The organism is Oscillatoria sp. FACHB-1406, assembly GCF_014698145.1.
Lineage (GTDB): Bacteria > Cyanobacteriota > Cyanobacteriia > Cyanobacteriales > Spirulinaceae > FACHB-1406.
On record NZ_JACJSM010000023.1, the window covers coordinates 56,747 to 97,162 of the forward strand.

The 40,416-nt window shown below is 47.6% G+C and carries 38 protein-coding genes and 2 tRNA genes (1 of these 40 running past the window's edge); 16 read left to right on the forward strand and 24 right to left on the reverse strand.

Annotated features, from left to right (window positions below; all coding sequences use genetic code 11):
- A protein-coding gene (gene cobS / locus H6G50_RS19145; protein ID WP_190719865.1) for an adenosylcobinamide-GDP ribazoletransferase crosses the window boundary here: on the forward strand, positions 1-301 show its 3' end. It extends 473 nt beyond the left edge of the window; 301 of the gene's 774 nt are visible here — the last part of the coding sequence; its start codon lies beyond the left edge, outside the window; the stop codon is at positions 299-301.
- Here the strand turns inward: cobS and H6G50_RS19150 are convergent.
- From H6G50_RS19150 to H6G50_RS19175, 6 genes are all read right to left on the reverse strand, one after another.
- A complete protein-coding gene (locus H6G50_RS19150; protein WP_190719868.1) occupies positions 298-1,773 on the reverse strand; it encodes a hypothetical protein in 1,476 nt (491 codons plus the stop codon). The genes cobS and H6G50_RS19150 overlap by 4 nt on opposite strands.
- 554 nt (positions 1,774-2,327) lie before the next feature.
- Positions 2,328-3,782: a hypothetical protein gene (locus H6G50_RS19155; RefSeq protein ID WP_190719870.1), complete on the reverse strand. Its 1,455-nt coding sequence runs from the start codon at positions 3,780-3,782 to the stop codon at positions 2,328-2,330.
- Between the two features lie 152 nt (positions 3,783-3,934).
- On the reverse strand, positions 3,935-4,696 hold the full coding sequence (locus H6G50_RS19160; RefSeq protein WP_190719874.1) for an N-acetylmuramoyl-L-alanine amidase: 762 nt from the start codon (positions 4,694-4,696) through the stop codon (positions 3,935-3,937).
- A gap of 3 nt (positions 4,697-4,699) precedes the next feature.
- Entirely contained in the window at positions 4,700-5,245 is a 546-nt protein-coding gene (locus H6G50_RS19165) for a hypothetical protein (RefSeq protein ID WP_190719877.1), read from the reverse strand.
- An 87-nt stretch (positions 5,246-5,332) separates the two neighbouring features.
- Positions 5,333-6,274, reverse strand: a complete 942-nt coding sequence (locus H6G50_RS19170) for a glycoside hydrolase family 25 protein (RefSeq protein ID WP_190719880.1) — start codon at positions 6,272-6,274, stop codon at positions 5,333-5,335.
- Positions 6,275-6,316: 42 nt separating this feature from the next.
- Entirely contained in the window at positions 6,317-7,252 is a 936-nt protein-coding gene (locus H6G50_RS19175; RefSeq protein ID WP_190719883.1) for a peptidoglycan-binding domain-containing protein, read from the reverse strand.
- 399 nt (positions 7,253-7,651) lie between these two features.
- Here H6G50_RS19175 and H6G50_RS19180 point away from each other — a divergent pair, with 399 nt between their 5' ends.
- The 3 genes from H6G50_RS19180 to H6G50_RS19190 all read left to right on the forward strand — a co-directional run bounded on the left by H6G50_RS19180 (position 7,652) and on the right by H6G50_RS19190 (position 11,627).
- Positions 7,652-8,536: an NB-ARC domain-containing protein gene (locus H6G50_RS19180; protein ID WP_190719886.1), complete on the forward strand. Its 885-nt coding sequence runs from the start codon at positions 7,652-7,654 to the stop codon at positions 8,534-8,536.
- A 151-nt stretch (positions 8,537-8,687) separates the two neighbouring features.
- On the forward strand, positions 8,688-10,145 hold the full coding sequence (locus tag H6G50_RS19185) for a hypothetical protein (protein ID WP_190719888.1): 1,458 nt from the start codon (positions 8,688-8,690) through the stop codon (positions 10,143-10,145).
- Positions 10,146-10,169: 24 nt separating this feature from the next.
- Complete coding sequence (locus tag H6G50_RS19190) at positions 10,170-11,627, forward strand: hypothetical protein (RefSeq protein ID WP_190719891.1); 1,458 nt, start codon at positions 10,170-10,172, stop codon at positions 11,625-11,627.
- A gap of 255 nt (positions 11,628-11,882) precedes the next feature.
- Here the strand turns inward: H6G50_RS19190 and H6G50_RS19195 are convergent, their stop codons facing one another.
- The 3 genes from H6G50_RS19195 to H6G50_RS19205 all read right to left on the reverse strand — a co-directional run bounded on the left by H6G50_RS19195 (position 11,883) and on the right by H6G50_RS19205 (position 13,530).
- Positions 11,883-12,326: a PPC domain-containing protein gene (locus H6G50_RS19195; protein WP_190719893.1), complete on the reverse strand. Its 444-nt coding sequence runs from the start codon at positions 12,324-12,326 to the stop codon at positions 11,883-11,885.
- 95 nt (positions 12,327-12,421) lie between these two features.
- Positions 12,422-13,027 (reverse strand): hypothetical protein, encoded by a 606-nt coding sequence (locus H6G50_RS19200; RefSeq protein WP_190719972.1) that lies wholly within the window; start codon positions 13,025-13,027, stop codon positions 12,422-12,424.
- A gap of 26 nt (positions 13,028-13,053) precedes the next feature.
- On the reverse strand, positions 13,054-13,530 hold the full coding sequence (locus H6G50_RS19205; protein ID WP_190719896.1) for an NAD(P)H-quinone oxidoreductase subunit N: 477 nt from the start codon (positions 13,528-13,530) through the stop codon (positions 13,054-13,056).
- A gap of 281 nt (positions 13,531-13,811) precedes the next feature.
- On the opposite strand from H6G50_RS19205, the gene H6G50_RS19210 reads away from it, so the two are divergent.
- Complete coding sequence (locus H6G50_RS19210; protein ID WP_242032902.1) at positions 13,812-14,579, forward strand: L,D-transpeptidase; 768 nt, start codon at positions 13,812-13,814, stop codon at positions 14,577-14,579.
- Positions 14,580-14,601: 22 nt separating this feature from the next.
- Here the strand turns inward: H6G50_RS19210 and H6G50_RS19215 are convergent, their stop codons facing one another.
- The 3 genes from H6G50_RS19215 to H6G50_RS19225 form a co-directional block, all read right to left on the reverse strand.
- On the reverse strand, positions 14,602-15,165 hold the full coding sequence (locus H6G50_RS19215) for a hypothetical protein (RefSeq protein ID WP_190719899.1): 564 nt from the start codon (positions 15,163-15,165) through the stop codon (positions 14,602-14,604).
- 176 nt (positions 15,166-15,341) lie between these two features.
- The gene (locus H6G50_RS19220) at positions 15,342-15,740 is read right to left on the reverse strand and encodes a biopolymer transporter ExbD (protein WP_190719902.1); all 399 of its coding nucleotides are present in this window, start codon (positions 15,738-15,740) and stop codon (positions 15,342-15,344) included.
- A gap of 50 nt (positions 15,741-15,790) precedes the next feature.
- Positions 15,791-15,871: transfer RNA gene (locus H6G50_RS19225), tRNA-Leu, on the reverse strand.
- A 156-nt stretch (positions 15,872-16,027) separates the two neighbouring features.
- Here H6G50_RS19225 and H6G50_RS19230 point away from each other — a divergent pair.
- The 3 genes from H6G50_RS19230 to alr all read left to right on the forward strand — a co-directional run bounded on the left by H6G50_RS19230 (position 16,028) and on the right by alr (position 20,307).
- Positions 16,028-17,488 (forward strand): hypothetical protein, encoded by a 1,461-nt coding sequence (locus tag H6G50_RS19230; RefSeq protein WP_190719905.1) that lies wholly within the window; start codon positions 16,028-16,030, stop codon positions 17,486-17,488.
- 119 nt (positions 17,489-17,607) lie between these two features.
- Entirely contained in the window at positions 17,608-19,119 is a 1,512-nt protein-coding gene (locus tag H6G50_RS19235) for an HlyD family efflux transporter periplasmic adaptor subunit (protein ID WP_190719907.1), read from the forward strand.
- Positions 19,120-19,194: 75 nt separating this feature from the next.
- Positions 19,195-20,307 carry an alanine racemase gene (alr, locus tag H6G50_RS19240; protein ID WP_190719910.1) on the forward strand — a complete coding sequence of 371 codons (1,113 nt, stop codon included), beginning with the start codon at positions 19,195-19,197 and terminating at the stop codon, positions 20,305-20,307.
- A gap of 160 nt (positions 20,308-20,467) precedes the next feature.
- Here alr and H6G50_RS19245 read toward each other — a convergent pair whose 3' ends face one another.
- The 5 genes from H6G50_RS19245 to H6G50_RS19265 form a co-directional block, all read right to left on the reverse strand.
- Complete coding sequence (locus tag H6G50_RS19245; RefSeq protein WP_190719913.1) at positions 20,468-22,042, reverse strand: SLBB domain-containing protein; 1,575 nt, start codon at positions 22,040-22,042, stop codon at positions 20,468-20,470.
- Positions 21,945-24,251: a polysaccharide biosynthesis tyrosine autokinase gene (locus tag H6G50_RS19250; RefSeq protein WP_190719916.1), complete on the reverse strand. Its 2,307-nt coding sequence runs from the start codon at positions 24,249-24,251 to the stop codon at positions 21,945-21,947. The genes H6G50_RS19245 and H6G50_RS19250 overlap by 98 nt, the downstream gene beginning before the upstream one ends.
- Before the next feature lie 277 nt (positions 24,252-24,528).
- Complete coding sequence (locus H6G50_RS19255; protein ID WP_190719919.1) at positions 24,529-25,776, reverse strand: sigma-70 family RNA polymerase sigma factor; 1,248 nt, start codon at positions 25,774-25,776, stop codon at positions 24,529-24,531.
- Between the two features lie 228 nt (positions 25,777-26,004).
- Entirely contained in the window at positions 26,005-26,886 is an 882-nt protein-coding gene (locus tag H6G50_RS19260; RefSeq protein WP_190719922.1) for an ABC transporter permease, read from the reverse strand.
- 309 nt (positions 26,887-27,195) lie between these two features.
- Positions 27,196-27,269 (reverse strand) — tRNA-Arg (locus H6G50_RS19265).
- Positions 27,270-27,322: 53 nt separating this feature from the next.
- On the opposite strand from H6G50_RS19265, the gene moaC reads away from it, so the two are divergent.
- From moaC to H6G50_RS19285, 4 genes are all read left to right on the forward strand, one after another.
- Positions 27,323-27,817 carry a cyclic pyranopterin monophosphate synthase MoaC gene (gene moaC, locus H6G50_RS19270; protein ID WP_190719924.1) on the forward strand — a complete coding sequence of 165 codons (495 nt, stop codon included), beginning with the start codon at positions 27,323-27,325 and terminating at the stop codon, positions 27,815-27,817.
- Positions 27,818-28,028: 211 nt separating this feature from the next.
- Positions 28,029-28,280, forward strand: a complete 252-nt coding sequence (locus H6G50_RS19275) for a 2TM domain-containing protein (RefSeq protein WP_190719927.1) — start codon at positions 28,029-28,031, stop codon at positions 28,278-28,280.
- Positions 28,273-28,581 carry a DUF3181 family protein gene (locus H6G50_RS19280; protein WP_190719929.1) on the forward strand — a complete coding sequence of 103 codons (309 nt, stop codon included), beginning with the start codon at positions 28,273-28,275 and terminating at the stop codon, positions 28,579-28,581. The genes H6G50_RS19275 and H6G50_RS19280 overlap by 8 nt, the downstream gene beginning before the upstream one ends.
- A gap of 6 nt (positions 28,582-28,587) precedes the next feature.
- On the forward strand, positions 28,588-29,823 hold the full coding sequence (locus H6G50_RS19285) for a glycosyltransferase (protein WP_190719931.1): 1,236 nt from the start codon (positions 28,588-28,590) through the stop codon (positions 29,821-29,823).
- A gap of 143 nt (positions 29,824-29,966) precedes the next feature.
- Here the strand turns inward: H6G50_RS19285 and H6G50_RS19290 are convergent, their stop codons facing one another.
- A complete protein-coding gene (locus H6G50_RS19290; RefSeq protein WP_190719934.1) occupies positions 29,967-30,335 on the reverse strand; it encodes a DUF1815 family protein in 369 nt (122 codons plus the stop codon).
- Positions 30,336-30,676: 341 nt separating this feature from the next.
- The gene (locus H6G50_RS19295) at positions 30,677-31,084 is read right to left on the reverse strand and encodes a macro domain-containing protein (RefSeq protein WP_190719936.1); all 408 of its coding nucleotides are present in this window, start codon (positions 31,082-31,084) and stop codon (positions 30,677-30,679) included.
- Between the two features lie 676 nt (positions 31,085-31,760).
- On the opposite strand from H6G50_RS19295, the gene H6G50_RS19300 reads away from it, so the two are divergent.
- Positions 31,761-32,357 (forward strand): macro domain-containing protein, encoded by a 597-nt coding sequence (locus H6G50_RS19300; RefSeq protein WP_190719938.1) that lies wholly within the window; start codon positions 31,761-31,763, stop codon positions 32,355-32,357.
- Positions 32,358-32,394: 37 nt separating this feature from the next.
- Here the strand turns inward: H6G50_RS19300 and H6G50_RS19305 are convergent, their stop codons facing one another.
- Both H6G50_RS19305 and H6G50_RS19310 read right to left on the reverse strand, forming a co-directional pair.
- A complete protein-coding gene (locus H6G50_RS19305) occupies positions 32,395-33,210 on the reverse strand; it encodes an SDR family oxidoreductase (protein WP_347239967.1) in 816 nt (271 codons plus the stop codon).
- A 36-nt stretch (positions 33,211-33,246) separates the two neighbouring features.
- Positions 33,247-34,077 carry a carbohydrate ABC transporter permease gene (locus H6G50_RS19310; RefSeq protein WP_190719941.1) on the reverse strand — a complete coding sequence of 277 codons (831 nt, stop codon included), beginning with the start codon at positions 34,075-34,077 and terminating at the stop codon, positions 33,247-33,249.
- A gap of 167 nt (positions 34,078-34,244) precedes the next feature.
- Here H6G50_RS19310 and H6G50_RS19315 point away from each other — a divergent pair, with 167 nt between their 5' ends.
- The gene (locus H6G50_RS19315; protein WP_190719944.1) at positions 34,245-34,790 is read left to right on the forward strand and encodes a superoxide dismutase family protein; all 546 of its coding nucleotides are present in this window, start codon (positions 34,245-34,247) and stop codon (positions 34,788-34,790) included.
- Positions 34,791-35,077: 287 nt separating this feature from the next.
- Here the strand turns inward: H6G50_RS19315 and H6G50_RS19320 are convergent, their stop codons facing one another.
- The 3 genes from H6G50_RS19320 to H6G50_RS19330 are packed head-to-tail and all read right to left on the reverse strand — an operon-like array spanning position 35,078 to position 38,006.
- Positions 35,078-36,721: a D-Ala-D-Ala carboxypeptidase family metallohydrolase gene (locus H6G50_RS19320; RefSeq protein ID WP_190719947.1), complete on the reverse strand. Its 1,644-nt coding sequence runs from the start codon at positions 36,719-36,721 to the stop codon at positions 35,078-35,080.
- A gap of 30 nt (positions 36,722-36,751) precedes the next feature.
- A complete protein-coding gene (locus H6G50_RS19325; protein ID WP_190719952.1) occupies positions 36,752-37,369 on the reverse strand; it encodes a class I SAM-dependent methyltransferase in 618 nt (205 codons plus the stop codon).
- A 28-nt stretch (positions 37,370-37,397) separates the two neighbouring features.
- Entirely contained in the window at positions 37,398-38,006 is a 609-nt protein-coding gene (locus H6G50_RS19330; protein ID WP_190719954.1) for a glutathione S-transferase family protein, read from the reverse strand.
- Positions 38,007-38,290: 284 nt separating this feature from the next.
- Between H6G50_RS19330 and H6G50_RS19335 the strand changes: the two genes are divergently transcribed.
- Positions 38,291-39,292, forward strand: coding sequence for a beta-ketoacyl-ACP synthase III (locus H6G50_RS19335; protein WP_190719957.1), 1,002 nt, complete (start codon positions 38,291-38,293; stop codon positions 39,290-39,292).
- On the forward strand, positions 39,277-39,885 hold the full coding sequence (locus H6G50_RS19340; RefSeq protein ID WP_190719960.1) for an alpha-ketoglutarate-dependent dioxygenase AlkB: 609 nt from the start codon (positions 39,277-39,279) through the stop codon (positions 39,883-39,885). Before H6G50_RS19335 ends, H6G50_RS19340 begins: the two co-directional genes overlap by 16 nt.
- Positions 39,886-40,416 lie beyond the last annotated feature (531 nt).

Below are 40,416 nucleotides of genomic sequence, written 5' to 3' on the forward strand. Positions count from 1 at the left end.
TCCTTATCTCAGGCCGACTGGGAAGGGTGCGTTTCACAAAGAATCGCTGCGTTCTCCCCAGGATGTGCTGTTGGGGTTATTTGTACTGCTGGGTTTGGCGGGCAGTATTTTAGCGATAGATGCAACGCAATGGCGTTGGGTAGCGGCGATGGTTGCAGGGGGTGGCGCGATCGCGTTTTTGACCGGATACTGGTTTAATCGGCAACTCGGCGGCCACACCGGCGATACTTACGGTGCAGTCGTCGAGTGGACGGAGGCTTTTTTACTCTGTTTATTGGCAGTCTTTGCCCCAACAATTTAAGCGAAATGTTCGAGTAGCTTTCGCAAAATGGCTTTGCGATAGACCAAACTCAATGTATCGGTGAGGTACTCTAAGTTGGCGGGCGGTTCCATCAATAAACTATCGGAAAGAACGATAGAACGCCACCAATTTTTAGGAATGTTTATTTCCACTCCCACTCGTTCCATCACCTGCATAAACTCCCAAGCAATTAACCCGTAACAAACAGGAGTCGGGTGAAAACCATCCAAGCCAATTAAACCGCCAGTAACGCGCTGTTCGGGGTTAAAAGCATCGGGAACGAGACGGATATAGCGCGTATCTAATAGCGGTTTTCCGGCTGTCGAAATGCGCTTGGGGGCGAGTTCGTTCAATGCTTCAATCAATCCCGGCGGAAACTCATAAGTGACTTGTCCGACTTGGCGGCGAAAGGCGAGGCGATCGAGTTGTTCGCAAATATCGACAACGTGCCAATTATACTGCTGCGCAGCCTGTTTTATTGCCTCATTGTAAGCATCGATCGCGCGATCGATTTTGCGCGCGTTGTCTGCGGTTAAATAGGGGAAACTGTGCGGATTTTTACTAAAATCTTCGTCCCCAATCCAAAAGTGAGTGTAATACTCGTAATAGCCGTCGGAACTCAGCGCCCTCGATCCTCGTTCACCCGGCGTAATCCCCCGACTAATGGGCGGAATGGTCACGTGAGGAACCGTACCGATAAAGACATTTTCAGCGCCAATCGCTTGGATTTTTGGGGCAACGCGATCGAGCAAAATTTGAAAGTGTTCCGGTTTCCAAAGGTAAGATTGACGTTGGTGCGGCCACTTGCCAACATCTTCAATTTTGGATTCAATCTCTTCTAACTTATGACCTTGAGGTAAAAGTCTCACAACAGTCCCCAAGCAATTATTTGAACCCAACCAAAAAATTAAGTTTTCGATTCCCCCTTGAGAGCGAGCAATTTCTGTCGCTACTCCAATTTGCGACAGCGATTCGTATTGGGGATCGAAGCTCGGATTCAGCGTGCGGCGTGCAATTCGATACAGGGGAGATTCCGGAACTTTCGCCAAAAAATTTGACTTAGCGGGTGAGAGAAGCTGGCGACAAACTCGCTCGGTTAAGGTATCGCAATCGCCCAATTGAAAGCCGGAAACTGCTAAATTATGATGTAAGGGGCCCGTTTGAGAAGATTGCGCTCCTTCGCCTTTTTCCCAATAGTCTTCAACGCTGCTGAGAAAGCGTCTCATTCTCAGTACGGCGCGAGGAACTTCCGATAAGTCAACGTTGGGGCCGTAGTTATCAACAAGCAAGCGTAAAACTCTTTCAAAGTTAAGCGGTACGCCTCCTTTTCCCATAAAATCGGGATATTTAAACTCAAAGTTATTGAGACATTGTGCGATGCGAGCGGGGTAAGAAATTTCAGTACGGTAGATGCTCCCACTCGTCACGCCTTGCGTCATACTATCGCCAATAGCGACTAAAGGAACGGACATTTTTAAGACTCCTGATGTAACCCAATTGTAGCGCTCGCTCGGTTAGCGAAAATCAACTTAACTCGATAAGGGCAGGTTTAGCCATCGATGTGTTAATCAATATCGATGAATGTTCAATAAACCTGCCCCTACGGAGGGTCACTTTTTTTGGCGAATGCTAATTCACCTAACGCGCCCTCACAGTTTTGGTTTACTTTTATTCCGCTTTCTTACTAAAGCGAGACGCTCCATTTTTCTGTTGGGGCATAGCAGTGCTCATTGGTGTCAACTTAAGCCTACTATCCTTGATAGCCCTGAGTTTTTCCTAAAATTTCGATCCCCTTCTTATCCCCCTAACGATCCCCCTCTTATCCCCCTTACTAAGGGGGAGGATAGAAGATGCTTCGCTATTTGTTGAATGGGGACTTTGAATGAGTTCCGGTTCCCCCCTTTAATAAGGGGGGCTAGGGGGGATCGAGAGCTAATGCTTAAACAGCGGTCTATTTCTGGGTTTCACGTTAAGTTGACACTCATGAGCAGTGCTAGCCCCTCATTCCACTCTACTCTACAATAACTCAAACAAAACTGTCGATTAACTTCCGTAAAATAGTTTGTCGGTAGAGAAAACCTAACGTATCGGTTAAATATTCCAAATTGGCTGGCGGATCCATTAATAAGGTATCTGAAAGAACGATCGATTGCCACCAATTTGCCGGGATATTCACAGAAACGCCAACTTGTTCCATTACCTTCATAAACTCCCAAGCAATTAACCCGTAGCAAACTGGGGTTGGATGAAAACCATCCAAACCAATTAAACCCCCAATCAGGCGTTGTTCTGGGTCGAAAGCTTCGGGAACGATGCGAATATAGCGCGTATCAATGAGAGGTTCTCCCGATGCAGAAAGGCGCTGCGGAAGTAACTTTTGTAAGGCATCAATTAATCCTTGGGGGAAAACATAAGTTACGTTTCCGGCGCGACGGCGGAAGGCTAAACTATCGAGTTTTTCGCAAAGATCGACGACGTGCCATCCATACCTTTCTGCCATATTTTTAATCGCATGATTGTATTCGTCAATGGTGCGATCGATATAACGGGCTTGTTCGCGGGTGAGGTAGTTATATTTTTTCGGGTCTTTGCTAAACTCATCATCCGCAATCCAGAAGTGAGTATAGTATTCGTAGTAACCATCCGCACTCAGCGCATCTTTGCCTTGTTTACCGGGGGTAATTCCGCGACTCACGGGGGGAATTGTGACGTGAGGAACCGTGCCGATAAAGACGTTTTGAGCGCCAATTGAGTGGATTTTAGGTGCGACGCGATCGAGCAAAATTTGAAAGTGTTCGGGTTTCCAGAGATTGCATTTGCGGCTGTGAGGGACGCGATCGATATCTTCTATCGTAGACTCGATTGGATGTAAGTTAGTAACCGTTCCCAAGCAATTATTAGCGCCCAACCAAAAGATGAGATTTTCAATCCCGCCTTGGGAAGCAGCAATTTCTTTTGCTGCCGAAATTTGGGTGAGAGATTCGTATTGAGAACTATAGCTGGGATTGAGAGTACGGCGGGCGATGCGGTACATCGGAAAGTCAGGAATTTGCGAGAGTAGATTATTTCTCGGTGCTGGCAGCCAATCGCGACAAAGCCGCTCGGTTAAGGTGTCGCAATCGCCCAATTGAAAGCCAGAAATTGCTAAATTGTGATGCAAGGGGCCGGTTTCAGTCGCTTTTGTGCCGTCGCCCCGTTCCCAATAATCTTCAGTGCGATCCAGTAGACCTTGCAATCGCACGGCAGCTTGAACAATTTCGTTATAATCGACATGAACGCCGAAGCTATCAACTAAGACTCGCAAGACTTTTTCTAAGTTCAGGGGCAAACCGCCCTTGCCCATAAAATTGGGCCGTTTAAAGTCAAAGTTTCCCAAGCATTGAACGATACGGGCGGGATAAGAAATTTCGGTGCGAAAAATACTCCCGCTGGTCACGCCTTGGGTCATACTATCGCCAATAGCAACTAAAGGAACGGACATTTTAAATACTCCTGGTAACGATTGAAATGAGAAAGGATAGATAGCGCGGAATTCAAAAGCGCGATCGCACCCTGGACAGGGATATTAAGTTTAATAAAGAGCATCCGGAGCGCAAGCTTTGCGCCCCTACTCGCGAAGCTATAATTTCCGAGCTAAACTTCAACAACTTTAGCATGACCGGCAAAGACAAAATGAGCTTCGCGGCTGCCTTGACTTGCATCTTTCCACTTAATGTGGTAGTGACCTTCTTCAGAACCAAGCAAGTCTTCAATTTGGTAGTTCCCTAGCCCAATGTCGATACAACTTCCCGGATGTTCCCGTTCGATATCAACCGCTTGTTCGGTGGAAGGTTTAAGGACGGTGGGAACGGTAACTTTGAGGGTATAATCGCGATCGGGATCGGTGGGAGTAATGCCGAGTCCTTTTGCGATCGCGTCTGCCATTTCCTCCACGTCAAAAATGCCCATATCCCGCATCGAATCGCAGAAACAGCACTCTACTAAAATCGCAGGCATCTGGGTATGTTTGAGGACAAAAAAGTTAGCCGTCTTCACGCCCTTATCTTTGAAGCCCAGCTTAACAATTTCTGCTAAAACTTTTCTCGCGATTTGCTGAGATTCATTGCCCATGCCGAAAATTTCAGTCCCATTCGCATTGCCATTGAACGAATTAAAATGAATTGAGACGAATACATCAACCCCTGCATTATTAGCCGTATCAACTCGTTTTTGGAGCGATTCTCGAACGCTAGAAGCGCTGCGAGGCGTACAATTAATGACTTGATGACCCGCTGCTTCCAGTTTTTTAATCAAGCGGGTTCCAACTGCCATTGTTAGCTCGTCTTCCTTTTTAATTCCAACTGCGCCGGTATCTGGGGGGCAATTGTGTCCGATGTCAATTCCAAATTTAGTCATAACTTAACCTCCAGTAGGCGTAAGATTTTGATGAGTAGCGTTTTGAGAATTAGAGGACTGAGTATTCGACGTTACTGCTATCGAACTATTTTGAGCTATTTCTCGATCGACTATCAACTGATTAAGGGGTTCTTCTAAAGCTGCTTTTATTCTCAAAGTATTAAACTCCTCGACGATTTTATAAAAAGAGGGTTCGGGTAGCTTGTAGTTCACAATGCTGTGTAACCTCTGAGCTTCAGCAGCCAAAACTTTTCCTTGCTGATATCGTTTTTCTAGAGGAAGCTTTGTAACTAGAGCTTGAGAAAGTGCTGCTCCAATACCGAGTAAACTGGCAATTTCGGGTTGTTTGTTACTAATAAATAATGGCACTAATGCCCCGGAAAAAATTCCGATTCCTCCCAACATAATACCCAAGCCGCGATTGAATTTAGATAAGCCAAGATTGCGATCGATGAAACGATCGACTTCTTTAAGAAATTGGTCTTTCATTTCTAATTCTGTTAAAGGAGGAGATATCGAGGACTGGGGGTTAGGATTAGTGTCTGTCATATTTTGAATTTCCTTCGCTCTTTAGAAACGATAAAACCAACGCATCATCATTGAGGGGCGCTCGCGCAATGGAGCGCCCCTTTCAACTTAGGCAACAGATATATTCTGTGCCAACGCTAACAAGTCTCCCAGGGAACCCTTAAAGCGGTTTTTATCGACATTACCCTTTACCCCAGCTATCGAACCAACTTCTGTATACTGCCAAATCGTGTAGCCCTTTCCACCCCAATTATCTCCAGGAACGCTAGGTCTCGATCTTGGGGTATAGTGAGCGATCCACAGAGGATAATCGGCAAACTCTTGGGTATCCTTCATATACTCGCTCCAAAAGGAAGGTCCCGTGTAAATAATCGGTTTTTCTTTTGTTGCTGCTTCCACTTGCTTTAACCAATTTTTGACACGAGCGATACGTTGCTCGAAATCTAATTCTTTCCAAGCACGTCCGACGTTTTCCGGCCAGGGTTCCAAGTCTAAAACCGGAGGTAAATCGCCTGGTTCGAGAACATCTTGAACCACAGAAAGAAAATTCTTAACTTGCTCTTCTGCCGCCTTCTGAGGTCTGAAGAAATGGTAAGCACCGCGAAGAATTCCGGCTGATTTCATCCCCGCCCAGTTGGTTGAAAAAGTGTCATCTTTCCAAGTCCCGCCTTCTGTTGCTTTTGCAAAGGCAAAGTCAACACCAGCAGCTTTAACTCGATGCCAATCAATCGGAGGATTGTAGTTGGAAACATCAATTCCTAAAAGTCTCGCGTCTGCATCTTTTTCAATTAAAAATATATCGAGAGCGTCGGCAGTAAGTTGACGACCGGCAGCATCAAAACCTTTGGCAACAATTCGTCTTTTACCGCCTCGTATAAATGGATAGTGGATAGCCCACTTTCCATCCACAACCGGGACTTTTCCCAATAAATATTGCTCGGCAAAAAGCTCGATTATGGCAATTGAGTTTTCAGCAGTTCCTTGAAAGTTAATGGTATCGCCAAGGGTCAATTGAGTGAGGTTCGCAGGATTGGTAATTTTGACTGACATTTTGAGGCTCCGTAAATGGGTAAAGTTTTAGGAAGTCACTAACTAGATAACCGGGAAGTTTTTAACGAGATCGTCACCTGCGATAATGGTAGTTTCATAGGTGTAGTTCGCATTTAGTTTGTAGCGGCGGTCTTTCATGATAATATCCATGAAATCTTCATGTCCTTCTGCGGTACGTCCAACGAAACAACCTGCAGCCCAACGACCAATATCGTGACGGACTGCACCGTTAGCGTGATGTTGATTAATACCAAACAGTCCGGTATCGAGTTTGTCGCCCGTGCGGAAACCATCTTTGTTAAAATCGCGGTGAACGGTGACAGGTTTGGTTTGAACTAAAGCTTTACCTTGATTCGTATGACGAGTAATATGAGCGCCGACTTGCCAAGCTTTGTACTGACCAAATTTAATCCGAGCCGCACCATTTGGGTTCATTGGATTGACAGTCCAAAATCTTCCGGGTTCGGTAGTTGCTTCCCAATTTCCTACAATTTTCGGAGTTCCATTCACAATTTCAATTACCATGCGACGGTCGTTAAAATGATTGGGAGTATCTGTATTTTCGGTTCCGTCGGCATTCATTCCTTCAACGTAAACAATGTTAAATTCGCCCGGTTTCACAGAAATACTGTAATCTTTCGTCAACATATATTTGATAATGCGACCCGCTAGGTCGTTACCCGGTCTGAGCTTAGAAACGATAAACTCTTCCAACTCTTTTGGATCGGTTTCAATAAGCTTCTTGGAAGTTTCAAAGTCTAAGATGCCAACGTTAGAGCAATTAGTATAACCTTGAAATTCCTTGAACGCCTCGGTTGTAATCGGCCCAAACTTTCCGTCTACGGGAGGGTCTAACAGCTTGAGCCAAATCAAAACTTTCTGAATATCAGTCGTTAGCTCTTCATCGGCGGCAATTTCGAGCATCGTGTATTGCTTTCCGGAAGTTCTAGCAAGTTCGTAAAATTCTGGAAGGTACATAGTGAAAATTATGTTTGATTGCGTTGTAAACTCAGGATGTTTGTCCTGTTTCTACTGATGTCTCTCACGATAACAATTGCCCCCCAGACCTGACAGTCGGTAAAAGTCAGGAAAAAGTCACCTGACTTGTCAGTTACAGTTTGTGAACTTTCCGGATGCGGCAAAAAAAGCTTGTATGAAGAATCCCCGCTTTTTCAAAAGCCTCGGTGGGAGAATTTCTTTATTAAAAAAGTACCCGAAATTCTATTGACAATCGATAGGAAGAGTGACAAGCTGATGAATGCGATTGGCGGAGATAAATTTGATTGCGCGATCGCACCAGAATTTAACAAAACTCAAAATCGGGGTGTGCATTCAGTAGAGACCTGAAATAATTCCACAAAAGAAAAACGTTGTACTATGACTGTTGACGAAGCATTAATACTTATTAAAAAGGCTGGAGGCGATCGCTACTTTAATACCGTTCGAGAGATCGTCTTTCGGCAGTCCTGGCAGGGAGAATCTTACGGGAAAATCGCTCGTGACTATGACTACAACGAAGGCTACGTGAAGGATACGGGCTATCGTTTGTGGAGTTTCCTCTCGGAGATTTTCGGCGAAAAAGTGACGAAAAATAACCTGCATTTGGTGCTGAAGCGCTACCAACAACAACAGCAAAATCTGGCCCGTCTCGCAGCAACGACGGCGTTACCCCACGGGCGCGAAAATGCAATTGCACCCATCGCGCACAATCTCCCCGTGCGCCACTGTACGGCATTTCAAGAGCGAAACTCGGAGTTATCGCAACTATCGGAATGGTTGGGAGACTATTGCACCTATCCTTGGATGGGGATTGAGGGCGTTGCGGGGGCTGGGAAAACGACTTTGGCACTAGAACTCGCTTATCGCTGCTTGGGGGCTGCTGTGCCGCCGGTGGAGGCAATCGCGTTTGTATCCGCCCAAAGCCATTATCGCACGCCCCACGGTGCGATCGCGCGTCTGAAACCCGATCGCACTTTAGCCGATATCCTCCGCGCGCTCGCGCAAACGCTCAACCTTACCCAATTATCCGCCGCCGATTTCGAGACACTCTACGACGGAGTAAAAACCCACTTGCGACAGCATCGCACCTTATTAATCCTCGATCGCTGGGAATCCTTCACCGAACCCGAGCAAATTCTAGCATTCTTATACGATTTGCCTCTCACCGTAAAAGCGATCGTCACCAGTCGCCAACCCTTACTCTCTGTAAAACTTTCCCTCTCACTCCTACCCTATACCCAAATTCTTCCCCTCGTCGTTTGATTAAAACATTAGTTTTATTAACCTCCTTAAACGCAAGCTTTCCCTCAATCCTTTACACGCCAACTTAAGCGACTCCTTCCAATTATTTAAATCCTATAGAATTTCTTGCTATGGTAAAGTAGACCCAGACAATCTTACCTTTACCGGGGGCATGAGAAAGAACCAAATATTAAACCCGCTCGGACATCGACATTCGCTTTTCTTAAGCCTTATTTTACCCATTAACATCTTCTGGCTCATCCTGTTTTTCTTAGGCTATCCTCTCCCTCATATTGACGACTTAGCATTCACGGGCGCTGCTGTCAATCTCGCTCGGAATGGCGACTATTTTAACCCTCTCTTAGCCGTCTGGAACGAACGCCTCTTAGAACGTTTCTACATCCAACCTCCCTTCTCTCAATATACTCTTGCTGCTTGGTTATGGCTTTTCGGCGTTAGCACCCGCAGCTTCTTACTATTTCAGTGCCTTTGTTATAATATCTTCTCTATTTTTACGGCTCTAATCTTTAGAAAGTACGGCTTTTCGAAAATCGCAACCGCTTTCACGATCGTCTGCTTTGCGTTTTGGATGTTAAATGTGGGTTTGCGCTGCGAGGCGCTGGGAATGGCTTTTTTAGCCGTGGGGGTTTGGAGTTTAACAAAAGATACGCCGCTGCGATATTTTTGGGGCTTTTTCTTCTTAGGCGCATCAATTTTAACGACTCCAATATCCCTCGCTTATGCGGTTCCTTTTGGGTTGGCGATCGCGAAAGTTAACTGGGACTCGGCTGCCTCGATAAATCGCAGCTATTTGCAGCAGAGAATCGGAGCTTGGCTCGCTGCATTTTCATTAAACTCGCTCCTATTTTTAGTCTGTATTAAGTTCCAGTTAAGTCTCTTTATTCAAGATATGGCTTGGCACTCAAGCTTTAGGCGCGCCCCCTTTCAGCAAGCCTTCGCCGAGATTTTATTCCTCATGCAGCACGGTTATGGAGAACTGATTTATAGCTCGCTCTTTCTTTGTCATTTTTGCCTGTGCCTGGTTGTTTTAGTTCGTCGTAAAAAATTTTCCAAAAAACTGGTTGCGATTGTCATTCTAATGAATCTTGGTATTGCTTTAAACTTTTTTATCTATTTCCGAGCGATTACAGGAGCAATCAGTTTTTTCAGTTGGGTTTGTATTACTCTGATTTTAGATGAAATCACTTATAAGCATTCTCCCTTTCGCCTTTTAGTTACCTCCCTTGTAACAATTGTTTTTTTTCTGAATCAAAGTTTGACTATTGTCACCTTAGCTGGAATCCATCAAGAACCGCAATCTAGCTATCAAGAAATTAGCAATTATGTGCGATCGCATCCTAACCAAAACTATGCAATTGATTCTATCGCCGCTCGATTTGTTTTCGATTATCATTTGCCGCCCCGATCCATAGATTGGAGCTTCTCGAATCGTGCGCCCCTATTCTGGCCGACATCGCTGTCGCAAAAACCTCCCAATAGAACCTGGATAATTTCCTCTTTTAGCACGACTTTCATGCCAGAAACGCCGGATATTCCTAAAATTAAGTTGTTAGGACGAACGTTTAACACTCTTTCCAGTCATCCCTATCACGTTATGATTATCGAGTAACGAAGAAATTTGAATTCGGCGGATATGAAAAGCAACAAAATCCTTAACTTAATCGGGCAGCGCTATCCACTTTTCTTAAGCCTTATTTTACCCATTGTCATCTTTTGGCTGATTCTGTTTTTCTTAGGCTATCCTCCTCCCTACGGGGACGATTTAGCATTTATCGGTGCTGCTATCAATCTCGCTCGGAATGGCGACTATTTTAACCCTCTCTTAGCCGCTTGGGACGAACGCCTCTTAGAACGTTTCTACATCCAACCTCCCTTCTCTCAATATACTCTTGCTGCTTGGTTATGGCTTTTCGGCGTTAGCACCCGCAGCTTCTTACTATTTCAGTGCCTTTGTTATAATATCTTCTCTATTTTTACGGCTTTAATCTTTAGGAAGTACGGCTTTTCGAGAATCGCAACCGCTTTCACGATTGTCTGCTTTGCGTTTTGGATGTTAAATGTGGGTTTGCGCTGCGAGGCGCTGGGAATGGCTTTTTTAGCCGTGGGGGTTTGGAGTTTAACAAAAGATACGCCGCTGCGATATTTTTGGGGCTTTTTCTTCTTAGGTGCATCAATTTTAACGACTCCAATATCCCTCGCTTATGCGGTTCCTTTTGGGTTGGCGATCGCGAAAGTTAACTGGGATTCGGCTGGCTCAATAAATCGCAGCTATTTGCAGCAGAGAATCGGGGCTTGGCTCGCTGCATTTTCATTAAACTCGCTCCTATTTTTGGTCTGCATCCATTTTCAGCTAAGTCTCTTTATTCAAGATATGGCTTGGCACTCGAGCTTTCGCAAAACTGGTCTAGCAGGAACGATATCAGAACTTTCATTTTTAATACAGCATGGCTATGGAGAAATTATTTATGGATCGCTGTTCGGTCTTTATTTCTGTCTTTGTTTCTGGGTTTTGATTCAACGCAAAAAAGTTGAAAAAAAGTTGATAACTATTGTCATCTTTTTTACATTCAGTCTAGTTTTAAATTTTCTTCTTTACGGTCGGGCAGTTGCAAGTTATTTCATCTTTTTTGGCTGGGCTGCAATTGCTTTAATACTAGACGAGATAGCCTCAAAATACGTTCGCTATCGTTTTTTAATTGCCCCGATCGTCGCGATCGCGTTCTGTCTCAATCAGAGCCTAAACCTTATTACTTTAGCTGGAACGCAGCGGGAACCTCAATCCAGCTATCAAGAGATTAGAGATTACGTGCGATCGCATCCTAACCGAAGCTATGCGATTGATTATATAGCTGCTCGATTTGTTTTCGATTATAAGTTGCCACCCGGATCGATAGATTGGAATTTCTCGAATCGCGCGCCTTTGTTCTGGCCGACATCGCTGTCGCAAAAACCTCCCAATATGACTTGGCTGATCTCTTCCGCTCGTGCGACTGAGTTTCCCGGAATGCCTGATGTTCCTAAAGTTCGGTTGTTGGGACGAACTTTTAGCAGTATTCCCAGTCGTCCTTATCAAGTGACTGTTATCGAGTGAAGAAAAAATTGGGATTGCAACGGTTGACTTGGAATGCAAGTTCTCAATCGATCCTTTGCATTGATAGCCCTGATTTCAGGTTGGTAGACGCTACCCATATTACGCAATATCTGTAGTAGGGACGTTGTATACAACGTCCCTACAAGTTATTTCTTTTTTGCTTATTTCAGTGTCATTCAACCTTTGCACGATGACTTAAAAAAGGGGATAGAGGGTAGTTGTACTCTCTCCTCTTTTATCTTTGCAATCGTGCGACTAAATAGGTCGCAAGCGCGTAACTTTGAGCTTAAACTTGCCGCTGCCGGTTTCCCCAAATGCTCGCACGCGAATGATATAATCTCCGGTTTCGGTAATGCGAGCGAAAAGCAGGGAATTGGTCGAACCGTCCGGGCCGTCGTCGTTTTCGGCAACGGTAGAACCATCCGAGGCGATCAGTTTGACAATGGCATCGAATTCTTCCGAAGTGAGGTCGATCGCGACTTGATCGTTGCTTTCGAGTTTAACCTTATAATCTCGGGCAAACCCACCTTCTCCCGTCGGAATATCTTTATCGGTGAGAGTATCGGAAATTTCATTGCCAGCAGGTACGCTAGAAGGATTGTAGAGTTGAGCGGCGCTCGGTGCGGCATCAATTCCCGCGCATAGTACCGCACCAATAAACCAAGCAAACGAGCAACGACGAGCAAAAGAGTGGGTCATACGGAAATGTGACGCAATTGCATAGCTTAACCCGTTTATTATGTCGCAAATTCCGAGATTCGCAAATCTAGCGCGCCGACAACGACGGATGGCGTTCAATCGACGATCGCATTCCACAAAACTTCCTTCAGCGACATCCCTGCCATCTCCTGAATCGTCACGGTATCGACGATATCGAACTTCGCCCCCGCCCGCGCTAACTCGTCGTCGAGCATTTTCAAAAAGCGCGTTGCTTGGGGATCGTCGCCTGCTTGAATGAAGGAAATAGCTAATTCTTCCTCGCGATCGATGCGTTGGGAAGCATCGACAATGGCGCGAATAACCCCGCCGCGATCGTCGGGTTCTCCGTCGGTAATCACCAGGAACGTTTCGCCGTTCGCTTTGGCTTCGCCTCTATCTTTGCGCTCGAAGTAATGGAAGAGGGCATCTTGCAAAACTCCGGCGAGATCGCTGCGCCCGCCCGGAATATTTTCAGCAAAAATTTGCTGGACTTTATCAGCAGTAACGTAATTGTAGCGTTTGTACCGACCGGAAAAGACATACACCGTCAGACCGTCGGGGTCTAATTCTTCGCACTTGTGAGCGAGGGCGAGGGTAGACTCCTGAATCAGTTGCCAGCGACTTTTACCGCTCGGCATTGTCCGCGCGGCCATGCTACTGCTTTTATCAACGATCAGCGTATAGTCGCGGTTGCTCAGCATTTCGAGAGTCACCCTCATTTAACAGTTCAAGCAGCCATTAGAGTATTTTGCAGGGGCTGCCAGCGGAAGTAGCGTTCTCCTCCCATTTCGAGGACAACCTTGATTCTCGGTTCGAGTTTGTGCAAGTTGGTTAAATATTCCCGTTCTTGGCGCGAAAGAATATGTCCCTCGATAATCCACAAGACTAACCCTTTCGATTTTGGAGGAAGGGTGGCGAGATGGGAGGTGGCGATTCCCGGCACGTAGTAGCGGGTTCCAACCATCGCTTCTTGACCGATATTTTTCTTGCCTAAGTGGGGGGGACGAACGCCGTGAATGCCGGTGAGATAAGCAGCTAAGTCGCCTAATCCACGCGCCCCGAGCGAGAGGGTGACATAGCCTGCCGCTCGCAAGCGCCGTTGATAGCGCCCTTCAAATCCCCCTTCTAAGGGCATATAAGTAGCAAGCGCGCCCGACTGTTCGAGATCGCGGATAAAGGTTTTGCCCGTTGTCAGCAGTGCCATATCTTAATTTGGGTTTTTGAATGCTGTTTAGCAGTTCATTATATCCCCAATCTGAAGCCCTTTCTAGGCGCTGGCTCGATTCGCGCGATCGCTAGAGCTAGATCTATGGATCTCTTCAAAAAAATATCTAAGCTATTTCGGCTCGGAATAACTTGGCGATTTGCCTCGGGTGGCAAGCCCAAACCCGAGCCTTTCTTGGGAACCAAATTTCGATGGAACGTTCTAGAGTTATAGGAGAAGTTTTGCAAACATTATTGAAGTTTGTTTGAGGAGAGACAGGAATGACAGGATGGGTCAAAGTAGGAAGATGCGATCGCGTTCGAGCTATTGCACTAGCCGCTTCGAGTGCGACTTGCTTAATGTTCTGCGCGCAAGGGCAAGCTTTGGCGCAAGCGACTGAGAATCTTGTGAATCCGACTCGCAGCACGAGCGTGGAGGCAACGCCTGTTGCTCCTGCTGGCAATGTTGCGGGCGAAACTCCTATTGCACCCACCGGAAGCAATACCGGCGAAAATCCTATTGCACCGGCTGGCAATGTTGTGGGCGAGACTCCCGTAACGCCAGATAAGAATGCTGAAGCCAACCCCAATCCGTCCAGTACAGCACAATGGCCGGAATTACCGCCGCTGGATGCTGCGGCTTATTTGCCGGATGCTAAGGCGAGAGTCCGTCTGGAACTGCGCTTAGGAGAACGCCGCGTCTATCTCTACGAAGACGATAAAGTTACGGCGAGTTATCCGGTTGCGATCGGCAAGTCGAGTACCCCCACTCCGACGGGCGAATATAAAGTTTTTCAACTCATTGAAAATCCGATTTGGAAGAATCCTTGGACCGGACAAGTGACTGCACCGGGGGCCAATAGTGCTTTAGGATTGCGCTGGATTGGCTTCGCACAAATGTCGAATGGGATTATTGGTTTCCACGGTACGCCGACAGTTTCTTCTATCGGTCAGGCGGCTTCTAATGGTTGCGTGCGAATGCACAATGAAGATGTTGTCGCTTTGTTTTCCAAGGTGGAAATGGGAACGCCGGTTACGGTGATTCGCTAGCTTATTCCTTCTTCATTATTCCCTATTCTTCTTCCCAAAAACGTTGCAGTTGCGCGCGCCATGCTGCGATAAATTGTTCGCGTTCTGCGGCGGGTTGTTGCATATCGCCCATTACACCTTCGGCATAAAAGCGTTCGATGTTTTGCAGGGTGGCTTCGAGGGTTTGTCCTTGGAGTTTTGCGGCGTAAACAATCTGCCGCAGTTGTCCTTGAATGGATTGTTGGAAGAAGGGAGATAAACCGCTCTTGTGGAGGGAGATTAATTGCGCGATCGCCCCTTCAAAGTCTTCGCGATCGAGATTTTCCACGCGGTATTGAAACACGCCCCAAATCACCTCTTCACTCAGTGCATAGCGAACTGCTTGGGTTGTCTCGAAGTTGGCTTCTAAGATTTGCGCTAAGTAAGGTTTGGCTTCGGAGAGTGGGGCGATGGGAACGAGTAAATGCAACCAAGCGTTATCTTCAGAAAAAACGGCCAGCAAGCGCAAGGAATCTTGCTCGACTTGCCACGCATTGGGGCTGGAGTTGCGAACGACAGCGGCGGGAAAAAGGTCTTTTAAAGATTGGATTGTTGTTTCGGGAGTCATTTTAGTTATCCGTGAACGATGATTATTTCCTCAAGTCGATCGCTTGAAATCGGTCATCTTTATAATCTATCTTCTCGTTAAAAGTCTTTTAATCTCTCTTCCTTTTGAGGGGTAGGAGGCTTGAAATTCGTTCTTCTGCGCGGGGGAGATGAAGCGGGGATCGGTTGAATTGCCCTTCAATCTTCAACTGCGATCGCGAGTTTTGCCCCTTCGATGCGCCGTAAGCGATCCATGACAGCGACGACTTGACCGTGATTGACGCGGGTATCGGCTTTCAGTACGATTAAAGGGTTGGGTTGGGTGCCAAGTTGTTGGCGAACGAGGGTTTCGAGGGTTGCGAGGGTGGCGGGCTGTCGGTTTGCCGCGATCGCGCCGTTAGCATTAACGGACACCGTAACCTCGATCTCGTCTTGTCTTACAGCGGTAAGCGCACCGGGAAGATTGACTTCAAATCCTTGCGATCGCGTTAAAAATAAGCTCGAGACCATAAAAAAGGTCAAAATCGCAAAGATGACATCAATCATCGGTACGATGTTGATGGTTAACGGCGTTTCTTCTTCCTCCGGCAGGCGCATTCAAAAATTGTTTGGGCAATAGGGACAAGTTGAAACACCGTCATTCGGGATGCGGACGAAGAGACTCGAACTCTTACGCCAAAGACACTAGAACCTAAATCTAGCGCGTCTACCAATTCCGCCACGTCCGCAGAGGCTAAACCGTTTTTTATTCTAACACATTTATAGCGCGATCGCACTCTTGTTTGAGTGCAAGCTCGATCTCGGAATTTTGTAACAATTTGTATCGGGTTGCGTAAAATCAATGACTCCCGTCCGAGAACAATTTAGAACTCGGTGTCATCGCCATGCAATGCTTCGATAAAACTTCTGAAGACTGGGAGAGTTGGATTTGCCCGGATTTGGGCGCATACTGGAGACTCGCGCGCTATGCTAACAGCGATCGCATCGTCCTCAAACCCGCTTCCAGTCAATCATCGACCCAATCTGCGCCAACGTGCTTTTTTGTCTTCGACGCGATCGAAGGCTACGCCTTGCAATACTTTAACGGTCAAAATACCGTTCGACAAGTTCAAACTTACCTGCAACAAAAATTTCCCCACGCCGACTCCCATACTGTAACTCGGTTAATCGAACGATTAATCGCAGAAGGGATTTTAGCGGCGAGGATAGAAAGGGACGAAGTAGAAATTCCGGAAGTACCCACTCCGACAATTCTTAAACCCGGAGTGGAATGGCATTATAACCCTGACGGATACTGGATTTTGTGGAATCGAGAAGAGCGAACTTACCTCCAAGTTAGCCAGGAAGATAAAACCCTTATCGAGCAATTAGCGCTTCGTTCTAAAGCAGAAGTTCTCGCAGAGTTTGACCTTTCTGCGAGCGATCTTCAAGTCCTTTTTCAAAACTTGGCAATGGGAAGAATGCTGCCCAATCAGCAACCGATTAAGCGCCAACGTCGAAAATTCACCCCCTTTCAATTGCTTTACTTCAAACGTCCTCTTTTTAATCCCGATCCTTGGCTAAATCGCAAGATTGGATTGCTGCGTTGGATTTGGACGCGGGGGTTCGCGCTGGTGTTAATCGCGTTCCTAGCGGCATCATTAGCGATCGGAATCGACCGACGCGATGCTATTTTAGTGATGGGGCAAAACCTCATGCAAAGCAGCGGCGGTTCTTTCTTTATTCCCTTCGCTTTGCTATCAGTATTCGTCGTTACACTTCACGAACTTGGTCATGCTTTTACCCTCAAACATTACGGTAGAGAAGTTCCGGAAGTTGGGTTATTATTTATGTGCCTTTTTCCTGCCGCTTATACCGATACAACGGCACAATATTTGCTGCCGAAGTGGAAGCGAGTGCTAGTAGTTGGAGCGGGAATTTTAGTTCAAGTCACGATTGCTGCGATCGCGCTTTTGTTCTGGAATCTTGCTATCCCCGGAAGTTGGCTGCATAGCGCCAGTTACCTCTTAATGGTAGCCGCTTTATTCACCGTCGCAGTCAACCTCAACCCAATGGCAAAATTTGATGGCTATTACCTCGCTGTTGCAGCAACAGGAATCAATAATCTCAGGAATCGTGCTTTTCAACTGTACGTCAATCTCTTCACCGGGCAACCGCTCTTAGAAGAGGGTAAAGACAGGCTGATTTTAGCAATTTATGCACCCTTCAGCTTACTCTATATTTGGTCTGTTTTTGGATTTCTTTTCTACCGCTTATTTGACTGGACGCTAGTAAATATTCCAGCCCTCGGTGCGATGTTGCTCTTCACTTGGTTGCTTTATTACTTTGCCCCCGATTCAGAGTAAAGTCCACAGAGCGATTTAGCTCGACGAGCCATAAATAGGGCGGATATCAATTGCGCGACACTCTTCTTTAACTCAATCTTGTTAACCCTGCATCCTACTCTCAAAAAACTCAATTTGCTATGAATAACATACCGCTGAATTCTAGTCCCTCTCCAAAACCACAAACTTTTAAAGTTCTTCCTCCGCAACAGCGTTCGACTTTAGCACGTCCAACGGAACAATCCAACCCAATTCAACCCGCAGTAGAGCGCACTAATTCACCCCAAGAATCCCAGCCTAAAAAGAACTCTCTACTCGGTTTGGTGACAACAGCCGGTATTATTTTAGTCATTGGCGCGATCGGCTATATTCCTATTCCAAATTACGTTACAGGCGATACAGAAATTAGCAGCAGGATCAACAAACGCCAGCAAGTTACAATGCCCGTTTCTGGTCGTTTAAAACTCCATATCGGACCCAATCAGTTAATTCGGGAGAACGACTTAATCGCGGAAGTTGAAAGCGACGAACGCGACAACCAACGCATTACGAAAGAAGAAGAATTAGTGAAAGCGAAACAAAGTGTTTTTATCGCTCAACAGCAGTTGGAAGTCGCAAGAACTCGCCTCGGTTTCGCGCAGAATGGCGAAGCGATCGCGCGCGATCGCGCCAATCGCCAAGTTACCGACCTTCGCAATCCCGATACCGTCCCCCTACTGCGCCGTTTGGAAAGCGAAAAAGCGATCGTTCCCAGCGAAATCGGACAAATTGAAGCGGAAATTTTCTCGATCCAGGCAGATATGACTGGGTTACAAAACCAGTTAATTTTAGCAGATCAAAAGTTTCGCCGCTACGAATCTTTTAACAAAGATGGTATTATTCCCCAGAACGAATTGGAAGCTGTTTTGGAAAGAAAAAAAAGTTTAGAGTCGCAAATTCAGCAAAGGCAAGGATTAATTGCTTCTAAACAAAGTCAAATCCAACAGAAACAAGGTTCTCTCGCCGTAAAAGACGAACAAGTCAAGGAAGCGAGAAAACAAATGAGCGATACGCTCTATAATTATCAAGATGCGTTGACGCAAGCGCGATCGGACGTTGAAACGGCTCGACGGGAAGTTGAAAAAGAGCAAATTAACGTTCAGACGCAGCAGCAATACGTTCAGAAACTAGAAGAAAGTCTCGTTCAACTTCAAGGACAGCAAAACAACTTAAAGCTTTATGCCAATATCAGCGGCACGGCAACGAGCGAAAATTTAGATTTGTTAGAAAATAATAATTTAGAAATGGGCAAGGTCGTTTTAGATATTGTCGATATGCGGAATCTAAGCGCCGAAGTATTAATTCGTCAGGAAGATAAAGATTTTATCAAACCTGGTGCAAAAGTTCAGTTTGTCGAACATGGCGGAACGGTACGTTATAAAGCTATTGTGGAAGATAAAGGGATTTTGCCGGTGGTGAGAACGCCTGAAAAGCAACAAAAGCCGATGTTAAAAGTTATTATTACTATCGAAAATAAAGATATGTTACTAAGACCGGGAATGACAGGTTACGCGCATATCAAAACAGGAGAATTGCGAATTTATCAAAAAGTCGGACACGAGTTAAATAAGTTGTTTAATGTGGGTAAATATTTGCCTTGGATTCCGGGTTAGAAATAATGGGGAGTCGTGTAGAGGCTAGTTGCAACTCGCTGTGCTAAACTAGCCACGAGCTATTACCGATTATCTATGGCGCATCATATTGAAGTTCGAGTCAGCCCAGAAATTTTCGCGAGTAATATTCATCATATTCGCGATCGCGTCACTCCCGCGCAACTGTGCGTCGTCATGAAAGCGAATGCTTACGGACACGGACTTCGAGCTTTAGCACCCGTTGCGGTTGCCGCAGGAGCCGATTATATTGGGATTTGTACGAACCCCGAAGCCACTATCCTGCGCGAATTAGGTTTAACGGTTAAAATTTTGCGCTTGCGGATGGGATTCCCCGAAGAATTTGAAGAATCTATCGACGTTCTCGACATTGAGGAACAAGTCGGAACCCTAGAAGCAGCACTCTATCTTTCTGCTGCTGGAGTCCAACGTAACCGGAAAATTCCCGTTCATCTCAACATCGATACAGGGATGGGACGCAGCGGTTTTTTTTGCCACGAACTAGAAGAACTCAAAAAAGTTTGCGGTTTACCGGGCTTAGAAATTGTAGGAATTATGACTCATTTTGCTAGCGCAGATGGAAAAGATTTAGTATTTACCCACCAACAAATTGAGAATTTTTACAATCTGCGTCGGGCGTTAAGCGATTATCTTCCCGATAATATTTTGACCCATACTCACAATAGCGCTGCTACTTTTCGTCTTGGAGAACAGTGTAACAGTTTGGCGCGCGTCGGAGCAGCTTGTTATGGCGTTCGCACGTCACAAAATTTCCAAAACCCGTCGGAATTACAACCGGTAATGTCGGTAAAAACTAAAGTCGCTCAAGTCCGGAAAATTCCCGCAGGACGAACGATTGGTTATAGCAGTTTACATACCACGCAACGCGAGAGTTTAATTGCTTCGTTACCAGTTGGGTTTGGGGAAGGATATCCGCGATCGCTGTTTAATAAAGGTATTGTTTTGATTAAAGGCCATCGCTGTCCCGTCGTAGGGCGCGTTTCGCTTAATATTACCACTGTTGATATTACCGACGTTCCCGAACCCGTGAAGTGGGGCGATGAAGTGGTTTTAGTGGGCAAACAAGGGAACGAAGAAATTACCTTCGAGGAACTTGCCGACAAATTCGACAGCGTTCATACTGAAATTAATTTGATGGCGGGTTTTATGAATGAGATTGTCTATTCTTAAAAGTGATGCGCGTACTCGCGATTGTTAGTCCACGTTCTGTACGAATGATAGCTGCCTTTCGATTAAATTTTGTAGTCATACTCTCCCTTTCCTAAAACTTACCTTCGCTACCTATTTTATCAAATACAAAAAATGTTAGTTTATATCCTTTTGACTCAAACTAATTAACCCCAAAAATCCTTAAGAAATTGAACGGAAAAGTAAACAAAGAAAATCCTCTGCCAAGGGGTTCTAACAATTGTCCCACCTGGTCGGAAAAGTTTGCAAGCTGAGTTTTTCCGACAATAACTACGTCGTTATTGCGTAAAATAGGGTTAGTTTCTTCATTAATATTCTGCTCGAAATCGATGCGAATTTCTCTGCGCGAAACGGTTCCATCGGGGTTGAGGCGAACGAGGGCAACATCGCCGCCATCGCCTCGATTATTAATTCCCCCGGCGGCGAGAAGGGCTTGATTGAGCGTTGAATTGGGCGGAAGTTCTATTACTCCCGATCGCACGACTTCCCCAGCAACATTCACTTTAATGGCAGTCGGGGCAAAAGTCGCACTCGCTAGCAACGAAGCTTCTGCTGGATTTTGTTCGGTTGCTTGGGGAACGACAATCGTATCGCCGCGCTGTAAAACTGCATCTTGCCTTAAATCCCCTGCTTGCAAGAGTTCCCAGAGATTGAGTTCAAAAAATTGCTCGCCGGTTTTTGTCAGCCGACGCAGGCGAACGCGGCGGATATCGGCGAGGGGCTTGATTCCGCCTGCTGCTTCGATCGCGCGGGTGACGGTGGGGGGGTTGCTGGCGCGGGTTGCTTCCATAACGTGAGTTCCCGGGCGCGTAACTTCTCCAACGACGGCGACGGGAAAGGGATCGATATCTCGATTGCTAAAACTGGTTTCTACGGAGGCGAGATTATTATTAAGATCCACTTCTGTGGCAGTGGGAACGATAACAGTATCGCCATCGCGCAAGCTTAAATTTTGCGAGATATCTCCGTTTTGTAGGAGGGTGCTGAGGTTAGCGGTAAAGTTCTGTTCTCGCCCTTGATAAATGCGACGCACGCGCACTTGTTGCAGTTGTGCCGATCGCGTCGTTCCTCCCGCTTCTCCCAAGGCTTCTAGGAGGGTGGGAAAGGTACGCCCTTGACCGAGAACCACGGTATAGGTTCCGGGACGGTTGACTTCGCCAGCAACCGCAATCTGAATCGGACGAGTGCTAGTTAAACTCAGGGTAATAATTGGTTCGACGATGTAGGGGGCGTAGCGGCGGGATAGCAGGGCTGTTAGTTGCTGGAGGGTGAGATCCCGAACTTGAAGACTGCCGAGAATGGGGAGATTTAGGGTTCCGTCGAAAAGAACTTGATATTCGCCGCTATATTCGGGTACGTCGAAAATATCGATTTTAATGCGATCGCCGGTACCAAGGGTGTAAGGAGCATCGCTAGAACTGTTAGCGTTTGTTGGGGGTGCGGCGGGGGCTTCGGGAAACAGAGGAATTGCCGAGTTTGGCAGCGTGTTAGCAGAGGCGGTTGCAGGACTCAGCCCGATCGCGATCGTCAGACAAATTCCGCAATATTGTTTCCCAAATTTAGCAGCAAGCATCATCGAACAGTTATCAATTATCATTTCCCATTCATTCTTCATTGCCTCAGCGCGATCGCGATCTCCATTTAGGCTGAGGCTGTTGGGAGTCGTCGTCCTTAAAATAACGGTGGTAGTAAGTATACGATCCCGAACTATACTCATTCACTCCATTAGCAATTAAGCCCAAAGGAGACGACTGAGAGACTCTCAAACCATCGAGGACTTGTTTGAGGAGGGCGCGATCGGTTCTGCCCAGGCGGACGACTAACACCAAGCCATCAGCATGAGGAGTCAAAAACTTTGCATCTGCTAGCGCAAACAGCGGCGGCGTATCAAAAATAATAAAATCATAATCTTCGCGCAGCTTAACGATTAAATTTCGCATTTTCTGCGAAGAAAGCAAGCGCGTTGGGTCGGGGGGAATTTGACCGGCAGTAAGAATATAAAGATTGTCTTCAATCGGCGATCGCTGGATCAAATCATTGACATCAATCTCCATCGAAATCGCGTGGGAAAGTCCCCAAACATTGGGCAAATCCGTCATAACGTGGATTTGGGGGCGACGCAAATCGGCATCCACCAACAACACTTTCTGCCCCATCGCTGCGGCGGCTTGAGCGAGGTGATAAGAAGTCGTCGATTTCCCCTCCAACGGCATGGACGAGCTAATCGTCAAGACTTGCAGCGGGCGATCCGGACTGATAAACGATAGGTTGGCGTGGAGGGAGCGAAACGCTTCCAGGAAAGGGGAAGCGCGATAGCGAGGCACGGCGGGGAAAAAGACGGGAGATTTCTCCCCAGATCCCTCAGCCGAAGCGCTTTTTCGCCCGCGCGCTAAGAACGGTCGATCGCGACTCTCCCGGCGTTGCGGAATCAGCCCCAAAACGGGCAGCCCCAAACTTTCCTTAATCTCATCAAGAGAGTGCAGGCGAACGTCGAGTTTTTCAGCTAAGAGGGCAGCGCTTAGCCCTGCTAAAATACCGGCCATCGAAGCCACGAGCAAGCCCCGAGTGACGTTCGGTGAAATCGGTGCAGTGGGAAGCGGCGGCGCAGAAATCAGTTCCCAAGACATCGTGTGCTGCGCTGATTCGATCTGTAAATCCTCCTGAACCGAGAGGAAGCGATTTAAACTTTCGGTTGCGATTTGGAGTTGTCGCTCTAGGTCGGTATATTGACGAGTTAATTGCGCCATTTCCTGAACTTGCCGCGCGGTTTGTTGCTCGGCTTGCGCTAAGGCGTTATCCCGCACTGCCAGCACTTGTTTTTGGTTGGTGACTTCGATTAATTTTTGGGTGAGTTGCAAGCGAACGGGGTTAGGAGAAGCGCTCATCGATTCCGCGCGAGCGTTGGTGGCGCGCCCGACGACGGCGACGGCTTCTTCGTTTAATAGCGGCAGCAAATTATTGCGTCGCTTAGTCAGAGCGCGCATCACGGGGCTTTCGGGAGTAAAGCGCGCTCGCTCGATCGCCATTTTGGTTTCGATGTCTTGGAGTTGGTTGAGCAAGGTTTGGTAGCGGGGCGCTTCGCTAAGCGCGGAAACGGTCATGGCTTGGTCGAGGGGTAAGCCGAGTTGACCTTGAATGGTTTGGGAGAGTGATTCGGCTTGACTGAGTTCGGCTTGGGTATTTTGGCGATCGCCCCTTAAGGATAAAAGGCGATCGGAAACTTTCTCGCCTTGAGCTTTCGGATCCATGAGGTTATGCTGCTGCCGAAACCCTTGAACGCGAGCCTGCAAGCCATCGACGCGCTGTTTGAGGACGGGCAGTTGCTCTTCGACGAAATCTAAGCCTTTGCGGTTGCTGGTTTTTTGTTCGCGTTTCGAGTATTCAATAAAACCTGCCGCGAGGCGATCGAGTACGAATTTAATCCGTTGGGGATTGGTGTCGGTATAGGTTACTTCAATCAGCTTCGTTCCCTCAAAGCGTTCGAGCTTGAGGTTGCCCACGAGCATTCCGTAATCCATTTCTGGATACTTGGTTTTAATCGCGGCGACGATGGGTTCGAGTTGCGCTGGACTGCGAAGGACTTGAATTTGGGTGTCGTAGTCGAGGCGCAGCCCGAGTTGTCCGGCGAGGCGCTGACTGAATTGATCGAAACGTTCGTCCCCTGCGATTGGCTCGACGAGGAGGCGAAACTGACTTTGGTAGCGCGGTACTTCTCGTAAGACTTTAGAGGCGACTAGAGAGCCTACGGCTAGGGATACTGCTAAGAGCAATAACCAACGACGGCGCGCGATCGAGATTAATTGCCGGGGGTTTAACGACTCTTCGTTCTGCTTGGGGAGCGCGGGAGGATTGAGCGGTAGCTTTGGCGTGAGGGGATTGTCGTTGCCACTCGGGAAGGGAGGTTGGGGATTTGAGTTAAACACCATAGCACCCAAGAGGTAGAGTTTTGCGAAAAGAATTGCAAGGCGCGCCGTTTTCTGGAGATTTCATTCGCTCGAGGGATGCTGAGCCTCGAGGGGGTGAAATGCAGGGAGTATCATCCTTAATGATAGCGCTCTCGGTCGGCTCAGTTGCAGTCGGAGGGAGGATTTTTCTCTCGGTAGAACTCTTGTCCGATGGTGTAGAAAGAGGGCTGTTTGAACCGTCTCAACAGTTGCCATTTTCTGGGGTTGAGGAGAGAGTGCTTACTTGGTTCGACGCGAACTAAGGCTGTTTGGGTTGCTGCCTTTCGCCGTCGCGCGCGTAATCTCCTTGTAGCCATTCTTCGAGGCTCTGACTGGCAGCAGCGAGAGTGCTGGAGGATAGGGCAATCTGGAAGGTTTCTTGGCTCCATTGCGCGATCGCTTTTAACAAGGTTTTCCGAACGCGGCTGAGTTGCCGAGAGACTTGATATTGTTTTATATCCAGTCGCTCGGCAATCTGGGTTTGCATCAACCCTTGACAGTAATATAGCTGCAAAATTTCTTGACTTTCGGTATCGAGTGTGCATACTGCCTCGAACAACCAGCGGTTGAGGTCAGTCTGTCGTTGGCGGCGAAGGTTTTGTTCCTCGGATTCAATCCAAGTTTCGAGGAGGGAGGAATCAAGGGTTGCGGAAAGTTCCTCGAGGGGTTCGCGAGTATCGAACGACGATCGCGGTTCGTTGAGGGAGACTTGGGAGGGATAAAAGCGATTGCGGGCGAGGCTAGCGCATTCAAGCAGCCAAGTTTTGAGGGTTTCGGGACTGACGGTTTCGAGGGGGCGATCGCGATGGTATAGTGCTGCGATCGCGTCCCAAGTGGCCCAATCGGGGGCGTTGAGATGGCGCGTTCCACTGGCTCGGGTGGGTTGATAGACGGTTTTAAAACAAGTCCAAGCGAGTTGGTAACGCGAGATCGTCTCTTCGCTGAAACCCGTCTCCTGCAACACTTCCCGAAAACTGCGCTTGCTCAATTTGCGCAGCAACCCCCAATCGCTGCACAAATCGACTTCTCCGGATTGTCGCAGCGTTTCTTGGATTCTGCTGCGAAAGGCAACGCGGGCGTAATCGTCCAAACTGCTAGAGCGTTCGGGATCGTAGCTTTTGAGGATTTTTGGCGTTGATGCGATCGCAATTTGGAAGTAGTCGGCTACCTGATAATTGGAATCAAAGAAGGCCACTCGACTCGAAATTTTCAGACTGTCGCGCATTTTTTTCGCCACCCCATAACAGGTTTCTTGCAAATAAGCCGAGAGATGAGCGATCGCTAAGCGTGCAGTTGGACTGTTGGGTTTATCCTGCCAAACTTCCTGCCAGTAATTCGTCCAAAACTGGAGCGGCGGTGAATTTTCTCCCCTTTCTGCTTCGTATTTCGCGATGCAGCGCATTATACTGCGTCGTAAAGGCGGATCGCTCTGCCAGCCTCGAGGGCGATCGCCATCGAGTCGCAGAAAAGTAGAAAAGATTTCAACTAGATCTCGACGGGAATACATGAATAGCGAACGAGAAACAGTTATTAGTTATAATTCGTAATTCGTAATTCGTAATTCGTAGTTCGTAGTTCGTAGTTCGTAGTTCGTAATTCGTAATTCGTAATTCGTAATTCGTAATTCGTAATTCGTAATTCCCCATTCATAACTCATAATTCATAACTCATAATTCATCATTCATAATTTCCCCATTCATAACTCATAATTCATCATTCATAATTTCCCCATTCATTATTCATTATTACGCGCTCGCGGGTTGAAATATTCGCTCAATCCTTCTCCTAACAAAGATAACCCCGTTACCATCAGCGTCATTGCCAAACCCGGATACAGCGCCGTCCACCAAATCCCCGTCGGTAAAGCATCCAGCGCTAATTTCAAATCGTGTCCCCATTCCGGGACTTCTTCGGGCAATCCCAATCCTAAAAATCCTAAGCCGCCGAGGATAAAAATCGCATTCGCGGTATTGAGGGTAAAAAGGACGGGAATGCTTTGCAGGACGTTTAGGAACAAGTAGCGAGAGAGAACGCGCGCCGGAGATGCACCGAGTGCTTTTGCGGCTTCGATGAACAATTCGGTCTTAACGCTGGTGGTTTGGTTGCGGACGACGCGATAGTATTGGGGGATGAAAGAGATGCTCACTGCGATCGCGGCGTTCAATATTCCCCGCCCCACCACAAACGCCAGGGTCATGGCTAGCAACAGTTTCGGGAACGCATAGATGCTATCCATCACGAACAGCAACACCTTATCCAACTTCCCGCCTAAATAGCCGCTAATCAACCCCAACGGTACGCCCGCCAGCAGCGATAGCGTCGTCGCCAGCAGCACGACTTGCAGGGCAGCCTGCGCCCCAAATAGCGTTCGCGAAAATACATCGTAGCCTTGTCTAGAGGTTCCGAACCAATGTTCCGCACTCGGCGCTTGACTGATGGGATTGCTTAAGGATTCCCTCGGATCTTGCAACCATCCCCAAGCTTGAAAGGCCGAACCAAAAACGGCAACAATAACGAAGAATAGAGTAATTATCAGCCCGATGATGGTTAACTGAGTGGAAAGCGTCGGGCGACTGAACCAGGACAATAGGCGCGGGAGGGGTTTGGAAACGGCCATGCAAGATTTGGGGAAGCGGAATTTTTAAGGCGTAACGAGCTTACGCATCTTAATTTTAGGGTAAGAGCATTGAATTGCCGACCCTTTCTTATACCAGTTTCCCGAGTTTGGACGACACATCTTGACGCTGAAACCTCTAGCCTATCTAGGCTTCTTCATTTTTAATTTTTAATTGGTATTAATCTTGCTGAATTTTGAATTAATGCGCAACGGTTGCTCGTTCTTAAAACTGCTCGCGAGGCTAATGTCGATTAAAATCAAATCGGGGAGAAGTTCGCTGTTGCGTTTTACTTCTCCCCGATTATTTGACGGGCCTGGAGGGACTCGAACCCCCGACCTTGTGGTCCGTAGCCACACGCTCTAATCCACTAAGCTACAGGCCCCGATTTCGTTGTTTAGTCAACGATTTATAATAATAGCGCAACCTCTACTCATAATGCAAGATCTTTTTGGAAATTTAACGCATATCGACGATCGCGGTCAGGCTCAAATGGTGGATGTGTCGGCGAAACCGGCAACCCGTCGGGAAGCGATCGCGGCGGGGCAGGTGCGGATGCAGCCCGAAACCCTAGAAGCGATCGCGGCGGGCAATGCCCCAAAAGGCGATGTTTTAGGCACGGCTAAGCTCGCTGGAATTATGGCAGCCAAACAAACGGCGCAATTAATTCCCCTCTGCCACACCATCCCCTTACATAAAGTCGAAGTCCAAATTCAGCCCAATCCCCAGCTTCCCGGCTACGAAATCCAAGCCACAGCCGTCACGAAAGCGGAAACGGGCGTAGAAATGGAAGCCCTCACCGCTGTTACGATCGCCGCCTTAACCCTTTACGATATGGCTAAAGCCCTCGATAAAACCATGCAAATTGAAAACATTCGTTTGCTGAAAAAAACCGGCGGTAAATCGGGAGATTTCGTCACAGAAGCGCCTTGAGGGGTAGCTCGGACTGGTACAATAGATCGATAGCTCGATTAAACAATCTTTGCGAACTCCCAGCGCTGTATCACGGCCTTAGCTCCTGCGAGCGTCATGCACTGAAAGTTCTACCCCCTGACAATTATTCGCTAGAGCGCTGATTACTGATAACTGAATCGGTGTTCCCTAACAACTCACAACCCATTCACTGAATAACTGATTACTGACTATGCCTCCCCGTTGGCCTCGCGAACCCGACCGTAAAGATCCAGCCTATCGCCGCTTGGACGATCGCATGAACTTTGCGATTCATGTTGCCACCTTTGCCGCTTTTAACTCGGGCTTGTGGTTTTTCTATCTGTTTGCTCATTCGGATTGGGACTGGACGAAGTGGGTAACGGGCGTTTGGGCAATCCTGCTTTTAGCCCACTTGATTTATATTGCCGCGATCGCGGATTATTCTCTGGAGAAAAATGGCTAACTCTAACGCTAGCGAAGCTCTCGAAGCTTTAGCTGCTGAAATTGGTGAAAATATTTATATCGATGTGGCGAAATGGCATCTGTATCTAAGCGATGCCCATCTTCATACGACAGTCGCCGATCGCACTTCATCCCTGATTGAGGACGATAGCATTTCCGAAGCAGCCGTCCGCAAAATCTTACAAGCGATCCCCGTCCAACTTGGCGGCGGAAAAGCAGAACTTCCCCTCGCCGATCTCGTTCCCACCTCGGGAGTCTCCCGGTTGGTCGAAATCCTTGAGGATTATCGGGATAAATTGTAAGCAATCATGAAGGAGCGGAAAAATATCGCACTGATTTCAGTTCACGGCGATCCCGCCGTTGAAATCGGTAAGGAAGAAGCAGGCGGGCAGAATGTCTACGTGCGTAAGGTTGGGGAAGCACTGGCTCGTTTGGGCTGGACGGTTAATCTCTTCACCCGCGCCACAGACTCCGCCCAACCTAAAATTATCGAGCATTGCCCGGGGTGTCGCACAATTCGCTTGGTAGCAGGTCAGGAAAAGTTTATCCCGCGCGACAATATCTTTGGCTATGCGGGGGAGTTTGTTGAGAATTTACTCGCTTTTGAAAAAGAAAACCAGATCGAGCATCAACTTTTTCATACCAACTATTGGATTTCCGGCTGGGTGGGGCTACAGCTTAAACAGCAATTATCGCGTCCGATGGTACATACTTACCATTCCCTGGGAGCGGTGAAGTATCGTTCGATCCAAAAGATTCCCGCCATTGCTAACACTCGCTTGCAGGTGGAAAAAGACTGCTTGGAGCAATCGAATCGCACCATTGCCACCAGTCCTCAAGAACTCAATCATATGCGCGCTTACGTCTCGAAGTTGGGGAATATTGAAATTATTCCTTGCGGGACGGATATCGAGCATTTTCAAGCGCTCGAGCGCGTTGTAGCTCGAGAAAAATTGGGGATCGCCACCGATGCTAAAGTAGCGTTTTATATCGGGCGGTTCGACGAACGCAAGGGGATTGAAACCCTCGTGCGCGCGATCGGGCGATCGCAGTTTCGCGACGATCCGCATTTAAGCCTGATTATTGGCGGCGGATCGCGCCCCGGACACAGTGACGGAGAGGAACGGGAACGGATCGAAGCCATCGTTGAGGAATTGGAATTAGATGAGATCGTAAGCTTTCCCGGACGCATCAGCGACGAGGATTTACCGCTTTATTACGCTGCTGCCGATGTTTGTGTCGTTCCCAGTCACTACGAACCTTTCGGATTGGTGGCGATTGAAGCGATGGCGAGTGGAACGCCCGTGGTGGCAAGCGATGTCGGCGGATTGCAGTTTACCGTTGCCAGCGAACAGACGGGTTTGCTCGTACCGCCTAAAGATGATGCAGCGTTTGCCGCTGCCATCGATCGCATCCTCGGAAACCCCGAATGGCGCGATCGTCTCGGCAGCCAAGCGCGCAAGCGAGTTGAAGAGAAATTTAGCTGGGATGGGGTCGCCGAACAACTCAGCGCATTATACCTTCAAATTTTAGCCGATACCTAATAAATTGCCCTTCTGGGCGCGATTTTGAGAAATCAAAAATAAATGGGGATCGCAGGTGAATTTTCTTCACCTGCGATCCCCTCTCATTGCATAAAAATTAACAGGAGAGAAACACCATCAGAGCCAAGCACCGAAAGCAGCAATTAACAGATCGCGCCAAGTGGCTTTGGATTATTGGTTCTATCGGAATGAGTCGTTGCGCAAGACGCAAGCTGGTATTTAACGATGTTGGCGAGTTCTTGTAGTTGACCGATCGCTTCAGCCCCTTCAAGTTTCATTAACTCGCGATCGTCGCGCATCTCCGTCCAAGTGATGCCATAGTCGGAAACTAAGAAGCGAATCAGATGATTTTCCCCCAAGCTGACCATAAACGAAGCGCTGGTCATGAGATCGCCACAAGTGTAGCAAGACGCGAGATAGCCTCGATTTTCTAAAACCGTTGCCAAAGCTTGGAGGTTCATTACCAAGTCTTTAACAAATTGTCGGTGTTGTTGTGCAAGTCTGAGAAACACGTTGTTTGTCCTCCAAACACCACTGTGTTATTGTAAACCCTCTTAACACTTTTTTAAGATTTTAACCTGTCGCGAGAGGGATGGCAGTATTCATAAAGCTTTTAAACTCGACAAACCGTTTGTGATGAGCTTTTACTTTGAATGCCTCCTCTCTCACCTTAACGTTACAATCGCGAGATTGGCAGCCTTTATAAGAAATTCAAGTAAGATATTCAACTTTCTTGACAAATTGTGAAATTTGTCATTTCCTCAACGCTTTAAACCCCAGAAGTACCGCCCCACTTGGCTTTCAAGTTCTTGGATGGTGCGAGCCGAGACTTCGGAAACGATCCCAACCTGCCTTAAACTGTCGTTTCAGCCTCGAGGTAAGCGCAGTCAGTCTCCTCGCTAAAGCAAACAAACGTTACGCACTCTAAGGAATTGTGCTGGGATTGGAACTGGCGAACGACAGAAAACGCAATCCTAGCAGCTTGGGGAATTGGATAACCGTAAACGCCGCAACTGATTGCCGGAAACGCGATCGTTTTTACCCCATTTTCGAGCGCCAACTGCAAGCTGGAGGTATAGCAAGAAGCCAGCAACTCAGCCTCCCCGTGGTTTCCGCCGCGCCAAACCGGGCCGACGGTATGGATGATATATTGAGCAGGTAAATTGTAACCGCGCGTAATTTTGGCACTTCCCGTCTTGCAACTGCCCAGCGTGCGACATTCTGCCAGCAATTTGAATAATTGATAATTGATAATTGACAATGGATAACGTCTTGAATAATTGACAACGTTCGGAGCCGTTAATTGCTCTGTTAATGCCTAGTTTTTTTGCTACATTACACCGCTTGTTGGGCAGCGCTGAACGAGATTTGGAGATTTGGAACCGCCGAAAACCCGGATTCAGAACCGATTTTTTAGCTTTCGAGAGAAGGAATGACCCAAGGCTAACCCTTCAACTTATAACTCCCTCAACGTTGTCCATTATCCATTATCAATTGTCAATTCGTTCGGCTCCTTAAATTGCCCCTTTTTGTTGCAATTTTTTTTTGACAAAACGACTTGACAATGGTATTATGGCATCATGGGAAAATGTGCCGCCCTGTAGGGGGTCTTTTCAAGAATCGGCTGCCCCATCCTCAACCTTTTAACCTCAACAGATAGCAAGCTTTATAGGGTGCAGAGCGTCAAGCGTAGCCCGCGCCTAAACTGACTGCGATCGCGCCTTAAATCCTGCCTAAATTGACCCTTTTTGTTGCAATTTTTGCTTGACAAAATGACTTGACAAGGGTATTATGGCATCATGGGAAAATGTGCCGTCCTGTAGGGGGTCTTTTCAAGAATCGGCTGCCCCGTTGTCACACTTTCAACCTCCTCCCTCTCCTCAGAACCTGCCTAGATGCCGAAGGGTTTGCTAGACTGGAAGGACGAGAGAATTACCATGAAACTCATCCTTACTGCTCCTAACCCAGAACTTTTTGCCGCTTTTCAGGAGTCTTTTTTTTATCTTCCGAATGTCGAAATTGCCAACAAACGTTTTGAGGATTTAACCCAATACGATTGCTTAGTCAGTCCGGCAAACTCTTTTGGTATGATGGATGGCGGGATGGATAAAGCAATTCTTCGCTTTTTCGGCGATTCGTTGATGATTCGAGTGCAACAATACATCTTAGAGGAATATCTGGGCGAACAGCCTGTTGGGACATCATTCATCATCGAAACAAATCATCTCAAGTATCCTTTTCTCGCCCATACGCCTACTATGCGCATCCCAATGTCAGTTGCGGGAACGGATATTCCCTATGTAGCGATGTGGGCAATGCTGTTAACCGTTCGATGGTACAACCGAGATAAAGAACGGAAAATTGAAAGTGTTGTTTGTCCGGGTTTGGGAACGGGGATTGGGAGAGTTCCCTATCGAGAAGCAGCAAGGCAGATGGCTTTAGCTTACGATAATTTTGTCTATCCTCCCAAATATCTTAATTGCTTTGTTGCCGCCGAACGGCAATTACAAATTTGGGAAGGCGGCGAAAAGTAGGGAGGTTGTATACAACCTCCCTACTGCCGGAAACTCCTTAAAAAACAATTTTAGGACGCACAAAAACATAGCCCGCATTTTTAATCTTTTGATTGGAAACTTTGGCATTATACGGGCGCTGACTGGGTTGGGATGAGTCCCAAATTACGGGCGGCAATCCGTTTTTTTCGAGGACGGAACCGATTAGTTCTCCGGTGGTTAAGTGGGAGTCGTCAACGAGATTATAAATGCCATTTAAATCATGGCGCAAGGCAAAATCGATCGCGCCGACAATATCCTCGATATGAATCCAATTACTCGCATCCGTACCATCTCCAGGGCGAGTTAATCCCGCCGCACGCCCAAAAATTCGCACCAGTTCGCGTCCTTCGCCGTAAATTCCCCCCAAACGCAGAATACAAGCGTTGCAACTGGAATTCAAAAGCGTTTCTTCGGTTTGCGCGAGAATGCTGCCGTTATTGTTGGCGGGGGCGAGAGGGGAGGTTTCATCTACCCATGCTCCGGCGCGATCGCCGTAGACGGCATAACTGCTGGTATAAATCACTTGGCGAATGCTGGGAAAGTCCGGCAGGAGGGAGACGAGGGTTTTAGCAGTAGCGAGATAGGTTTCCTCGTAGGATGCACTTCTTGCGCCAATTGTCAAGAGGATAGCATCGCGATCGCGCAGTACCGATTGTAAGGCTTTGGGGTCGTTGCCGCGCGCAATTTCAACTTGCGACGCGATCGCTTCCAGGGAAGGAATGCGACTCGGTGTTGTCGTCGTCACCGCCACTTCAACATCGCCCGCTTGCTGCCAATGGCGTGCGACTGCCGTTCCTACATAACCGCAACCGATAATTGCAACTTTCATCATTAAATTAAAACCCAAAATTTAGAGTAAATGTGCCGTTTAATTCTTAATTCCCGTAGAACCAATTCCCTGAATAAATTGACGCTGACCGAGCAAAAATAGTACGATAACAGGAACGGTTGCAATAATAATCGCAGCCATCAATAACGACCAACTGCTCGTAAATTGCTCCTGAAATTCTGCAAGGGCAAGTTGAACCGTTTGTAACTCCGGGCGAGTCGTAAAAATCAAAGGTTTAAATAAGTCGTTCCACTCCCCAATAAAGGTGAACAAAAAAAGCGTTGTTAATGCCGGACGAGCCAGCGGTAGCATGACTTTCCAAAGAATTTGCAAGCGGTTTGCACCATCTAATGCGGCTGCTTCTTCGAGTTCGATGGGAATCGTGGAAAAGAACTGTCGCATTAAGAAAATGCCAAATCCGTTAGCAGCAGTTGGCAAAATTAATGCCCAATAAGTATTGATTAAATGCCCCAACTTTAAAACCAAAAAAATAGGAATCACTAAAAGCTGGAACGGAATAACTAAAGTCGCCAATACTAACAACAAAATTGCTTGTTTGCCTTGAAACTGAAGCCGTGCTAAAGCATAGCCTGCTAAAGAAGAAGTAACAATCTGAAAAGCGGTGACAGCGAGAGCAACTAAGGTAGAATTCGCAAACGCGAGAATAAAGTTCCCGCGCTCCCAAGCTTGGCGGTAGTTTTCAAGAGTTAGAGAACTAGACGTAAAATTAGCAGTGGCAAAAGTTGCGGGAGGAATCAGAGAATAGAAAAAGACGATCGCGAGGGGAAGCAGAACGACGATCGCGCCAAAAAGGAGCAAGACGAATAAGAGGATTTTTTTAAAATTCAACCGTTGGCTCGCAACAGTCATAAGAGGCTTATTTTTAACAAAATTGGGCAGAATATTTCATTATCTCACAGTCGGCTCTTCAGCTTATTTGGGAATTATGAATTTTTTTGAATATTCTGTAGCGGGACTAGCGTATAACAATTTAATGAAAGCATTAATGAGAACAAAATTTTCGGAGGATGCGACTGATGAATTTAATTTCGAGATTGGTGCAAACTGCTTTGGTAGCGTGCTGTTTGAGCATTTTAGCGCTGTTTTGGGCGGGCGATGCTCGGGCGGCAACGAACCAGACAGCGACAGCAGTTATTTACAGCACCTCTAACCCTTCCGAACGACTAGGAGCGGCGACGTTTTCGCCGACAGAGGGGGGATTGCACATTAGCGTCGTTTTGGATAACGCTGCCTCGGGAGAACGCGGCTTCCACATTCACGAAGTCGGCAGTTGCGAGGATGGCGGTATGGCGGCGAAGGGACATTTCAACCCCAATAATACGAAACACGGCTATCTGTTGCAGGATGGCATTGAGAATGCCCATGCTGGCGATTTAGGGAATATTACGATCGCGCCGGATGGGACGGGAACGTTGAATTTAACACTTGCCGATTTGAGCTTGGATGACGGCAAGTATGCGGTGCGCGGGCATAGTGTTATTTTGCACGAGAAAAGCGACGATCCGACCGCTCAACCCACGGGAAATGCAGGCGGTAGAATTGGCTGCGGGATTATTGATTGAGCGCGAATATCGCTTTAATACCAGTTCTCATTGATTTTGCACTATGCGCACCAATTAGGGCAGAGCATTGGTCATTGGTGTCAACTTAAGCACGAGTGTTTGTTATAGCGTCATTCCAGCCCTCTCCCAGGGTTGGCTACGGTGTACACATAAGCGATCGAATCTAGCATGACGGTTGAAGATCCCCCCTGGCCCCCCTTAAAAAAGGGGGGAACCGGATTCAAACCCTTAATAAATCTAGGTTTCTTCATTTTTAATTTTTAATTTTTAATTCCCCCCCATTAAGACTAATGCAGCCAGCGCGCTCGGAAACTGCGAGCGTCGATGTGGCAGAGTTCGGGGTAGACGCTGTAGCGCCCCAAACCTCCCGACCACCAGGGATCGAGAGACCAATAGAGTTGGTTGCCGCTGAGACTTTCGCAGACGAAATCGATCGCGTCGCCGACTAAGTGGCGGCTGTAGGTTGCGCCGCCGACAGCGCGGTTGATGTGGGGGGGACGATACCAACTGGTGACGATTAAAGGATATCCTAGGCGATCGCGCGCGCGTTGGGCGAGGCGAGCAATTCGGACAACGGCATCGACAACTTCTTGGTTGGGGGGCATCCGCGTTCCGCCCTGAGTGGCTTCCAACCAACTGAAGTTCCCGTCGGGGATGATTGAGAGCGAGAGTTGGATGTTATTGGGAGTCCATCGCTCGGGGCGACGCGGAATCAGGACGATGGGTTTGGGGGCGGTTTGGGGTTTTTCGCGATCGAGGCGTTTGAGATCTTCGGCGAGGGAGTCGATCGCGCGATTTCTCGTTTCAAAACCGCGCCACAGTTGCACCAGGCGGATTAAAGCTTCGCGCTGATGGTCGGTTTCCTTGTAAGCTTTGGGGATGCGGCGCAGAAAGGCGAGCAATTCGCGATCGAGTTGGGCGGCGACTTGTTGCAGGGCGGTGGAATTAACCGTCGTATTCAACAGGTTCGCATCGATTCCGAGGGAGGAAAGGGCGGCGGCGCGAGAATCTAAGTTACGCCATAAACGAACGACTTCCGTGAGGGCGTTGCGTTGGCTGGGGAGGTTGCTGTAATACTGGGGAACGCGCTCGACAAAGGCAATTAGGGCGGGATCGTAAATTTTTGAGCCGAGATCCGGCGAAGTGTCTTTGGCGAGGGAAACGATCGCGTCGGAGCGGGATTCTAGTCTGCGCCAGAGTTGCGTCGCACGCAGCAAGGCTTCGCGTTGGTGGGGATAGCCGCTGTAGTAGGGCGAGAGGCGCTGCACGAACTGCTCGAGCAGTAAGTCCAGTTGGGATTCGCTGAGGTTGATGGGGTAAATATTCGCGTCCCGGGCGAGGGAGGCGGTGGTTTGTTCGACGGTATCGAGCTTGCGCCAGATGCGGACGACTTCGAGGATGGCTTCGCGCTGATGGGCTAAACCGACGTAGTATTGAGGAATGCGCTCGATGAAGGAAAGGAGAGCGCGATCGAGGTAGGAAAGGTTTTGGGGCGCTTGTTGGCTGGGGAAGTCGGTTTCGGCATCGCTGAGGTAGGCTTGGATGAGTTGGGCGCGATCGCACGGTGCTAAGGTTGCGATCGTATCGTCTTGAAGCCGAACGCCATCCGCTACCCGTTCTAAGAAGCGATCGGCATACTGTCCCTTTTCTGCATCCCAAATATCGCCGGTCTGCCAGCCCTGCTCTACTAGATTGTCCGTCAAGGCGCGAATCGTATTGGCGGCATACTGAACCTGTTCGGCAAAAGTATCCACCCTCTCCGGCGCGACTGTGCCTGTGGGCGAAATGCCCAAACCCGTTTCCCCTACATTGCCGAGGGGGGGCGAATGATGCACCCGATCGAGGGCTGCGAGGATCGGCTTGTGGATGCCCGTGCGTTCTGCTTCTAATAGGTAATAGTAATTGCGTTGGTCTGGTGATAATCTCGCCATACTTGTCTGCTTTTAGCGACAAACTCCAGTTTAACCTTTCCTCGCCACCCCTCGATAGAAATATCCTAAAAACTTTGGCGTATTTTCGATATACTCCCGCTCGATTTCTTCGATTTTAAAGTTGGCTTCCTCAATCAGGCGAGTTATATTTCGGTTCAAATTGCAACCGGCACCGAGCCGTTTTTGGATGGGGTTGAGGCGATTCTGCCACACTTGTACGTCGCGATCGGGGCTTAACCCATGCTCGACAAAAAAGAAACGCCCGTCGGAATTGAGAACGCGATAAATTTCCCGCAAAGCAACCTCAACTTGAGGAATACTGCACAGCGTCCACGTACAAACCACGCTGTCGAAGCAGTTATCTTCCATCGGTAAAGATTCCCCGCTTAATTGACAAAATTCCACTTGTATGGGAGAGCGATCGATTCGTTTTTGTGCCAACTGTTTCATTGTTAGATTTGGATCGACTGCGACAATTTTTTGAATTGTTTTTGGGTAGTAAGAAAGATTTAAACCCGTCCCAAAACCAACTTCTAAAACTTTTCCTTCTACTTCTTCTAAAACGGTTTGTCGGTAGCGAGCGAGCGCAGAACTCGACATACTCAAGTCGAGAAGGCGAGGAAAGATGAATCGATCGTATAAATTCATTAGGTTCTGAGAGAGAGGGAGAGCCGCTTTAAGTCTCTGTTATTTTAATATAATTGGGTTGAGAACGGACGCGATCGCACCATTGCTGAATGGCAGGATACGAACTCAGATCGAATCCACCTTCGGGGGCAACGTGGGTATAAGCAAACAGTCCAATATCGGCGATGCTGTAGCGTTCGCCCACAAAAAACATTCGGGCGGATAAATGTTCTTCCATAATATCTAAAGCAGCGTAACCTAACTTTCGTTTTTGCGCGATCGCGTCCCGATATTCTTCCTCTTTCTTTAACTCGGTTATCCAAAATCGAACCGTAGCAATATTAGGTTCGTGACTGTATTGCTCGAAAAAAAGCCATTGCATAACCTGCGCCTTTTCCAAGGAATCTTCCGAAAAAAAAGGCGTACCTTCACTGAGATAGTAGAGAATGGCGTTGGATTCTGCTAAATAGCATTCTGGCGCAATTTCAAAAACGGGAATTCGTCCGTTCGGATTTTTCTTCAAAAATTCTGGCACGCGCGTTTCTCCTTCAAGAATGTTCATTTCCACGCGCTCGAAAGTAATTCCCAGTTGATTTAGGAGCAATCTGATTTTGTAGCCATTTCCAGAGGGAAGGAAATCGTAAAGTTTGTACGTCATTGTTGTATTAATCGAGGTATTTTATTCTAAAAAAAATATTTTAACGTTTTTGATTTTAGCCTGAAAGTTATTAAAATGGCAGCATTAATTCAAAAGCTTTACACTTCTTCCAATCGAAGAATTGAAGAGGCTTACGGCTGAGCGCGCCAACTGATGAGAAAAAGTTTGAATCGCTTTCGATCGCGGGAGAAAGAAAAGTTGAGGGATTGAGAGATTGAGTGCGGGTAGAAATACGGTACGATTTTCCTGATACGATAGACCAGTACGATGGAGGTCGAAAGCGCTTGAAGAACTTAGGACTCGGAATCGCGATCGCGGGCAGCGGTTCTGCAACCCCAACTCAGGTACTCAGTAACGACGATTTGAGCCGGATTGTCGATACATCGGACGAGTGGATTAGTTCCCGCACGGGCATTAAAAACCGGCGCATTGCCAGTAACGAGGAGTCTCTGGCGGATTTGGCGGCGCGGGCGGGGCAAAACGCGATCGCGGCGGCAGGTTTGGCGGCGGACGATATCGATCTGATTATTCTGGCGACTTCCACCAGCGATGACTTATTCGGAACTGCCGCCCGCGTCCAACACCTCATCGGCGCAACGCAAGCCGCAGCTTTCGATCTCACCGCTGCTTGTTCGGGGTTCGTGTTCGGGTTGGTAACGGCTTCTCAGTTCATTTATACTGGCGCGTACCGCAATATTTTGTTGATTGGGGCGGATATCTTATCGCGCTGGGTGGATTGGAACGATCGCGCGACTTGCATTCTCTTCGGCGATGGTGCGGGGGCAGTCGTCTTGCAAGCGAGCGATCGCGATCGGCTACTCGGTTTCGCCCTCTCGAGCGATGGCAGCCAGAATCAAGAACTCAACCTCGCCTACCAAGCGCAACCCAACCCTTTAACCGACAATATTACCACCAGTACGGGCGGCTATCAGGCGATTACGATGAACGGGCGCGAAGTCTATCGTTTTGCCGTCGCTAAAGTGCCGGATATTATTTCTAAAGCTTTGTTCCGCGCCAACCTCGAGGCTAGCGCGATCGATTGGTTGTTACTGCATCAAGCCAATCAAAGAATTTTGGATGCTGTCGCCTCGCGCTTGGATATTCCCTCAGAAAAAACGATTAGCAATCTCGCCAACTACGGCAATACTTCTGCGGCTTCGATTCCGATTGCCTTGGATGAAGCGGTGCGATCGGGCAAAATTAAACCCGGAGATACCATTGCTGCTTCGGGCTTCGGTGCGGGCTTAACGTGGGGCGCGGCGATTTTTCAATGGGGCAAGGAATAAACGAGAATCCAAAAGCGCAAGTCATTTTGGAGACGGATGGCGAGGTTATCTTGTACAAAGACTTTTTCAATCTGGACGAGCGCGATCGATTATTTCAAGCGCTTTATTCCGAGATTATCTGGCAACAGGAAACCATTCAACTCTTTGGCAAGAAATATCAAGTCCCAAGACTGATTGCTTGGTACGGAGACAGGGATAAGGTCTATACTTATTCTGGGATAGCACATACTCCTCAAGCTTGGAATTCTACTCTATTTTTAATCAAAAACCGATTAGAAACTCTTTTGAGAGCCAAATTTAATAGCGTCCTCTTAAATCTTTATCGGGATGGTCAAGATAGCATGGCTTGGCACAGCGACGACGAACCGGAGTTAGGCAAAAATCCTACAATTGCTTCTGTCAGTTTTGGTGCAACTCGTCGCTTTTCTTTGAAACACAAACATATTAAAGAGAGAAAGGTTGAATTGGAATTGTCATCAGGAAGTCTTTTATTAATGCAAGGAGAAACCCAGCATTATTGGAAACATCAAATCCCGAAAACTAAAAAGCCTGTGGGTGCTAGAATTAATTTAACTTTCAGGACAATTCAATAATCTTAAATTTGTATAGTGCTATTTGATACGTGAATGTCCGTTTATAAGCGCACCAAAGTCTTATACCAATTCTCAGTTACGATGCACTAAATTTTTCGTCGTAGGGGCATAACATTGTTCATTGGTGTAAGTGGCTGTTGCTCTCAATCAAAGATAGGAGAAAATCTCAGTTGAGATGGTTTTTCGAAGTTTATACTATGTAGCTAAAGCAATTGTTCGAGGAGAAAATCCCGATGTCGTCCTTTATTTAGCCGAGCGAGCTAAACTGTTTGGTCTCATTAAAGCCGAACGTAAACGACATCGAGAACGAGAGGCTCTCTCTCAATCAATCTGGGAAGCTGTTCCCTTAAGTTGACACCAATTCTCATTGATTATGCCCTCTTCGGGAATCGTGCAAAATCAATGAGAATTGGTATTAGCTGGTGGGCAATGCCCACCCTTGTATCTTGAGAGGTAGATAAGTAGACCGTCCCACCCTAGGTAATCAAGACCGTTTGTAGCTTGGTCGCTTATGCTCAAAGAAGGCGGGGA

What these genes read in the sequence shown, in the direction of transcription:
- H6G50_RS19150 (WP_190719868.1), bottom strand. Translation starts at nt 1,773, where the DNA reads ATGTCCGTTCCTTTAGTCGCTATTGGCGATAGTATGACGCAAGGCGTG.
- H6G50_RS19155 (WP_190719870.1), bottom strand. Translation starts at nt 3,782, where the DNA reads ATGTCCGTTCCTTTAGTTGCTATTGGCGATAGTATGACCCAAGGCGTG.
- H6G50_RS19160 (WP_190719874.1), bottom strand. Translation starts at nt 4,696, where the DNA reads ATGACTAAATTTGGAATTGACATCGGACACAATTGCCCCCCAGATACC.
- H6G50_RS19165 (WP_190719877.1), bottom strand. Translation starts at nt 5,245, where the DNA reads ATGACAGACACTAATCCTAACCCCCAGTCCTCGATATCTCCTCCTTTA.
- H6G50_RS19170 (WP_190719880.1), bottom strand. Translation starts at nt 6,274, where the DNA reads ATGTCAGTCAAAATTACCAATCCTGCGAACCTCACTCAATTGACCCTT.
- H6G50_RS19175 (WP_190719883.1), bottom strand. Translation starts at nt 7,252, where the DNA reads ATGTACCTTCCAGAATTTTACGAACTTGCTAGAACTTCCGGAAAGCAA.
- H6G50_RS19180 (WP_190719886.1), top strand. Translation starts at nt 7,652, where the DNA reads ATGACTGTTGACGAAGCATTAATACTTATTAAAAAGGCTGGAGGCGAT.
- H6G50_RS19185 (WP_190719888.1), top strand. Translation starts at nt 8,688, where the DNA reads ATGAGAAAGAACCAAATATTAAACCCGCTCGGACATCGACATTCGCTT.
- H6G50_RS19190 (WP_190719891.1), top strand. Translation starts at nt 10,170, where the DNA reads ATGAAAAGCAACAAAATCCTTAACTTAATCGGGCAGCGCTATCCACTT.
- H6G50_RS19195 (WP_190719893.1), bottom strand. Translation starts at nt 12,326, where the DNA reads ATGACCCACTCTTTTGCTCGTCGTTGCTCGTTTGCTTGGTTTATTGGT.
- H6G50_RS19200 (WP_190719972.1), bottom strand. Translation starts at nt 13,027, where the DNA reads ATGCTGAGCAACCGCGACTATACGCTGATCGTTGATAAAAGCAGTAGC.
- H6G50_RS19205 (WP_190719896.1), bottom strand. Translation starts at nt 13,530, where the DNA reads ATGGCACTGCTGACAACGGGCAAAACCTTTATCCGCGATCTCGAACAG.
- H6G50_RS19210 (WP_242032902.1), top strand. Translation starts at nt 13,812, where the DNA reads ATGACAGGATGGGTCAAAGTAGGAAGATGCGATCGCGTTCGAGCTATT.
- H6G50_RS19215 (WP_190719899.1), bottom strand. Translation starts at nt 15,165, where the DNA reads ATGACTCCCGAAACAACAATCCAATCTTTAAAAGACCTTTTTCCCGCC.
- H6G50_RS19220 (WP_190719902.1), bottom strand. Translation starts at nt 15,740, where the DNA reads ATGCGCCTGCCGGAGGAAGAAGAAACGCCGTTAACCATCAACATCGTA.
- H6G50_RS19230 (WP_190719905.1), top strand. Translation starts at nt 16,028, where the DNA reads ATGCAATGCTTCGATAAAACTTCTGAAGACTGGGAGAGTTGGATTTGC.
- H6G50_RS19235 (WP_190719907.1), top strand. Translation starts at nt 17,608, where the DNA reads ATGAATAACATACCGCTGAATTCTAGTCCCTCTCCAAAACCACAAACT.
- alr (WP_190719910.1), top strand. Translation starts at nt 19,195, where the DNA reads ATGGCGCATCATATTGAAGTTCGAGTCAGCCCAGAAATTTTCGCGAGT.
- H6G50_RS19245 (WP_190719913.1), bottom strand. Translation starts at nt 22,042, where the DNA reads ATGAGTATAGTTCGGGATCGTATACTTACTACCACCGTTATTTTAAGG.
- H6G50_RS19250 (WP_190719916.1), bottom strand. Translation starts at nt 24,251, where the DNA reads ATGGTGTTTAACTCAAATCCCCAACCTCCCTTCCCGAGTGGCAACGAC.
- H6G50_RS19255 (WP_190719919.1), bottom strand. Translation starts at nt 25,776, where the DNA reads ATGTATTCCCGTCGAGATCTAGTTGAAATCTTTTCTACTTTTCTGCGA.
- H6G50_RS19260 (WP_190719922.1), bottom strand. Translation starts at nt 26,886, where the DNA reads ATGGCCGTTTCCAAACCCCTCCCGCGCCTATTGTCCTGGTTCAGTCGC.
- moaC (WP_190719924.1), top strand. Translation starts at nt 27,323, where the DNA reads ATGCAAGATCTTTTTGGAAATTTAACGCATATCGACGATCGCGGTCAG.
- H6G50_RS19275 (WP_190719927.1), top strand. Translation starts at nt 28,029, where the DNA reads ATGCCTCCCCGTTGGCCTCGCGAACCCGACCGTAAAGATCCAGCCTAT.
- H6G50_RS19280 (WP_190719929.1), top strand. Translation starts at nt 28,273, where the DNA reads ATGGCTAACTCTAACGCTAGCGAAGCTCTCGAAGCTTTAGCTGCTGAA.
- H6G50_RS19285 (WP_190719931.1), top strand. Translation starts at nt 28,588, where the DNA reads ATGAAGGAGCGGAAAAATATCGCACTGATTTCAGTTCACGGCGATCCC.
- H6G50_RS19300 (WP_190719938.1), top strand. Translation starts at nt 31,761, where the DNA reads ATGAAACTCATCCTTACTGCTCCTAACCCAGAACTTTTTGCCGCTTTT.
- H6G50_RS19305 (WP_347239967.1), bottom strand. Translation starts at nt 33,210, where the DNA reads ATGATGAAAGTTGCAATTATCGGTTGCGGTTATGTAGGAACGGCAGTC.
- H6G50_RS19310 (WP_190719941.1), bottom strand. Translation starts at nt 34,077, where the DNA reads ATGACTGTTGCGAGCCAACGGTTGAATTTTAAAAAAATCCTCTTATTC.
- H6G50_RS19315 (WP_190719944.1), top strand. Translation starts at nt 34,245, where the DNA reads ATGAATTTAATTTCGAGATTGGTGCAAACTGCTTTGGTAGCGTGCTGT.
- H6G50_RS19320 (WP_190719947.1), bottom strand. Translation starts at nt 36,721, where the DNA reads ATGGCGAGATTATCACCAGACCAACGCAATTACTATTACCTATTAGAA.
- H6G50_RS19325 (WP_190719952.1), bottom strand. Translation starts at nt 37,369, where the DNA reads ATGAATTTATACGATCGATTCATCTTTCCTCGCCTTCTCGACTTGAGT.
- H6G50_RS19330 (WP_190719954.1), bottom strand. Translation starts at nt 38,006, where the DNA reads ATGACGTACAAACTTTACGATTTCCTTCCCTCTGGAAATGGCTACAAA.
- H6G50_RS19340 (WP_190719960.1), top strand. Translation starts at nt 39,277, where the DNA reads ATGGGGCAAGGAATAAACGAGAATCCAAAAGCGCAAGTCATTTTGGAG.